The 57,671-nt window shown below is 38.8% G+C and carries 50 protein-coding genes, 2 tRNA genes, 1 pseudogene and 2 CRISPR repeat arrays (2 of these 55 running past the window's edge); of the genes and pseudogenes, 38 read left to right on the forward strand and 15 right to left on the reverse strand.

The window, feature by feature from the left end:
• Both gltB and AB8M93_RS01320 read right to left on the reverse strand, forming a co-directional pair.
• A protein-coding gene (gltB, locus tag AB8M93_RS01315) for a glutamate synthase large subunit (RefSeq protein WP_373055800.1) crosses the window boundary here: on the reverse strand, positions 1-316 show its 5' portion. It extends 4,205 nt beyond the left edge of the window; only the first 316 of its 4,521 coding nucleotides appear in the window; it begins with the start codon at positions 314-316; its stop codon lies off the left edge, out of view.
• 231 nt (positions 317-547) lie between these two features.
• Positions 548-1,690, reverse strand: a complete 1,143-nt coding sequence (locus AB8M93_RS01320; RefSeq protein ID WP_373055801.1) for an acyl-CoA dehydrogenase — start codon at positions 1,688-1,690, stop codon at positions 548-550.
• 90 nt (positions 1,691-1,780) lie between these two features.
• On the opposite strand from AB8M93_RS01320, the gene AB8M93_RS01325 reads away from it, so the two are divergent.
• From AB8M93_RS01325 to AB8M93_RS01360, 8 genes are all read left to right on the forward strand, one after another.
• The gene (locus AB8M93_RS01325) at positions 1,781-2,845 is read left to right on the forward strand and encodes an anhydro-N-acetylmuramic acid kinase (protein WP_373055803.1); all 1,065 of its coding nucleotides are present in this window, start codon (positions 1,781-1,783) and stop codon (positions 2,843-2,845) included.
• Between the two features lie 100 nt (positions 2,846-2,945).
• Entirely contained in the window at positions 2,946-4,172 is a 1,227-nt protein-coding gene (locus tag AB8M93_RS01330) for a Glu/Leu/Phe/Val dehydrogenase dimerization domain-containing protein (RefSeq protein ID WP_373055804.1), read from the forward strand.
• 139 nt (positions 4,173-4,311) lie between these two features.
• Positions 4,312-5,013: a MotA/TolQ/ExbB proton channel family protein gene (locus tag AB8M93_RS01335; RefSeq protein ID WP_373055806.1), complete on the forward strand. Its 702-nt coding sequence runs from the start codon at positions 4,312-4,314 to the stop codon at positions 5,011-5,013.
• Position 5,014: 1 nt separating this feature from the next.
• Entirely contained in the window at positions 5,015-5,407 is a 393-nt protein-coding gene (locus tag AB8M93_RS01340) for an ExbD/TolR family protein (protein ID WP_373055808.1), read from the forward strand.
• A gap of 1 nt (position 5,408) precedes the next feature.
• Positions 5,409-6,233: an energy transducer TonB gene (locus AB8M93_RS01345; protein ID WP_373055809.1), complete on the forward strand. Its 825-nt coding sequence runs from the start codon at positions 5,409-5,411 to the stop codon at positions 6,231-6,233.
• Between the two features lie 30 nt (positions 6,234-6,263).
• A complete protein-coding gene (locus AB8M93_RS01350) occupies positions 6,264-7,454 on the forward strand; it encodes a bifunctional folylpolyglutamate synthase/dihydrofolate synthase (RefSeq protein WP_373055901.1) in 1,191 nt (396 codons plus the stop codon).
• A gap of 138 nt (positions 7,455-7,592) precedes the next feature.
• Positions 7,593-8,402 carry a hypothetical protein gene (locus AB8M93_RS01355; protein WP_373055811.1) on the forward strand — a complete coding sequence of 270 codons (810 nt, stop codon included), beginning with the start codon at positions 7,593-7,595 and terminating at the stop codon, positions 8,400-8,402.
• A gap of 180 nt (positions 8,403-8,582) precedes the next feature.
• A tRNA-Val gene (locus AB8M93_RS01360) sits at positions 8,583-8,657 on the forward strand.
• Between the two features lie 484 nt (positions 8,658-9,141).
• Here the strand turns inward: AB8M93_RS01360 and AB8M93_RS01365 are convergent.
• On the reverse strand, positions 9,142-10,230 hold the full coding sequence (locus AB8M93_RS01365) for a Fic family protein (RefSeq protein ID WP_373055813.1): 1,089 nt from the start codon (positions 10,228-10,230) through the stop codon (positions 9,142-9,144).
• A 187-nt stretch (positions 10,231-10,417) separates the two neighbouring features.
• Positions 10,418-10,699 (reverse strand): annotated as a pseudogene (locus AB8M93_RS01370) (DUF6377 domain-containing protein); the annotation flags it as partial.
• 139 nt (positions 10,700-10,838) lie between these two features.
• On the opposite strand from AB8M93_RS01370, the gene AB8M93_RS01375 reads away from it, so the two are divergent.
• The 20 genes from AB8M93_RS01375 (at position 10,839) to cas4 (ending at position 25,867) form a co-directional block, all read left to right on the forward strand.
• Entirely contained in the window at positions 10,839-11,564 is a 726-nt protein-coding gene (locus AB8M93_RS01375) for a hypothetical protein (RefSeq protein WP_373055815.1), read from the forward strand.
• Positions 11,565-11,679: 115 nt separating this feature from the next.
• The gene (locus tag AB8M93_RS01380; RefSeq protein WP_373055817.1) at positions 11,680-11,910 is read left to right on the forward strand and encodes a helix-turn-helix domain-containing protein; all 231 of its coding nucleotides are present in this window, start codon (positions 11,680-11,682) and stop codon (positions 11,908-11,910) included.
• Positions 11,911-11,914: 4 nt separating this feature from the next.
• Positions 11,915-12,709: a hypothetical protein gene (locus AB8M93_RS01385; protein WP_373055819.1), complete on the forward strand. Its 795-nt coding sequence runs from the start codon at positions 11,915-11,917 to the stop codon at positions 12,707-12,709.
• Entirely contained in the window at positions 12,702-13,367 is a 666-nt protein-coding gene (locus AB8M93_RS01390) for a P-loop NTPase family protein (protein ID WP_373055821.1), read from the forward strand. Before AB8M93_RS01385 ends, AB8M93_RS01390 begins: the two co-directional genes overlap by 8 nt.
• Before the next feature lie 361 nt (positions 13,368-13,728).
• Positions 13,729-14,025, forward strand: a complete 297-nt coding sequence (mbpA, locus tag AB8M93_RS01395; protein ID WP_373055823.1) for a mobilization protein MbpA — start codon at positions 13,729-13,731, stop codon at positions 14,023-14,025.
• The gene (locus tag AB8M93_RS01400) at positions 14,022-14,417 is read left to right on the forward strand and encodes a relaxase/mobilization nuclease domain-containing protein (RefSeq protein ID WP_373055825.1); all 396 of its coding nucleotides are present in this window, start codon (positions 14,022-14,024) and stop codon (positions 14,415-14,417) included. The genes mbpA and AB8M93_RS01400 overlap by 4 nt, the downstream gene beginning before the upstream one ends.
• A gap of 21 nt (positions 14,418-14,438) precedes the next feature.
• Positions 14,439-14,894 carry a CBS domain-containing protein gene (locus tag AB8M93_RS01405; RefSeq protein WP_373055827.1) on the forward strand — a complete coding sequence of 152 codons (456 nt, stop codon included), beginning with the start codon at positions 14,439-14,441 and terminating at the stop codon, positions 14,892-14,894.
• An 11-nt stretch (positions 14,895-14,905) separates the two neighbouring features.
• Positions 14,906-15,355: a DUF6730 family protein gene (locus AB8M93_RS01410; protein WP_373055829.1), complete on the forward strand. Its 450-nt coding sequence runs from the start codon at positions 14,906-14,908 to the stop codon at positions 15,353-15,355.
• A 306-nt stretch (positions 15,356-15,661) separates the two neighbouring features.
• Positions 15,662-16,117: an Xre family toxin-antitoxin system antitoxin gene (locus AB8M93_RS01415; RefSeq protein ID WP_373055831.1), complete on the forward strand. Its 456-nt coding sequence runs from the start codon at positions 15,662-15,664 to the stop codon at positions 16,115-16,117.
• The gene (locus tag AB8M93_RS01420) at positions 16,114-16,569 is read left to right on the forward strand and encodes an RES family NAD+ phosphorylase (protein WP_373055833.1); all 456 of its coding nucleotides are present in this window, start codon (positions 16,114-16,116) and stop codon (positions 16,567-16,569) included. Before AB8M93_RS01415 ends, AB8M93_RS01420 begins: the two co-directional genes overlap by 4 nt.
• Before the next feature lie 402 nt (positions 16,570-16,971).
• A complete protein-coding gene (locus tag AB8M93_RS01425; RefSeq protein ID WP_373055835.1) occupies positions 16,972-18,756 on the forward strand; it encodes a hypothetical protein in 1,785 nt (594 codons plus the stop codon).
• 2 nt (positions 18,757-18,758) lie between these two features.
• Positions 18,759-19,679 (forward strand): type I-B CRISPR-associated protein Cas7/Cst2/DevR, encoded by a 921-nt coding sequence (gene cas7i / locus AB8M93_RS01430; RefSeq protein ID WP_373055837.1) that lies wholly within the window; start codon positions 18,759-18,761, stop codon positions 19,677-19,679.
• Positions 19,680-19,685: 6 nt separating this feature from the next.
• Positions 19,686-20,417, forward strand: coding sequence for a CRISPR-associated protein Cas5 (gene cas5 / locus AB8M93_RS01435; protein ID WP_373055839.1), 732 nt, complete (start codon positions 19,686-19,688; stop codon positions 20,415-20,417).
• Positions 20,414-22,654 carry a CRISPR-associated helicase Cas3' gene (gene cas3, locus AB8M93_RS01440; RefSeq protein ID WP_373055841.1) on the forward strand — a complete coding sequence of 747 codons (2,241 nt, stop codon included), beginning with the start codon at positions 20,414-20,416 and terminating at the stop codon, positions 22,652-22,654. Before cas5 ends, cas3 begins: the two co-directional genes overlap by 4 nt.
• A gap of 47 nt (positions 22,655-22,701) precedes the next feature.
• Positions 22,702-22,935 carry a hypothetical protein gene (locus AB8M93_RS01445; protein WP_373055843.1) on the forward strand — a complete coding sequence of 78 codons (234 nt, stop codon included), beginning with the start codon at positions 22,702-22,704 and terminating at the stop codon, positions 22,933-22,935.
• Complete coding sequence (locus AB8M93_RS01450; protein ID WP_373055844.1) at positions 22,928-23,290, forward strand: type II toxin-antitoxin system VapC family toxin; 363 nt, start codon at positions 22,928-22,930, stop codon at positions 23,288-23,290. The genes AB8M93_RS01445 and AB8M93_RS01450 overlap by 8 nt, the downstream gene beginning before the upstream one ends.
• 30 nt (positions 23,291-23,320) lie before the next feature.
• A complete protein-coding gene (locus tag AB8M93_RS01455) occupies positions 23,321-24,007 on the forward strand; it encodes a CRISPR-associated endonuclease Cas6 (protein WP_373055845.1) in 687 nt (228 codons plus the stop codon).
• A complete protein-coding gene (cas1, locus tag AB8M93_RS01460) occupies positions 24,007-24,999 on the forward strand; it encodes a CRISPR-associated endonuclease Cas1 (RefSeq protein WP_373055846.1) in 993 nt (330 codons plus the stop codon). Before AB8M93_RS01455 ends, cas1 begins: the two co-directional genes overlap by 1 nt.
• Positions 25,000-25,001: 2 nt before the next feature.
• Positions 25,002-25,292: a CRISPR-associated endonuclease Cas2 gene (cas2, locus tag AB8M93_RS01465; RefSeq protein WP_373055847.1), complete on the forward strand. Its 291-nt coding sequence runs from the start codon at positions 25,002-25,004 to the stop codon at positions 25,290-25,292.
• Positions 25,292-25,867 (forward strand): CRISPR-associated protein Cas4, encoded by a 576-nt coding sequence (cas4, locus tag AB8M93_RS01470; RefSeq protein ID WP_373055848.1) that lies wholly within the window; start codon positions 25,292-25,294, stop codon positions 25,865-25,867. Before cas2 ends, cas4 begins: the two co-directional genes overlap by 1 nt.
• A gap of 193 nt (positions 25,868-26,060) precedes the next feature.
• Positions 26,061-31,088: a CRISPR direct-repeat array (repeat unit 37 nt; unit sequence CTTCCAGAGATATCCATTGAAAAACTAGGATTGAAAC).
• Between the two features lie 109 nt (positions 31,089-31,197).
• Positions 31,198-33,442: a CRISPR direct-repeat array (repeat unit 37 nt; unit sequence CTTCCAGAGATATCCATTGAAAAACTAGGATTGAAAC).
• Positions 33,443-33,665: 223 nt separating this feature from the next.
• On the opposite strand, the gene AB8M93_RS01475 is transcribed toward cas4, so the two are convergent.
• The 6 genes from AB8M93_RS01475 to AB8M93_RS01500 all read right to left on the reverse strand — a co-directional run bounded on the left by AB8M93_RS01475 (position 33,666) and on the right by AB8M93_RS01500 (position 42,264).
• Entirely contained in the window at positions 33,666-34,907 is a 1,242-nt protein-coding gene (locus AB8M93_RS01475; protein WP_373055849.1) for a site-specific integrase, read from the reverse strand.
• A gap of 241 nt (positions 34,908-35,148) precedes the next feature.
• Positions 35,149-35,222: transfer RNA gene (locus AB8M93_RS01480), tRNA-Asp, on the reverse strand.
• Between the two features lie 109 nt (positions 35,223-35,331).
• Complete coding sequence (locus tag AB8M93_RS01485) at positions 35,332-36,261, reverse strand: DUF58 domain-containing protein (RefSeq protein ID WP_373055850.1); 930 nt, start codon at positions 36,259-36,261, stop codon at positions 35,332-35,334.
• Between the two features lie 82 nt (positions 36,262-36,343).
• Positions 36,344-36,661, reverse strand: a complete 318-nt coding sequence (gene trxA, locus AB8M93_RS01490) for a thioredoxin (RefSeq protein WP_311532822.1) — start codon at positions 36,659-36,661, stop codon at positions 36,344-36,346.
• 514 nt (positions 36,662-37,175) lie between these two features.
• Positions 37,176-41,564 carry a DNA polymerase III subunit alpha gene (dnaE, locus tag AB8M93_RS01495; protein ID WP_373055851.1) on the reverse strand — a complete coding sequence of 1,463 codons (4,389 nt, stop codon included), beginning with the start codon at positions 41,562-41,564 and terminating at the stop codon, positions 37,176-37,178.
• 250 nt (positions 41,565-41,814) lie between these two features.
• Positions 41,815-42,264, reverse strand: coding sequence for a ferritin-like domain-containing protein (locus AB8M93_RS01500; RefSeq protein ID WP_373055852.1), 450 nt, complete (start codon positions 42,262-42,264; stop codon positions 41,815-41,817).
• Between the two features lie 268 nt (positions 42,265-42,532).
• Between AB8M93_RS01500 and AB8M93_RS01505 the strand changes: the two genes are divergently transcribed.
• The 5 genes from AB8M93_RS01505 to AB8M93_RS01525 all read left to right on the forward strand — a co-directional run bounded on the left by AB8M93_RS01505 (position 42,533) and on the right by AB8M93_RS01525 (position 46,829).
• The gene (locus AB8M93_RS01505) at positions 42,533-43,132 is read left to right on the forward strand and encodes a 30S ribosomal protein S16 (protein ID WP_373055853.1); all 600 of its coding nucleotides are present in this window, start codon (positions 42,533-42,535) and stop codon (positions 43,130-43,132) included.
• A 14-nt stretch (positions 43,133-43,146) separates the two neighbouring features.
• The gene (rimM, locus tag AB8M93_RS01510) at positions 43,147-43,674 is read left to right on the forward strand and encodes a ribosome maturation factor RimM (protein WP_373055854.1); all 528 of its coding nucleotides are present in this window, start codon (positions 43,147-43,149) and stop codon (positions 43,672-43,674) included.
• 475 nt (positions 43,675-44,149) lie between these two features.
• A complete protein-coding gene (locus AB8M93_RS01515; protein ID WP_373055855.1) occupies positions 44,150-44,842 on the forward strand; it encodes an SDR family oxidoreductase in 693 nt (230 codons plus the stop codon).
• Between the two features lie 64 nt (positions 44,843-44,906).
• Positions 44,907-45,125 carry a hypothetical protein gene (locus AB8M93_RS01520; RefSeq protein ID WP_373055856.1) on the forward strand — a complete coding sequence of 73 codons (219 nt, stop codon included), beginning with the start codon at positions 44,907-44,909 and terminating at the stop codon, positions 45,123-45,125.
• A gap of 126 nt (positions 45,126-45,251) precedes the next feature.
• Positions 45,252-46,829: a carboxylesterase/lipase family protein gene (locus tag AB8M93_RS01525; protein ID WP_373055857.1), complete on the forward strand. Its 1,578-nt coding sequence runs from the start codon at positions 45,252-45,254 to the stop codon at positions 46,827-46,829.
• Here the strand turns inward: AB8M93_RS01525 and AB8M93_RS01530 are convergent.
• Complete coding sequence (locus tag AB8M93_RS01530; RefSeq protein ID WP_373055858.1) at positions 46,826-49,309, reverse strand: glycoside hydrolase family 2 protein; 2,484 nt, start codon at positions 49,307-49,309, stop codon at positions 46,826-46,828. The genes AB8M93_RS01525 and AB8M93_RS01530 overlap by 4 nt on opposite strands.
• Before the next feature lie 145 nt (positions 49,310-49,454).
• Between AB8M93_RS01530 and AB8M93_RS01535 the strand changes: the two genes are divergently transcribed.
• Together AB8M93_RS01535 and AB8M93_RS01540 are read left to right on the forward strand one after the other, a co-directional pair.
• A complete protein-coding gene (locus AB8M93_RS01535) occupies positions 49,455-50,441 on the forward strand; it encodes an aldo/keto reductase (protein ID WP_373055859.1) in 987 nt (328 codons plus the stop codon).
• Positions 50,442-50,685: 244 nt separating this feature from the next.
• Positions 50,686-51,483, forward strand: a complete 798-nt coding sequence (locus AB8M93_RS01540; RefSeq protein ID WP_373055860.1) for a response regulator transcription factor — start codon at positions 50,686-50,688, stop codon at positions 51,481-51,483.
• A gap of 75 nt (positions 51,484-51,558) precedes the next feature.
• Here AB8M93_RS01540 and AB8M93_RS01545 read toward each other — a convergent pair whose 3' ends face one another.
• Together AB8M93_RS01545 and AB8M93_RS01550 are read right to left on the reverse strand one after the other, a co-directional pair.
• Entirely contained in the window at positions 51,559-52,245 is a 687-nt protein-coding gene (locus tag AB8M93_RS01545) for a hypothetical protein (RefSeq protein ID WP_373055861.1), read from the reverse strand.
• Positions 52,246-52,340: 95 nt separating this feature from the next.
• Positions 52,341-53,042, reverse strand: coding sequence for a cupin domain-containing protein (locus AB8M93_RS01550; RefSeq protein WP_373055862.1), 702 nt, complete (start codon positions 53,040-53,042; stop codon positions 52,341-52,343).
• A 491-nt stretch (positions 53,043-53,533) separates the two neighbouring features.
• Between AB8M93_RS01550 and AB8M93_RS01555 the strand changes: the two genes are divergently transcribed.
• From AB8M93_RS01555 to AB8M93_RS01565, 3 genes are all read left to right on the forward strand, one after another.
• Positions 53,534-54,727 carry a hypothetical protein gene (locus tag AB8M93_RS01555; RefSeq protein ID WP_373055863.1) on the forward strand — a complete coding sequence of 398 codons (1,194 nt, stop codon included), beginning with the start codon at positions 53,534-53,536 and terminating at the stop codon, positions 54,725-54,727.
• 19 nt (positions 54,728-54,746) lie between these two features.
• Positions 54,747-55,544, forward strand: coding sequence for a hypothetical protein (locus AB8M93_RS01560; protein ID WP_373055864.1), 798 nt, complete (start codon positions 54,747-54,749; stop codon positions 55,542-55,544).
• A gap of 250 nt (positions 55,545-55,794) precedes the next feature.
• Positions 55,795-56,811: an endonuclease/exonuclease/phosphatase family protein gene (locus AB8M93_RS01565; RefSeq protein WP_373055865.1), complete on the forward strand. Its 1,017-nt coding sequence runs from the start codon at positions 55,795-55,797 to the stop codon at positions 56,809-56,811.
• Positions 56,812-56,884: 73 nt separating this feature from the next.
• Here AB8M93_RS01565 and AB8M93_RS01570 read toward each other — a convergent pair whose 3' ends face one another.
• Together AB8M93_RS01570 and AB8M93_RS01575 are read right to left on the reverse strand one after the other, a co-directional pair.
• Complete coding sequence (locus tag AB8M93_RS01570) at positions 56,885-57,493, reverse strand: EF-hand domain-containing protein (protein ID WP_373055866.1); 609 nt, start codon at positions 57,491-57,493, stop codon at positions 56,885-56,887.
• Between the two features lie 160 nt (positions 57,494-57,653).
• Positions 57,654-57,671, reverse strand: partial view of a sulfatase family protein gene (locus tag AB8M93_RS01575; RefSeq protein ID WP_373055902.1) — the 3' end only. It continues 1,662 nt past the right edge of the window; only the last 18 of its 1,680 coding nucleotides appear in the window; the start codon falls outside the window, past its right edge; its stop codon occupies positions 57,654-57,656.

A 57,671-nucleotide genomic window follows, 5' to 3' on the forward strand; every position in this document is an offset into this window, starting at 1 on the left:
TTTCCCGACAAATTCTTGCCTGGTTTGTGGATTTTGGCAGGAAAGTCATTCCCACCGCGTAAGATTTAAAATCAGGAATTTCAAAATCACATGCTTTCTTAAAAAAGTCATGTGGAATTTCAATCAGGATCCCTGCACCATCACCTGTTTTACCATCTGCGCTAACGGCACCACGGTGTTCCAGCCTGATGAGAATATCCAGGGCTTTGTGTATGATATCGTTGGTTCGCTTCCCCTTTAAATTACATATAAATCCTGCTCCGCAGTTATCGCGCTCGAACTCTGGGGAATAGAGTCCCTGTTGTTTTGGTGTCATAGCCGTCCTCCTTAAATTATTACTACAAAAATATCTTTTTTCGTAAAGAATATAAAGAGAACAAGGTAAAACAAAAGAAGAAATCCATAAAAAGGAATAAAATCAATTATTATTGATAATCTTATATTGCTTCGTTCTTTCTGTTAGGATATTCTTAAAACAAATTAAAGATTTTCATAAAACAAAAAAGCCCCGCAAATGCAGGGCCAGGAATATTTCAGTGACGTTTATTTACTCATGAAGTACACTTCTTGAAATAACGATCTTCTGAATTTCTGAAGTTCCTTCATAAATCTGGGTAATCTTTGCGTCTCTCATGAGCCGCTCTACATGGTATTCTTTTACATATCCATTTCCGCCGTGAACCTGTACCGCCTCAATGGTGACCTCCATAGCAGTTTTAGAAGCAAATAGCTTAGCCATTGCGCCAGAGAGATCGTAATTATTGCCATTATCCTTATCCCATGCCGCTTTCATTACTAAATGCCGGGCAGCTTCTATGTTTGTATGCATATCGGCTAATTTAAAAGCGATTGCCTGATGGTTGCAAATCTCGGTGCCAAAAGCCTTTCTTTGTTTAGAATAATCTTTGGCCAGTTCATAAGCCCCGGATGCGATTCCCAAGGCCTGGGCAGCAATCCCAATCCTACCGCCGGATAATGTTTTCATGGCGAATTTAAAGCCAAAACCGTCTTCCCCAATCCTGTTTTCCTTGGGCACTTTTACATCATTAAAGTTTAGAGAATGGGTATCACTCCCTCTAATTCCAAGTTTTTGCTCTTTTGGCCCCACTTCAAAACCTTCCCAGCCTTTTTCTACAATAAAGGCATTGATGCCTTTATGCTTTTTCTCCCGGTCTGTTTGTGCAATAACGATATAAAAATCGGCAGAATTACCGTTGGTAATCCAGTTTTTGGTGCCGTTAAGCACGTAATGGTCACCTTTGTCTATAGCAGTTGTTTTTTGGGAAGTAGCATCGCTTCCCGCTTCGGGTTCAGAGAGGCAAAAAGCCCCAAGGGCTTCTCCCGTAGTAAGCCGGGAAAGGTATTTTTGTTTAAGTTCTACAGAGCCAAAGGTTTCCAGTCCCCAGCATACCAAAGAATTATTTACAGACATAACCACAGAAGCAGAGGCATCAATTTTAGAAATTTCTTCCATAGCAAGAACATAAGAAACGGTATCCATCCCGCCACCTCCATATTCTGGAGAAGCCATCATGCCCAGAAAACCCAGTTCCCCCATTTTTTTTACCTGTTCTTTGGGAAATTCCTGCTTTTCATCTCGCTCAATTACTCCCGGGAGCAATTCACTTTTGGCAAAATCACGGGCAGCGTCCCGAATCATGATATGTTCTTCTGTGAGTTTAAAATCCATATATAAAATTTTTAGGAAAAATCATTTTTGCCAGCCAAAGATAACTTTTTGATACCTAATTTTCAATCGGTATTAACTAATTTTACGAATATGAAAAAAAATCAGTTTAGGCTCCTTGGGGTAATGTCTGGCACCTCTTTAGACGGAGTAGACGTTGTTGCTGTACAATTTGATTTTAATTCCACAACAAGGTATAAAATATTACACGCCGCCACCATTTCTTATGATAAATTATGGAAACAAAAACTTTCTTCGGCTGTAAATCTTCAGGAAGAGGAGCTTGCGCATTTCAATTTTGCCTACACCCGTTATCTTGGCCATATTCTAAAGGATTTTATCAGGAAATATGAACTAAAAGAACTGGACGCCATTTGTAGCCATGGCCATACGGTTAAACATGAGCCGCAAAATAAGTACACCCTTCAAATTGGCAATTTAGAAGAGCTGGCTCAAATCACCGGGCAAAAGGTAGTTTGTGATTTCAGGGTCCAGGATGTAAAGCTGGGCGGGCAGGGAGCGCCGCTGGTTCCTGTTGGAGACAAATTGCTTTTTGCTGAATATGATTACTGCCTTAACCTGGGAGGTTTTGCCAATATTTCTACAGAAGAAAATAACCAGAGAATCGCGTATGATCTTTGCGCTGTGAATACGGTATTGAATTATTATGCTGAAAAGTTGGGCCACGAATACGATGAAGGCGGAAAAATAGCAGCTTCAGGAAATTTAATTAAAGCTTTATACGAGCAGTTAAATTCCAAAGAATACTATACGGCAAAATTCCCGAAATCCCTGGGTATAGAGTGGGTGAATATGGAAATATTCCCATTGATCTCTCAATTTAAAAATAACATTCCTGATGTGCTTCATACCTATACCAAACATATTGCTTTCCAGATTTCAGCAGCAGTGAAAACTTCTCCTGAAGCAAAAGTGCTGGTGACCGGCGGTGGCGCTTTTAATGATTTCCTGATGCAGGAATTAAGAAAAAAATGTTCTGCTCAATTTGTGCTTCCTTCCGCAGCGCTTATCAACTTTAAAGAAGCACTGATTTTTGCCTTTCTGGGAGCTTTAAGATTAAGAGGAGAAAACAATATATTAAAATCTGTAACCGGGGCTGAAAAAGATCATAGTTCAGGCGTAATTTTCCTTCCTTAAATATAAGATAGATTTATGAACGGCCGCTTTAGAGTTTTTTATATTTGCCCCGGCTGTTTCGCCTTAAAACTGAAACAAATTAATTGAATAAACACACGTAATGAAAGACCTTCTAAATTTATATCAAAATAAAGAACCAGAAATAGTATTTAACTGGAAAGATCCTGAAACCGAGGCCGAGGGCTGGACGGTGATCAATTCCCTAAGGGGAGGTGCCGCAGGAGGGGGAACCAGGATGCGCCAGGGGCTGGATATGAACGAGGTGCTATCTTTGGCCAAGACCATGGAGGTGAAATTTACCGTTTCTGGCCCTGCAATTGGAGGGGCTAAATCAGGGATTAATTTTGACCCTAAAGATCCGCGAAAAAAAGGAGTTTTGGAACGCTGGTATAAAGCCGTTTCTCCTTTGCTGAAGAGTTACTACGGCACCGGCGGCGATTTAAATGTAGATGAAATTAATGAAGTTATCCCCATTACGGAGAACTGCGGCGTATGGCACCCACAGGAAGGAGTCTTTAACGGCCATTTTCAACCTTCGGAAGCCGATAAAATTAATCGAATAGGCCAGCTGCGGCAGGGAGTGATAAAGGTTCTGGAAAATACTGCGTACTCTCCCGATGTTAGCCGTAAATATACCGTAGCCGATATGATTACGGGTTTTGGAGTAGCTGAAGCAGTACATCATTTTTATGAGATTTACGGAGGCAACATGAAAGGGAAAAAAGCAATAGTGCAGGGCTTTGGAAATGTAGGTTCTGCCGCGGCCTACTACCTGGCGCAGAAAGGCGCTAAAGTAGTAGGAATTATTGACCGTGCCGGAGGGGTGATAAATAAAGAAGGTTTTAGTTTTGAAGAAATCAAGGAAATGTTCCTTAATAAGGATGGAAATGTTTTAAGACATCCTGAAATGATTCCTTTTGAAGAAATCAATGAGAAAATTTGGGGTTTGGAAGCTGAAATTTTTGCTCCGTGTGCCGCTTCAAGGTTGGTGACCAAAGAACAAATTACAAGAATGATCAATTCTAAACTGGAAGTTATTTCCTGTGGGGCCAACGTGCCGTTTGCCGATAAGGAAATATTTTTTGGACCTATAATGGAATATACCGATGAGCGTGTAAGCCTTATTCCCGATTTTATTTCCAACTGCGGGATGGCACGTGTTTTTGCCTATTTTATGGAACGTAGGGTGCAAATGACTGATGAGGCAATCTTTAATGATACTTCTATAACCATAAAAAACGCCATCCAGGATTCATATAACAATAACAACAGCCGGACCAACATAAGCAAAAGTGCTTTTGAAGTCGCGCTAAAGCAACTTGTGTAGACCAATGAGCTGATGTTAACAATTATTCCTGGCAACAGGAGGTAATTTATTGAAAGCCTCCTCTTTATTTTACTAAATTTGGCTACAATTAAATACAATTTGTCACGTTACTTTAAAAACCCCTAATTAAACAAACAGTATGCTATACTTTTTTCAGCAGGACGGTGTTGCCAATGCAATGCAGGAGGCAGAACCCGCAGTAGAAGAAAAAACCCTTTCGCTTTTTGATTTGATGATGAGCGGAGGTATTGGAGGCCAGATCATTATCTTTATTCTCTTTATTCTGCTGTTTGTTGCAGTCTATATTTATTTTGAAAGGCTCTTCGCGATAAAATCTGCCAGCCAGGTAGATAAGAATTTTATGTTACAAATAAAGGATAGCGTGCTCAACGGGAATATAGAATCTGCCAAAATACGTTGTGCGCAAACCGATTCCCCTGTGGCAAGATTAACCGAAAAAGGGATTTCCAGAATAGGAAGCCCGCTAGAAGATATTAATACCGCAATAGAAAATGCCGGCAGACTGGAAGTTTATAAACTGGAAAAAAATGTAAGTATTCTGGCTACCATTGCCGGTGCCGCTCCAATGATTGGATTTTTGGGTACCGTTATAGGAATGGTTATTGCATTTCATGAACTGGCCACCAGCAGCGGCCAGGCGCAAATGGGTGCACTGGCAGAAGGTATTTACACGGCAATGACCACCACGGTAGCCGGTTTGGTTGTAGGGATTATTGCGTATATTGGGTATAACCACCTGGTGGTCAAAACAGATAAAGTGGTGCACCAGATGGAAGCCACCGCGGTGGACTTCCTGGACCTTTTAAACGAACCTGCTTAGTATGAATTTAAGAGGAAGAAATAAAATAAGCCCGGAATTCAGTATGAGTTCCATGACAGACATTGTGTTTCTGTTGTTGATCTTTTTCATGCTTACCTCCCCTGCCATTACTCCTGAAGCGCTGGATTTAATCCTTCCGAAGGCAAAGGGAAAAACCACCAATAAGCAAACGCTGGCGGTGAGCATCACTAAAGACCTTCAGTTTTATATAAATGAAGAAAGGATAAGCCAGAGCGCACTGGAAAGCACGTTGAAAAGCAGGCTGGCGGGAGAAGAAAATCCCACTATTATTTTACGTGCAGAAGAAGGAGTGCCTATTGAAAAGGCAGTAAATGTAATGGATATCGCAAACAGGAACAGTTACAAAATAGTACTGGCAGTAAAACCGGAGTAAGATGGCAATGCTTAATACAAAACACGAAAAAAAGTCTTTTACCATCACCATGGTATTACACGTGTTATTGATTTTGCTATTGTTATTTTTTGGCTTTACCTATCTGGACCCGCCACCTGAAAATGGTATTGCGGTAAATTTTGGAACTTCTGAAGTTGGTTCAGGGAACGAACAACCTACCGAGCCGGTAAAGTCAGCTCCTAAAATCAGCAGTCCCAAGGTTACCCCGCCCCAGCCCGAGATAAAGGAAGAGGTGGTCACTCAGGAAGTGGAAGATGCCCCTGTTATTAAAGAGAAAAAGAAAGAAATCACCAAACCTGTGGAGACCAAGGAGCCTCCAAAACCTAAGGAAGAAGTTCCCGCCAAAAAACCGGAGCCAAAACCAGATAAATCCACCACAGATGCGATGAGCAGTATCTTAAATGGTCCTGAGCGTGATGGCACCCAAACCGGCGGTGAGGGAAATGATAATGCTGCCGGAGACAAAGGTGATCCTACAGGAGATCCTAATGCCACTAAATACTATGGCAATGGTGCGGGCCTTGATGGAGATGGAAATTACCGGTTAAGCGGTAGAAAAGCGCTTAATAAAGAGAAATTTGTCCAAGATTGTAATGAATCAGGAATTGTGGTGGTGAGGATTGAAGTAAACCAGGCAGGACAGGTGATTAGTGCCAGGCCGGGAATGAAAGGAACTACCAATAACGCTTCCTGCTTAACAGATCCTGCAAAACGTGCCGCCCTGGCTACCCGTTTTAATAGTGATGCCGATGCGCCTTCAGTACAGGTGGGAACAATTATTTATAATTTCAAACTTTCAGAATAAGTGAAGACGTACCAGGAAACTGTTGATTGGATGTTTCAGCAGTTGCCCATGTTTCAGCGGGTGGGCGCGCAGGCATTCAAAAAAGACCTTACCAGAACAATTGCACTTGCAGAGCATCTTAAGCACCCTGAAGAGAAATTTAAAAGCGTTCATGTGGCGGGCACTAATGGAAAAGGCTCCTGCAGCCATATGCTAGCCTCAGTTTTGTGCGAAGCAGGGTACAAAGTAGGTCTTTATACCTCTCCCCATCTTAAGGACTTCAGGGAGCGTATAAAAATTAATGGTAAAGTAATTAGCCAGAATGAGGTTGTGAATTTCATAAGGGAAAATAAGGATTTTCTGGAGGAGCATCAGCTTTCTTTTTTTGAAATGACGGTAGGCATGGCCTTTAATTATTTTGCAGAAGCGGCGGTAGATATTGCCATTGTTGAGGTAGGTATGGGAGGCAGACTGGATTCTACCAATATCATTACTCCTGAAGTTGCCTTGATTACCAATATTGGGTTAGATCACACGGCTTTTCTGGGAGAAACTCTTGCCGAGATCGCTTCAGAAAAAGCCGGAATCATCAAGAAAAACTCAACAGTGGTTATTGGTGAAAAGCAAAAAGAAACCACACCTGTTTTCAGCAAAAGAGCTAAAGAAGAAAATGCTGAAATAAATTTTGCATCTACTCTTAGTTTTCCAAAGTACCAAACAGATCTTAAAGGAGAATATCAGAAGAAAAACCTTAAAACCGTACTGGCGGCTGTGCAGGTGCTTCAGCAAAAGGAATGGAAAATATCTGAAGAGGCCATTATTAATGGCCTAAACAATGTAAAACTTCATACCGGATTGCAAGGCAGGTGGGATGTGCTTAGCGAAAAGCCTAAAGTGATTTGTGATACCGCTCATAACGCCGAAGGGCTTAAGTTGGTTATGAAGCAGATTAAAAAAGAAAAATTCCAGCACCTGCACATGGTAATGGGGGTGGTAAACGATAAGGATCTTTCTAAAATACTTCCTTTATTCCCCCCTTCTGCAACCTATTATTTCTGTAAACCTAATGTTCCCAGGGGCCTTGATGCCGCAATGCTGCAAAAAGAAGCTGAAAATTATAACCTTACAGGAAAAATTTACCCTTCTGTAAAAGAAGGCCTTTTTGCGGCGGAACAAGATGCCCTGGATGAAGACCTGATATTTATAGGAGGAAGCAATTTTATTGTGTCTGAAGTAGTTTAAAATCAGATTTTTATATTATTTTTAGGGAATTGAATTACGCGTTCTTTCCCCAGTTCTCCACTTTTCCGTTATGCTGTAGCTCCTAACTACGTGAGTAACTTCTTAGCTGTGATTTATTAACTAAAAAATCAAACTAAGATGGAAACACAAACAAAGAATTTATTGATGCTGCTGGCCATTTGCTTTGGCTTTACAGCTCACGGACAAGTAGTTTCGCAGGCTAACGAACCTGTTTACATCACCATGACCACTATGCATTGGAATAAAGATCCTGAAACCGATTTTACGGATTGGCTGGACACAGAAAAGGAATATTTTGATAAAGTCACCAGTAAGAATGATCTTATTATGAATTCGGGGTACTATACCCATTATTTTACGCCTGATAACTCTGAGCTGCTATTTGTAAATGTCTATAAAAGCTGGGAAGATATTGAAAAAGCCCAGGAAATGGAGCAGAAATTATCTGAAGAGGCCTGGCCAGATAAAGAAAAAAGACAAGCTTTTTTTGAAAAACAAAGAAGTTACTATAGCCGGGAGCATAGTGATGAAATTTATACTTCCCTGCCATACTATAAAGACCTGGAGGCAAAATCTGATAAACCTTTGGTTTATTATATGTGCAAAAGGGATATGGCTTTGGATGGCAAAGGAAAACCTGAGCATTTTAAGGAATATTTTGATAAGGTAACCAGCAAAAATTCCAAAGTCAAAGCCTATTACACCCAACGGCATCTTTGGGGTTCTAACGGGCGAGAATTAGCTGAGGTCTTTGTTTTTGATAAGTTAAGTGACCTGGAAGATTTTTTTGATGAAAATGAAAAGCTCATGGCCACTGCCTGGGCAGATGAGACAGAACGCAAGGAATTTGGGCAAGAGTTAGCAAAACTTTTTACGGGGAAGCATTCAGACTATATCTATCAAAGCGTCCCTGAATTGCAGAAATAAAGTCTTTACATTTTGGTTCTGAACCTTTTAGAAAATGTTTTTTTAAAAGTTATAAAGCATGAAAACTTAAGGAATAAAATATTCTCATTTTTTTCTTGTTTTTCTTTTGTTCAATTGAAAAACTAATCTATATTTGCATCCGCAATAAGCAATCAGGTAGATTGTTAAAGACTAAAAAAAGGGCGCGTAGCTCAGTTGGTTCAGAGCACTTGGTTTACACCCAAGGGGTCAGGGGTTCGAATCCCTTCGCGCCCACATTATTAAAGCTTCCATTTCCGGAAGCTTTTTTATTTCATCATGAAATGTGAGCCTTCCGGATCATAAACTATTCCTTCCAGCATCAAATTTACATTCTATCCAAAATTATTTCTATAAAGAAAATACAAATGCGCCTCTGCAGAATCATTTAATGCAAAAATAAAAGCATTCAGGGCTGAGTTTAGAGGAGTGAAAAATATCGAATTCTTCTTGTTCAGATTAACTAGAATTTTTGCCTAGTCCACAACATTTAGGAATGATCCATCAAGAGTTCTCAATTGATCTACCTGAAATTATCCATAAAAAAAGCCTCTCATTTCTGAAAGGCTTTTGCAACTTTGCGGTCTGGACGAGACTCGAACCAATCCCGAAACCCCTATATTTAATGGGCTTTCCAAAGGTGTTATTTTTAAGCGCACCGAATTCTGCACCTTTAACAAACATTAACACACTACAATTAATTTTCAAACTGAAGATAATCTCAAAGATTTAAATAATAACGGGTACCTTTTCTCTCCCCAGTTTTTCTCAAAGCTCCTAGATCAACCATTTTTTTTAAATCCCTAGTAGCGGTTGATGCTGTTGTTCCTGTTATCTTAATATAATTATCCGCACTTAAGCCTCCTTTAAATCCTTCTATACCTTCTTTAAAAACTCGATTCACCACTTTCTTCTGGCGCTCATTTAACTTTTCATCGAATTCCCGATAATATGAGGCTTTATTTATTAGGAAATCAATCATCTTCTGGGTATAATCCTGAGCCTGAATTATGGTTTCACAAAAATACTCTAACCATCCAGTAATATCAATTTCCTTACTATTCAGATGCAAAGATCTATAGTAAACTTTCTTATTATTCTCTATAATATGAGAAAGAGCAATTAAAGTAGGCCGTTCCAGGTATTGCGATAAAACTTTCTCCGATAATGCACGCCCAATTCTACCGTTTCCATCTTCAAAAGGATGAATACTTTCAAAGTACAAATGAGCAATACCAGACTTAACCACAGGACCGAGGTTTTCACTGCCTGTATTAAACCATGAAATGTAGCTACTCATTTCTTTTTTCACTTTACTGGATGGAGGAGCTTCAAAATAGATGACTGGCCGTCCCATTGACCCAGAAACTATTTGCATTGGATCTGGATGCGTTCTATAACTACCAATCTCCTGAAGATCCCGACGCCCATTCATCAACATTTTGTGCCATAAAAATAACTGCTCATGAGTTAAAGGAAATGAATAATTCTTGTATAGATCAATCATCATTTCTGAAATTCCATGTTCTGCAGGAGACACTTTTCCCTTGTCGGTTTGAAGGCCAAAATGTTTACGAATTGAAGATTGTAATGAATCCCTATCCAGGAATTCACCTTCAATTTTAGATGTTTGAAATGCTTCATCACTTAGTAGCATTACCTTTAACTCATCCTGACTCTCATTACTGATGTGCTTCATGCTACCATACAAGATGCCGGCTTTTTGCAAAAATGCTTTTTCATAACGAAGCAAAACTTCTGAGGTGAATTCAAAATCAGGCCATTTTTTGAGTTGCCAATTCCAGGTCATGAGCTATTAATTGAAATTTATAGCTCAATATAAGGCTATAAGGTGAGCTATAAAAATATTTATATAGCTCATAGCTTTTAAAATTATTCAACATATTCCTCGTGGATATAGATTTCTCTATAGGCAACCCGTACATTTCGTATCTCTTAAACTTATCTTCCAAACATTTCTTTTTAAACGCGACTATCTATGCAAATCTTTTAATTTCCATAATTTTACTTTCGAAATTTTCTCTGAAATTAGACTTGCTCTTTAGTCGTGTTTTATAAGAATATACAGTGGATATAGAAATATCAAGAAATTCCGCTACTTGTTTGTTATCCTGAATTCCCAACCTGTAAAGGGCAAATATTCCTAGTACCGAATTTAAAAGCTCTCCTTTTATTAAACACCTTTTTTCATTTTCTGGAAGAAAACCATTGAATCGCTCAACAAAACAAGAAAATAATTGTAAAAACATTTCGTCATATTGATAGAATAATACCGATTCTTAGGGAACATTGTCCTTCTATAAATGAGCGAAGTAACTTTTTATAAAAGCAGAATTTCTAATAAAACCTATTCTTTCTTTTCGCTACCTTTAACTATCTAACGTTAAAAAAGATAGCATGTTTTTTGAGCGGGTGGCGATTTTCACACTTCAGCTAAGGGCAAAATTAGCAGCCTTTTTTAAATTCATGCTCCGGGAAATCGATTCGCAGTTTGTTCACCTGATTATAACCTGCATTCTTTCCTTTGCTACATTGGTTCTCTTATATGTATGGATACTATATTTCCCGCTATGGATACAGTTGGGTTATAGTGTGAGCTATATTATGATCGTAATAATTTGTGCGACCATATATTACTTCCACATTACCAATAAGAAAGTGAGAATTAATCCCGAGGGTATGGAAGTGGTTACTTCCGAAAATCACGAAAGCAGGAAATTCCAACAACTCAACCTGAAGGCCATTCCCTTAACTCCCCTTCAAAAGAAGCATATTTTTGATGCTTTTTCTACAAATTACTTCAGCGGAAATTTCAAAAGTTTCCAATGTTTGATCCTGCTAAAGCCGCTTTCAGCAAATAATCGGCTGGAATGGAAAGATGCTTCTCCTAAAAGACCAAAACAGGTCAACCGTCAAACCTTACTGGAATTCCTAAGCCAGCTGATGATCGGTTTTGAAAACCTGGAGAACCAGCAGATGATGGAATTTGTCAACTACTACTTCGTTCTTCAAAACTCAGAGGGTGTCAGCCAGCATTTATCTTCCAAGAACATTTCAGACTGGCGCACGAACAAAGCTCCATACCTAAAAGAGATCTCCAGGATTTTTCAGCAGCATCTATAAGGTAATTACCACTGGATTACCTGTTACCATATTGACGGACAGGGATTTTAGTCGGTCATTTGTTTCTGTAACCGAAAGACAACATGACTTGTTGGCTTTCATAAAAACAGAACTCATGGAAGATTTACATTTGGAAGATCGCTTGCTGCGAATCGAAAAACTGCTCACCGCAAACAAAGAAGTGCTCACCTTGGAGGAAGCCTGCCTCTACACGGGGATCTCGATGGGCTACATGTACAAACTTACTGCGGCAGAGAAAATACCCCATTCCAAACCCAGTGGGAAGATGATCTATTTTGAGCGGACAAAACTCAATGCCTGGCTCCTTAGAAATTCCAAACCTTAGTGTTATGAATGGCTATGAATTCTCCAGGTTATGGTTTGATTACAGCTTTCTTAATCCCGGGAAAGTAAAGCCGGTACATAGCGCTATTTACTTCTTTGCCATAGAACGCTGCAACAGGTTAGGATGGAAAGAAGAATTTAGCTTTCCCACCGATCTGGCCATGGAAGCACTGGGCATCAAAAATTACAGGACCTATATCCGGGCATTACAGGACCTGGTGGATTGGGGATTCATCGCGTGGATCCAGAAAAGCAGTAACCAGTATACTGCCAATGTCATTGCTTTGATAAAAAATACTGAAGCACCACCCAAAGCACTTGATAAAGCAATGTCCCAGCATAGTACAAAGCAAATCCAGAGCATTGCGAGTATAAATAAACAATTAAACCATAAACCAATAAACCATAAAACCTTTTTTAAAAGGCCATTATTGAAAATCGTCAAATCTGAAATTCCTGAAAATGAAATGGGCTGTTATCAATGGGCGGTAAAATTCCAGGAGCTGTTTCTGAAAAATCTAAAAAACAAAGGCGCGCCTTTGAAAAGAACAGAAATGCTCAGCTTTGAAGATGGGGTAACACCGCTCAGGCTGATGATGGAGAAAGACGGGGTGACGGAAAACCAATTACAGCTTGCCTACGATTTGCTGGATGGGAATGATGAATTCTGGAAAGGAATCATCCTGGATACCAAAAAGCTTCGGCAGAAAATAGGACAACTGATCGCACAGGGGAAAAAGCCTGTAAAAACAGAAAACATGGATCTCAGGCTCCGGCAAAAAATAAAAAGCTATGATTAGTTCACCATCAAACACTGGTTCCACAGAAGTTACCATGTCAACAGAAATTCTGAAAAACAATCATTCCCTGATCAGTAAACGGCATTTCTGGAAGCTGTTCTGCAGCCAGTCACCGGGCTTTAAGATTAAACCGGAATATGAACCCGTTATCTTTAGCATTTTCCGGTATTTTCTACAGCTGCCGGATTTTAATGCCTACGGAATAATTAAAAACAAACCCGGTCTTGATAAAGGGCTGTTGGTTTATGGGGATTACGGCGTGGGCAAATCCACCTTGTTTGAGGCGATCCATAAAGTGGGAAGGCTAATTGTTACCCATACCCAAAATACCCAGCTATGGTTTCCAAGTATCTCCACAATACATATGCTCACCAGGTACTATGAAGCACAAAATAATCCTGCCAGCAATTTTAAACTGGAAAACTACTTCCACGGAAAATTATACCTGGACGACCTGGGAAAAGAAGAAAAAGCCTATAACCGGGAAGAGCTTATCGGAAAAGTACTTTTTGAAAGGCATCGGCGGAAACTGAAAACTTTTGTGACCACTAATGAAAACCCATCGGCTATAGCGGCAAGATATGGAAATCATATCGGGGACCGGCTTCCGGAAATGTTCAATATCATCAAGTGGGAAGGTAAGAGCTGGAGGGAATAATTTAGAAGCTTTACAATGAACAAAAAGTCCTCACCACATTTTCCACGACTACGCAAAAGCTTCGTCTTAGGAAAAAGCGGTTCGTCCAAAAAGCGGATTTGGAAGTAAGCCAAAAAAGAATTACGCAATAAAATCACTTCTCTAAAAATTCCGAGATCAGAAAAATAAAATGCCTGGTCAACAAAAAGTTTTTCGGCTTACCTCCTCAGCTTTGATAGAATAAAAAATATAAAAACAGGCAGGAATAAAACAGTAATTAAAAATCGGGTAATCATCTTTCCGGAATCACAAAGCAAGATGTGTCATTGTCATGACAAATCTTGCTTTGCGCCCGGAGGTTGCAAAGATTTTAAAGAAAAAAATGAAAAGGGAATACATCCAGATCCGCTGCTCGATCTATGAGAAAAAGCTGCTTAAAAGAAGAGCGGCCAGGGCAGGAATTTCCCTTTCCGAATACCTTAGGGCTACTGCTTTTGAAAGAAACATTTTGGAGCGTATTACTGCGGAACAGCTGGAAGCTTACCAGATGCTGGTACTGTACAAAAACAACTTTGCACGCATCAGCAATATGTTTAAAAAACGGGACCCGAAACTGGCTGCTGCGGTTAACCAGCTTGCGGAAGAAATCAGAATTCATCTTAAAAACTTTAAAAAATGATCGGGAAAGGACATGCTATTTCCAGGACAGGGGCCTCTTTATCCTACGGCTGGAACCAGGAGAAAGAAGCCGAAGTGGTTTTAAAAGAACATTTGGCCGGCGACACTCCTGCGGAAATCACAGAAGAATTTAAGATCATCCAGTCCCAAAACCAGCGCTGCACCAACAACACCCTAAGTTTTATCGTCAGCCCTACCATAGAAGACGGAAAGCACATGACTTCAAAAGATCTGGGAGAAATTGCCAAAGAATTTTTGCAGCAGATGAAGCTTCAAAACCACCAGGCTATAGGATTTGTCCACCGGGATAAAGCACATACCCATATTCATATCTATGCCAACAGGATCAGCCTTACCGGGGAAGTCTATAAAGACAGTTTTATCGGAAAGTGAAGCCAGCTGGCCGCGGATCATGTGGCCCAGAAACTGGGGTTAACCACGGTACAGGAAGTACAAAACCAAAGGCTCCTGGAATTAAAAGGAATCCGGCAGGAGATCAAAAACATCAATGATAAAGTTCTGGGAACAAAACCCAAATCCCTGGATGAGTACATCCACAAAATGAAAGAACACCGGGTAAATGTTATTCCTACGATCAATAAGTCTAACCAGCTGCAGGGCTTTCGGATGGAGTATAAAGGGGCGAACCTGAAGGCGAGTCAGGTAGATCGGTGCATGAGCGGGAACAGGCTTATTGCTCAGATCTCCCAAAACAGGAGTTTTACCGTATTAAAAGAAGTGCCACAAAGCCTTCAGCTCCTAAACAAAACCGTACAACTCAGCTCTAATTTAACCACTAAAATAGCTAAGGATATTCTCAAAGGGGCAATAAAAATAGTACGGGATACCGGCATAGGTATGGGATATTAAAATTTTAAGCGATGAAAAAACTAGATGAAATTATGGAACTCATGGCCGATGAAATGGCCGATTTTAAAACAGCAGTGCTGAAGCTGCAACTGCTGTCCAAACAATTATTTGAGCTGAGTATTCCTATTAGCACGGAAGCTTTGGAAAACAACCTGACTGCATTTCTGAAAAAACAGGAAGCGCAAAGCCAGGAAAGGGATGAAATCCTGCGAAGCATAGATAAGAAACTAAAAAATGCCAGGCTTATTCCTGATTACCTGATTATCCTTTTCGCGGTACTTGGAATAATTGCTTTGGGAATGCTAGGATATTTTGGTTATACCGCCAAAACACAACAGGAAGAAAGCTTTAAAGTTTACCGCATGATCCTAGAATCAGAAAATCAGCTGCAACGGGATTTTTTAGCAGCATATCCTGAAATAAAAGAAGAATATTGCCGGTGGCTGGAAGTTCAAAAGTAGGATTTGTCATGACAATTGGCCTTGTCGCAAAGTGACCACTTTTTACAGTAAATCCTCCGGAAAGTCCCGAAAACAGGGAAAAGATTTACAGTAAAAACATAAGTAAGATGCGCCCTATGCTGTTTTTATTTCCTGCCTGCCCCTGCCGGATGCAGGCAGGCACGCTTAACTTCCCGTACGCTATAAAAACAGCACAGGAACCGCGCGCAGGTTAGTTCTGGTAGATTTGGGGGCAATAAATTTAAATTAGGGAAGAATATCTTTATACGTCATTTGTCGTTATATTTGTGATAAATGGCGTTTGTTATGGTAGAAGCGATTAATCAGCAAAAAGAAAGAGAGACAGTTGCAAAATGGCTCGACCTTAAATCCCTCTCCTCAATTAAAGGTAATTCTTCTTTTGTCTACCTGAAGGTTTTAAAGGAAGGCCTACACAGGAATTCAGTTAGTTCTTTTATAAAACATTCAAGTTTAAACCTTAAACAGGTTTCCAAATTAATTCATGTTTCCGAAAGAACCCTGCAACGATATTCGCCGGATAAGACTATAAATATCAGCTCTTCTGAACGGCTAATCGAACTTACCCGTCTTTTCCACAAAGGGATTGATGTCTTTAGCGAAAAAGAAAAATTCATTACCTGGTTAAATCGCTCCAATAAAGCTTTGGCCAATTCAAAACCAATCGATTTAATTGAAACCAGTCTTGGTATTGATTTAGTTATGGAGGAATTACTTCGAATTGAACATGGCGTTTTTTCATGATAGTCTATAGAATAGCAAAGAAAAAATGGATTAAAGATCTAAGTGGAACAGGGGCTAAATTAACCGGGGGGCGTTGGAACCCGAAAGGCTTTCGGGTTTTATATTGCGCATCATCTTCCTCTTTGGCTATTTTGGAAAAGTTAGTTCATGTGGATTTTGAACTGTTGCCCAATGACTTGTATATAGCAGAATTGGAGATTCCTGAAAATAGCATTCAAAAACTGCATTTAACAGACCTGCCGAAAAACTGGAACAAATATCCGGCACCTGATAACCTTAAATTGTTAGGAAAAAACTGGATCGAACAAAATGAATATTTAATTCTAGAGTTGCCCAGTGCGGTAAATCCCAATGAAATGAACTATCTAATTAATGTACACCATCCTGATGCCGACAAAATTAAAATCAGGAAAACCACTCGATTTGTAATTGATGATCGGTTGGTGAAATAATATCATCAGTTAATTTAAACCGCTCTAGGGCTTTTGTTTTTCGCTTCCGTTCATTTCCTGATCTGGCATATGCCACACTTTTACGTCCCTTCTAAGGTAGCTTGTATAAAATATCCATTTTAAAGCAGAGCAAATTTTCTGTAGGAATATTAAGATAATTTTAGTAAATATGTAATTCCTTCCGATAAAGATTCCCCTACGAGTTTTCATCTAAGGTTTAATTGCTCTTCACATTTATATGATTAGGAGTAAATTAAACATCATTATGGATTTCCATAATGGCATTAATAAAGGACAGCTTATTTTAGAGATAGCTCGAGATTAAATGTATGATACTATGCAAGAAAGACTTCTTAAAATGGGGGAATGGCAAAGCCCGGAGCATCAAATCATAATTAAATAATGAATAATTTAGATTTTAATAAGACTTCAAACATTTTCATTAATTCTGGAATTGTTGCCTTATACCGATACCTAGGAAAATATAAAATAAAATATCCTGATGGAAAATATGATTACCAATTATTAGATGACAAACTAATAATTGAGTCTGAAAATATTATTTCTCTTTTAGAAGAGGTCTATTATTTTATGGGTAAGGATATTTATGATACTTCTTCTAAAAAGCAACTTAATAAGCTAGAAAATGTTTACTACGATGTAGAAAAAAAGAAGTTCAATCGTTTTCCGAAAATGAATACTTATGGACTGGCTGCACTTCTCACAAATAATGCACAAGGAACAACTAAACTAAAAGAAAATTCACCAAAAATTAAAAATTTAGAGAAGGATCAACCAGAAATAGCTTCCAAAGTGAAGGACTATTTCGGAAAAAATAATTTGAAATTACTCTCCAAAGTATATTTAAATGAACCTTATACCAAAATTACAACTCTGGATTTAGATGAAAAATTTTGGAAGCAAGGGAAAAACAATTGTCCTTTAATTGGCGAAGGTTTTCAGGCATTAGTAAATGCTGTAAATATTTCGCCTTTCGTAAAAGGACTCACAACTTTCAATTCATTTTTAAGTTCTTCTGACGGAAAATTAAGTCAAAAGGCCCTTTACCTTCTGCGTTTTTCACCAGCATTAGCGATGTATAACTATTATAATAGTTATGATTCCTTTATTTCATCCTTTTTTAATTCTAATTCATTAAAGAAAATTAACAGCTTATATAGCAGTGAATTTTTTTATGAAAACGAGATTATGCAAGCTTGGAAAATGCCCTTTAAAAGAAATATTAAGCTTCATAACTTTCAGTTTGCCAGAAAAGGGAAGGAAGATTATTCTATTGATTCCGGAGAAGATTCTTTTTCTCCACAAGAAATCACGTTCTTAATCCTACTTACGTTTTACAAGAAAAAATTCGTAGATGAATTGGCATTTAAAAATCTTGAAGAATCCAATACTACAGATATTCTCAGATTACTAAAAATTGATAAATCGCCAATTAGCTTAGTCACCTTCAAAGCTGACAAATTTGCTTCTACGTTAAGACCAAATTTCTATGAGGAATATACTAATGTAAAATTTCTTATTCAGCTTATTCATAAACTAGAGACGAATGAAGCTAAGCGAGTGCCTATTAGTGAAATTTGGAGAGGTTTAATATTCAAAACTTCAAAAACTGAGGCTGTAAAAGATTATAATAAAAAACTAAAACTTCAACGTCAAATTAGAATCAAAGTTATTGGTCTCTTGCTAAAAGGAAAATCAATTTTGGCAATAATTGAATCCCTTTTTCAAAAAAGTTATTTACTCCTGGCAAACGGTGACAATTCGGGATTTAGAAGGTACGATCTTCTTTTGAAATTTCTAATCATATACGAACAAGCAATAAATTTTAAACTCAATGAGATGAATGAATCTTTACAACAAAAGGCCATTGGCTTAGGTAAAAGTATTGGCTTTGCTATTATAAACCACGGAGATCCTAAAAGTGATAGTGAAAAGAAGGCGAACGCCAAAAACGGAAGAAAATATCTTATAAGCCTTCATAAAGCCAGAACTATAGATCAATTCAGGGAAACCTTAATAAGAATTCAGCGTAAGTATTTGGTTTCAATATCTAATGAAATATTGGAAAACCTGAATGAAAGAAATTATGTAGCAGTTAAACAATACGCTCAGATAGGAGCTTTAAACAGTTTAAATGTTGTTTTATCTAATCAAAAAGAATCTTAAAAATGAAAGTAAACAGTATTACCTTAACGTATTTATCAAAAGTATCCTTTGCAAGCCTAAATGGCGGCGATAAAGAAGTAGACAACATTAATCCAATAAAGAAAGTGACTTTACAAAACGGAGAAGAGCTACCCTATGTTTCTTCACAAGCTATTCGTAGAGCTCTTCGGGATAAATTAGAAGAATTAGGAAGTGATATTTCTCCTGTAGGCATGTCCAGCACAGATAAAGGAGCTCCTAAAACTGAAATGAACCCTATTAAATATATTGATGATGATCTCTTTGGCTATATGGATGCTTCTAAAGGTAAAGATGGAGCCGCAGGAACATCTACTGTTAGAACTTCACCAATCCGAGTAGAATCTTTATTAGCCTTAGCCACTTACAAAGGTGACTTGGATTATGCCACTAATTTTATGGGAAAGAAGATTGAATTAAATGCAAACATTTTTGAAACCGAAATTCACTCCGGTGTTTATCGAGGAACAGTACTTATTGAATTAGATCGCATAGGTAAGGAAACAAAATTGAAAGATGAGAAAACAAGAGAATTAGAAACGGTTGACTTTGTTGATAATCGAGAAAAAGCGGCTAGGGTAACTAATTTCTTGAATGCTTTACAGATGCTATGGAGCCAGGGACGACAGACACGTTTCTTAGCCGATATTTCTCCCAAATTTGTAGCAGCCGGATTAATGAAATCTAAAAATCCAGTTTTTCTCGAAGCTGTTGATCTAACAGAAGAAGGAGATATTGATATTGCTAAATTAAATACAGTAGTTTCCGATTATGAAAAATTCATGGAAGATCACGTTTTTGCGGTTCAGGAAGCAGTTTTTAAGAAAGAAGAAGGAATGTCTAATTTGAAAGATGGATTTAATAAACTTGAAAATTGGGTGAATACATATTACGGAGTAAATTAATCAGAGATGAAAAATTTTATTGTCGAAATAAAATGTCAAACAGCATCTTTTAGAAATCCCGATTTTCAAAACTTTCATAAATCGTTAGAACTACCACCACCTACCACAATTATTGGTATAGCAGGTGCGGCTTTAGGTTATAGCCCTTTAATGGCACAAGATTTTTTTGACAACTATGATTTTAAGATTGGAATTTATGGTACATATCAAGGTAAATGTAGCGATACCTGGAAATATAATAAGGGAATCAGGGACATGCGTCTTTATAATCCCGAAAAAGATGGGAGTATCATCCAGAAGGAATATTTGATCTACTCTTCTTTTTTAATCGCCTTTTCATCAGGCCATTCTAAAGCTTTAGAACAACTTAATGATGCTTTCCAGTATCCTGTATACGCATTAACGATGGGAAACAGTGATTCTCTGGCACATATACAATCTATCGCAGAAGATCTTGAAGAAACTGATGCCGATGAATTAGAAAATTGTTTTGTAAAGGGAGATGTTGTAAACGATGTGATGAGCCTAGCTGATACTGGTAACTTAAATTTTTCTATCTATTCCAACGATACTTTAACCTATGATTTACCTCTTCGGTTTAGTTATGAAAATGATTACGGTAGACGCACAATTTCAAAAATAGATACCTACTCATTAATAGGAAATCAAATGAAAATTAACTTTAAAATTAAAGGTTTAAACTTTAAAAATCGATTTATTCCGTTATTTTCAATATGACTAAATTAGAAGATATATGGGCAAAATCCACCCCTGTAGAGACTTTAACCCAGCATACTTCTCTTGTTCTTAAAATTTGGAATCAGTTAAGAGAGCGCTATGCCAATGATATTGTTGATGATAACTTTTGGGATATTTCTTTTACTGCAGTGGCTTACCACGATTTTGGTAAAATCTGTAATATTTTTCAGAAAACAATAAAAAAAGAAATATTTGTAGAATTTGATAGTAGAGTTCGTCATGAATTCTTTTCAGGAATGTTTCTGTTTTTGAATAACATCAGATTTTATAACGAACATATTGAAAGTCTTATAGCCGTTTTTTCTCATCACAAAGCTTTTAATGATGAAGGTTTCGTGAAGCAGATTTCCGAAAACAGGAATATTAAATCGATCCTCGATCAAGAGACAATAAATGAATTTATTGGTTTTATAAACCGTAAAGTCAAAAAGTATGGTCTCTCTGAAAAAAAAATAAGTCCTAATGTAAAAGAACAAATCAATTCAGACTACGGGAAATTAGTTTTAGTTTTCCGGAAAAATATATATGAGGAACTAAATAAAGAGAATTATTTAAATTCAGAGAATCGTAAAAACTACATCTACCATAAAGCTTTATTAAACATTTCTGACTGGACTGCTTCCGGGCATCTCCATTTAGAAAAGGGGATTTCTTACAGCAAAGCTCATTTAGCAGACCAAATAATTCATAAATTAAAAGAAGATGGTAAAGATGAAATAGCAAATGAATTCCAATTCAGAAATTTTCAAGAACAAAGTTTAACTAAAAAGAACGTCATTGCTATAGCACCAACGGGTAGTGGTAAAACCGAAGCAGCACTAATTTGGGCATCTTCAAAAAAAGATTGGGAGCGAATCATTTATTTATTACCTACCCGGGTAACCTCTAATGCCATTCATAAACGATTAAGTGATTATTTTGGAAAGGAATACACACAATTAATACATTCTTCTGCTCGTCAATACATTAAAGAGCAATACGATGATTCCTATGACCAGAAGAAATATTTCAGAGATAAATCCTTTTTCAAGAATATTAATATATCTACAATAGATCAGTTATTAACACTTGGCTTTAATTTAGGCTTTTGGGAAGTGAAAACTTTTCACATGCTTAATGCTCGGGTAATAATTGATGAAATACATCTCTATTCACCTTATACTTTGGGGCTTATTATCTCTACAATAAGGTATCTTAAGGATAATTTCAATACCAAGTTTTATATAATGACGGCTACCATGCCTGAGAAACTTCAAGTTTTAGTTGAAAAAACTTTAGAAGATGTATCGCTAGTAAAAGATCAGGAGCTTTTGGATGAAGCCCGAAACTTATTTGAAACACGAGAAAATATAATTGAAGATTCTTTAGAAGAGATCATTTCACAAATAGATCAGGGTAAAAAAACTTTAATTGTTGTAAATACTGTTGATAAAGCTATTGAACTTTATGAATATTTGGAAGGAATAGCGGTAACATCAGGTTTTCAAGCTATATGTTACCATTCACGCTATATAAAAAAAGATCGTTCAAAAAAAGAACAGGAAATTTTTGATTTGGATAAGCTAAATAATGGTGGTGTGCTTGTTGCGACTCAGGTAGTAGAAGTATCCCTAGATATAGATTTTGATATTCTTTATACAGAAAATGCCCCTATCGACGCCATCATTCAGCGCGCCGGAAGAGTTAACCGTAAAAGACAAAAAGAAGAAACCAAAATAATTATTTTTCCACATTACGAAATAAGTGAAAAAATCTATGATATGCCCGATATTCTGCAAAATACATTTTCAGAATTTACCACCCTAAGTGGAAAAAGACTTTCCGAAAAACAATTAAATGAACTGGTAGATATAGTCTATAAAGATTTAGATATTGAATCTGATGATAAGTTTATTGAGGGATTGAACAAGCACTCTGACATTCAATATAAATACAACTTCATAAAAGATTTGACTACTGATGAAAAAGTTTTTACTCGAGAAGGTTTAGACACAGTTTCAGTTATTCCTGATAAATTCTACCCTGATCTTTATAACAGTGAAGATCGAGATGAACTTAGCAATCACGAATTATCCTTAAGAAGGAATACTGTTAAATTTAAAGATGCTCGATTAACATCTGGACCTTTACAGTTTCAATTTATTGATGCTAATTATGACATTAAGAAAGGTTTGACTTTTAAAAAAAAAGATGAGAATGAAGCCTTTGTCGCCTGATTTCTAAATTTCCCTATCTTTAAAATAATCAAAATCAACATAACCCTATGCAAATCACCATTTCAGGAGAAGATAAAGAACGATTAAAGCAGGTGGAAGCCCTGGCAAAACAATTGGGTTTAAAAGTCTCTAAAAAGCAAGTGCTTCAGGATATAAAGAAAAAAAAGGCGATGGAGGCATTGCAGGGTTTGGCAAAAATGGGAGCTTTTAAAGATATTGATGATCCCGTGGCCTGGCAGAGGGAACAGCGTAAGGATCGCAACATAGGCAGGGATGAATAAGTTACTTCTGGATTCAAATACTATCATTGGCGTAATTAAGGGAAGATTTCCTGTTTCACAACTGGAAAAATTTTTCTTTACAGTTTCCGAGATAACAAGGCTGGAAATTTTTGGTTATCATAAACTTGAGCTTCAGGAAGAAAAGCTTCTAACCCAGTTTTTCAGGAATATTGAGTGTTTACCTGTTTCCACCAAAATTATAAACCAGGCCATCAGCTTTAGAAAGCAAAAATCAATGAGTATTGGCGACGCTATTATTGCTGCAACAGCCAAAGTCCATGATTTACCATTGGCTACCGCTAACATCAAAGATTTCAAACATATTAATACTATAGAATTGATCAATCCTTTATAGCTCTGCATCTTCCACTAAAACAAGGAAAAAATGACCAACACGACCACAACTCAACAACTTCAGATTACGCAGATTAAATTTCCGGAAATTAAACTGCAAACCAGGGATGCCCATAAATTGCGCGGCTACTTCGGGAACTTGTTTAAAGAATATTCCCCTGTATTGCACAACCACTACGAAGACGGGCGCTTTAGGTACAGGTACCCGGAAATTCAGTATAAGGTCATCAACAAAATCCCCAGCCTTATTGGAATTAATGAAGGTGCCGAACTGCTTCCAAAGCTGTTCCTGAAAATAAAAAATATTGATATCAACGGGCAGCAATTTCCCGTTAACGCCAAAAATATCGAATGCAAAGCGGTGGAAACCGGGTTTAGCGATTCTTTACATGAGTATGAGTTCACCACCCTCTGGATGGCCCTAAACCAGCAAAACTATCCTAAATATCAAAATTTAAAATCGGCAAAAGAAAAGGAAGAAATGCTCAACAGCATCCTGGTGGGGCATATTCTTAGTTTTTTTAGAAATACCGGTATAGAACTGGGGCCAAACGAAAGATTGATGGCCAAAGTAGACCTCCGGGAAAAAAGCACCAGGTTTAAAGAAAATAAAATGATCGCGTTTTCAGGAAAATTTATCGTTAATGCATTACTGCCTGATGAAATTGGCCTTGGCAAATCTGTTTCCAGAGGTTTCGGCACTATAAAACGCAGCTAATGCAAATCTTCATAAATACCTATGGCACCTACGTTCATGTTAAGGACGAGATGTTCCAGATTAAAGTTCGGGAAGATAAAAAACTGCCTCCTAAAGTAAACCATATTGCAGCACATAAAGTCTCTTCCTTTATAATGTCCAAAGGCGCCGCTTTAAGTACAGATGCCATTGCCCTCGCATTAAAACACAATATCGATATTGTAGTGGTAGAGAACGACGGCCATCCCATGGGCCGTTTCTGGCATAGTAAACTGGGCAGTACTACAAAAATCAGGAAAGAACAGCTTAAAGCTTCCCTGGATAAATCGGGTGTTAAGTGGATCAAATTGTGGCTAACTCAAAAACTGGAAAACCAGGCTGATTTTTTAAACGACCTGAAAAAGCATCGCAAGAATTTACACGCTTTTCTCGATGAAAAAATAAATTCCATTTTGGAATTCCGGGAAAAGATTAATACTGCTGAAGCAGAAAATATCAATGAAATCGCGGAGTCATTTAGAGGCTGGGAAGGTTCTGCCGGCAGGCACTATTTTGAAGCTCTTTCCACCTGCATGCCCGAAGCTTTTGCCTTTAAAGGAAGAAGTTTCCGGCCGGCGCAGGATGAATTCAATGCCATGCTGAATTACGCCTACGGAATTTTGTATAGCAGGATAGAGCGGGCGTTGATGCTGGCGGGCCTGGATCCTTTTGTGGGTTTTATGCACCGGGACGATTATAACTCTAAGAGCCTGGTGTATGACTTTATAGAGCCGTACCGCATTTATGCCGAACAGTTTGTGTTCAGGCTATTTACCGGAAAAAAGATAAATAAATCTTACTTTGAACAATTTACTGGGGGAGTATCTTTAAATACCGAAGGAAAAGCTTTTTTTGTTTCTCCTTATCTGGAATATTTAGACAGTGATAAAATACGCTATAAAGGGCGATTGCAAACCCGCCTAAATGCGGTGCAGCTGGAAGCCCATAATGTCGCTAACCAACTAATTAAGTAAAAATGATTACCTGGGTTTTATACGATATCAAAAACAACAGTGCGAGAAACTTTGTTTCTAAAGTTTGCAAACAGGCAGGTCTTTACCGGGTTCAATATTCTTGTTTTCTTGGTAGCCTTACGGCCAACGAAAAAGACAGCCTGGAACTTCAGATAGAAAAAGTCATTAATGAAGAATCTGATAAAGTTTACCTTTTCAGAATGAACAAAGAGCAGTTAAATGACTGCAGTATGTTGGGGCAGGCTTTTGATGAGAAACTGGTAACAGATGAAGTAAAAGCCCTGTTTTTCTGATGCAGAGCTTTTATCCTTCCCAAATTATAGAATATCTCTACTGTCCGCGCTACACCTATTTTGAATATGTGCTTCGCATCCCTCAGAATGAAGATAAATTCTATAAAGTAAACAGAGGAAGGGAAGTGCATAATGAAAAACTGGAACGAAATAAGGAATACCTAAGAAAGAAAATCGGGGTCAAAGAAAAATGGCTCGACCAGTATCTTGGTATAAACGGATTACGAGGAAAAGTAGATGAAGTATTAAAGTTAAGCGATGGCACCTATGCCCCACTCGATTACAAATTTGCGCAGTGGAAGGATAGAGTTTATGAGACCTACAAACAACAACTTTACTGCTATGCAATCTTAATTGAAGAAGTGTACGGCGGAAAAGTAGAAAAAGGATTTTTGGTTTACACGCGTAGTAAGAACAAGTTAATTGAGGTAAATATTGGTGAAAATGCCAAGTCTGAGATTAGGAATAGTATGGATAAAATGCTTGAGGTGATCCAGGGAAATAAGTTTCCAAGGGCTACCAGGGTTAAGAAAAGATGTGTAAATTGTACCTACCGGAATATTTGCATAAAATAGCAGTACCGGGTACAAATTTATTTTTCCTGACTTTAAAACCTGCTCTAATGACAGCAACCATAGCACATTCGGAATACGGAGACCGGCTTAAAAAACCACCAAACAGGTTCTTTGACATATTGATAAAAAGAAAATTAGGAATTGAAAACCACTTGCGAAAGGCTGTAAAAACTGTAAATCTGGGAGGAATCGCCTTCCAGAGATATCCATTGAAAAACTAGGATTGAAACCCCTCTAACTCTCCCCATCCGTCATAGGATGGGCAACTTCCAGAGATATCCATTGAAAAACTAGGATTGAAACACCGTAAGAAGGCCCAGCGAGAAGTTATTCTGTATAAAACTTCCAGAGATATCCATTGAAAAACTAGGATTGAAACTTGAACAACACGGCCTGAATGAAGACCAGGTAAAAGCTTCCAGAGATATCCATTGAAAAACTAGGATTGAAACATAATCTTGATGAGGCTTCCGAAAAAGTCGTGAAGGCTTCCAGAGATATCCATTGAAAAACTAGGATTGAAACATTTCATTAGAATAAGTTCCAGCGTACTTTCCTTTATCTTCCAGAGATATCCATTGAAAAACTAGGATTGAAACTTATTGGTCGTACCAAAGAACACGCATTGGCGTTTGCTTCCAGAGATATCCATTGAAAAACTAGGATTGAAACCAACCCTAATACGGAGATTGCCACAAGGTCTAACGACTTCCAGAGATATCCATTGAAAAACTAGGATTGAAACAGACTTACGGCGAAATGCGCTGGGATGGGCAGGATCTCTTCCAGAGATATCCATTGAAAAACTAGGATTGAAACTATCAGCTTTTTCTTCAGGGGATAGGTTCATTTCTAACTTCCAGAGATATCCATTGAAAAACTAGGATTGAAACAAAACCTTGAGACCTTTGAAGAAAAAATTGCTGCTGCTTCCAGAGATATCCATTGAAAAACTAGGATTGAAACTGTGATGAAGAAATGGCGGCACGAATTAAGAAAAATTCTTCCAGAGATATCCATTGAAAAACTAGGATTGAAACGGATTATCAATACTCATGGACCAGGTACAAACATACTTCCAGAGATATCCATTGAAAAACTAGGATTGAAACTTTCAGATATGAAAGCTGCCAGGCCGGGAATCTCTGCTTCCAGAGATATCCATTGAAAAACTAGGATTGAAACGTCTTCATCAGCCTCCTCCTCTACTTCTTCAAAATCTTCCAGAGATATCCATTGAAAAACTAGGATTGAAACTAAATTGGGCGCGATACTCCCTGGCGACTCGCCTCAACTTCCAGAGATATCCATTGAAAAACTAGGATTGAAACCAGGGAAGACGAAACTGATGATGGAAAAAGGGATCGCTTCCAGAGATATCCATTGAAAAACTAGGATTGAAACCGTTTTGCCTTCTTTTTCTCGTTTTGGTTCCACTGTCTTCCAGAGATATCCATTGAAAAACTAGGATTGAAACTCAATCACTTCCGCATTTTCCATAGAGATGATCAGGCTTCCAGAGATATCCATTGAAAAACTAGGATTGAAACAATCTTCAGATTTAGAATTAGTGAATTTTTCACCAGCTTCCAGAGATATCCATTGAAAAACTAGGATTGAAACATGCGCCAGATCATGAAGGACCATCCTGATTATTTGCTTCCAGAGATATCCATTGAAAAACTAGGATTGAAACGAATTTTATCGAGGGTCGCCGCAAGGTTATTGTTTTTCTTCCAGAGATATCCATTGAAAAACTAGGATTGAAACTAAGCATTGGCCCGCTACATTTCATAATCAAAGAATCTTCCAGAGATATCCATTGAAAAACTAGGATTGAAACAAAAGGATCACAGCACACCTAAGCTTATGGCTGTATTCTTCCAGAGATATCCATTGAAAAACTAGGATTGAAACGGTTTATTTTTCTTAGACTTCTTGTACTTATAATACTTCCAGAGATATCCATTGAAAAACTAGGATTGAAACTGTCGTCATCTTCCCATCCACTACCAGAATCATAATGCTTCCAGAGATATCCATTGAAAAACTAGGATTGAAACCAGAAAAATCTCAATCAAACACATTTGCGCATGAGCACTTCCAGAGATATCCATTGAAAAACTAGGATTGAAACTTGAAGTAGAGTATGAAGAACAACTACAGCACGGGAACTTCCAGAGATATCCATTGAAAAACTAGGATTGAAACATGCATACTTGTTATTTTGGGGAGCGTATTGGGCTTCTTCCAGAGATATCCATTGAAAAACTAGGATTGAAACAAAATAGGTGTAGTATCCCACCCCCGCCGAAGCGGACTTCCAGAGATATCCATTGAAAAACTAGGATTGAAACTTCTACTTAGCAGGGTTTCAGGAAGCAGCAGAAAGAGCTTCCAGAGATATCCATTGAAAAACTAGGATTGAAACATAGAACTGATTCAAATTGATCCAAATGTTGTTAGACTTCCAGAGATATCCATTGAAAAACTAGGATTGAAACGGAAAATTAGGCTTTGAAAAAAATGTTGTAAAAAAGAATCTTCCAGAGATATCCATTGAAAAACTAGGATTGAAACAAACTTAATGCCTTGCCGTCTTGTATTAAATCTAACTTCCAGAGATATCCATTGAAAAACTAGGATTGAAACCTGGTTGAGTTTGGGGACGAGTTATTTAAAAGCGGGGACTTCCAGAGATATCCATTGAAAAACTAGGATTGAAACTTGGCGGTGGGCATAAATGGAGAACTCAGGAAGGAACTTCCAGAGATATCCATTGAAAAACTAGGATTGAAACCGAAGTCTGGATAAACGGTTTCTATTTCCAAGAAACTTCCAGAGATATCCATTGAAAAACTAGGATTGAAACAGCGATAGAAATTTGATGTGCTTGTTAATATTATCGCTTCCAGAGATATCCATTGAAAAACTAGGATTGAAACTGATTATAATTCAGTAAGGGGAGATAGGGCTAATTGCTTCCAGAGATATCCATTGAAAAACTAGGATTGAAACGTATTTTTAATAACGGTGAGTGTAACAGGTCGTTTTAACTTCCAGAGATATCCATTGAAAAACTAGGATTGAAACCCGGCAGGCTCCAGGAAGATATGAGCAGCGCCGTAGCTTCCAGAGATATCCATTGAAAAACTAGGATTGAAACAACAACAAAGGAGAAACCGTAGTACCCGAAAAATCGCTTCCAGAGATATCCATTGAAAAACTAGGATTGAAACTGGTTTCTGTGTTATAACAAACCACGTATAGCGAATTCTTCCAGAGATATCCATTGAAAAACTAGGATTGAAACAATGGCCTTTAAAGGATGATAAAAACATATTTAAACTTCCAGAGATATCCATTGAAAAACTAGGATTGAAACCGTTAAAGATTTACTTCTCAAAGATGACGGATTCTGCTTCCAGAGATATCCATTGAAAAACTAGGATTGAAACTAATGTTACCTCTGTACCAAATGGTTTCAACCTGAACTTCCAGAGATATCCATTGAAAAACTAGGATTGAAACGAAGCTGAACAACCCAAGGCACCCGCTAAAGAAGAAACTTCCAGAGATATCCATTGAAAAACTAGGATTGAAACAAGAAACAAGGGTAATCGGAAACATTTTTGACAACCCTTCCAGAGATATCCATTGAAAAACTAGGATTGAAACTGAGTGGGGAAACAAATGTGTAAATTTATTGAAATCTTCCAGAGATATCCATTGAAAAACTAGGATTGAAACATATGAATGTACTAAACGAGCTTTCCCCGGCCGAAAACTTCCAGAGATATCCATTGAAAAACTAGGATTGAAACAATCTTCTACCCTGTGCTCACTTTCGAAGTGGGAAAACTTCCAGAGATATCCATTGAAAAACTAGGATTGAAACTTACCAAACCTTCAGATTTGGGATTTTCAGATGAAGCTTCCAGAGATATCCATTGAAAAACTAGGATTGAAACTAATAAAAGGCTTATTCATCCAGGTTCTGTAGTCACTCTTCCAGAGATATCCATTGAAAAACTAGGATTGAAACCCTGTTTATCCTGAAACTTACTCCTGCCGGCAGGAACTTCCAGAGATATCCATTGAAAAACTAGGATTGAAACGTACAGTCATGTAATCCGAAATGATGGCCTATTTCCTTCCAGAGATATCCATTGAAAAACTAGGATTGAAACACGCTGTAATGGGCTCGGTTCAAGAGCTAGGAGCGGCTTCCAGAGATATCCATTGAAAAACTAGGATTGAAACATTGCTGGCACACAAGCATTAATTCAAGGGGCTTTTCTTCCAGAGATATCCATTGAAAAACTAGGATTGAAACAGAACAATATCGTAAAGGTCATCACAAGCTTTTTGCTCTTCCAGAGATATCCATTGAAAAACTAGGATTGAAACAGTAGTGAGGTTAATGACGGCTGGACTTACAGAACACTTCCAGAGATATCCATTGAAAAACTAGGATTGAAACTACCAATAGAGGTAATATTGGGTGGCAGGGGTGGAAATCTTCCAGAGATATCCATTGAAAAACTAGGATTGAAACTGGCGTAGATGATGATAATGACCCACAGCCTAAATCTTCCAGAGATATCCATTGAAAAACTAGGATTGAAACCTCCCCGGAAAAACGGAAAACCAACCGTGGAACCACTTCCAGAGATATCCATTGAAAAACTAGGATTGAAACGCCGATGGAATAATAAATGACGAAGAGGTTAAAGAGCTTCCAGAGATATCCATTGAAAAACTAGGATTGAAACTATTTCACACCAAAGGCGAAAAAGCCCTTAACCGGGACTTCCAGAGATATCCATTGAAAAACTAGGATTGAAACTATGAATATGCCAAACCTGGAGATAAAATTTTAGATACTTCCAGAGATATCCATTGAAAAACTAGGATTGAAACAAACCTTCAGGAGAATACGATCATCTGCTTTTTTATACTTCCAGAGATATCCATTGAAAAACTAGGATTGAAACATAATCCAGGTATTTGGCGATTTGCTGCGGACTGTACTTCCAGAGATATCCATTGAAAAACTAGGATTGAAACATCCTTTGCTTAAGTCTTGGCAGCTGTGGATTCGCGCAGCTTCCAGAGATATCCATTGAAAAACTAGGATTGAAACCATCTCTAACTAATGCTTCAAATGGGAAACTATTATACTTCCAGAGATATCCATTGAAAAACTAGGATTGAAACAGCGGTCAACATCAATTCTATAATAGCTGTTTTGCGGCTTCCAGAATATCCAGCGAAAAACTAGGATTGAAACGAATTAAGGGAAGATTCCTTTTTTGAATGAACAAATTCTTCCAGAGATATCCACCGAAAAACTAGGATTGAAACGAAAGCTGGAATGAATTAATAAAACTATTCAAAATACTTCCAGAGGTATCCACTGAAAAACTAGGATTGAAACATTTTGACTATCTTAGGGGTGATGAAATAATTATTACTTCCAGAGGTATCCACTGAAAAACTAGGATTGAAACCTTGGCTATACTTTTGAAGAAATTGAACGCTTCTATCTTCCAGAGGTATCCACTGAAAAACTAGGATTGAAACAGCATAGCCCGCCGATTTCCCTAATATTCACCGTGTCTTCCAGAGGTATCCACTGAAAAACTAGGATTGAAACATTTGAACTTTCCCGGGGCTGTTTTTACCATAAGGTACTTCCAGAGGTATCCACTGAAAAACTAGGATTGAAACTTTCGGCTGCTCTTTCCGCCTTCAATTTTGATATGGCCTTCCAGAGGTATCCACTGAAAAACTAGGATTGAAACGCATTCTGAACACCACTTTCCAAAGTCCTATAATCACTTCCAGAGGTATCCACTGAAAAACTAGGATTGAAACTTTCAGCCTTTTTCCAGGCGTGCATTTCCTGACGTTTCTTCCAGAGGTATCCACTGAAAAACTAGGATTGAAACATGTTATTTTTCCTTCTAAAAACTCAAAACTTCTGGAACTTCCAGAGGTATCCACTGAAAAACTAGGATTGAAACTACTCAACCGTGAAAAGATGCCTTTTATGTTCGATGCTCTTCTAGAGGTATCCACTGAAAAACTAGGATTGAAACGAGATTCCTTTTTTCTCTAAGAATTTTTCAAATTCACTTCCAGAGGTATCCACTGAAAAACTAGGATTGAAACAAAGGAACCAAAGATAATTTAGAAATACTACTCTCACTTCCAGAGGTATCCACTGAAAAACTAGGATTGAAACAGGATTGGAGGCAATCAAGACGCTTTTATTATGGATGCTTCCAGAGGTATCCACTGAAAAACTAGGATTGAAACGTATGTCACCACCCGCCAGGCTATCAATCAAATTTGTCTTCCAGAGGTATCCACTGAAAAACTAGGATTGAAACTTAGATTCAAATAATTGGGAAAACAATCAACTTCCAGGCTTCCAGAGGTATCCACTGAAAAACTAGGATTGAAACAACCAAATGCCGAAATAGCTGCTGAGACCGCAATAGGCTTCCAGAGGTATCCACTGAAAAACTAGGATTGAAACAAAGGAACCAAAGATAATTTAGAAATACTACTCTCACTTCCAGAGGTATCCACTGAAAAACTAGGATTGAAACCTTCCTACTTCAACATCTTCCACTGAGTCAACATGTCTTCCAGAGGTATCCACTGAAAAACTAGGATTGAAACTCAATCCCAGAAATCGCTATCTAGTTCTGAAGATGTCTTCCAGAGGTATCCACTGAAAAACTAGGATTGAAACACTCTCCATCTTAAAAACCACTCTTTCCACAGTCTTTCTTCCAGAGGTATCCACTGAAAAACTAGGATTGAAACTTAATAAGTAGAAAAAATGAAACCAGAAACTAAATCTTCCAGAGGTATCCACTGAAAAACTAGGATTGAAACCAGGAACAGCTTTTTTTGGAGTTCCGTTGTCGGTGATCTTCCAGAGGTATCCACTGAAAAACTAGGATTGAAACAAGGTGTGGGCTTCTATAATTTTTGCCAGGCTTTCATCTTCCAGAGGTACCCACTGAAAAACTAGGATTGAAACAAGAATCTATTCCAACAGCATAAGCTTGATCTTTTGCTTCCAGAGGTATCCACTGAAAAACTAGGATTGAAACGTATCTGCAAAATCCTGAATTACTCCAAATTGCATTCTTCCAGAGGTATCCACTGAAAAACTAGGATTGAAACCAGGGAATTGCAGGCGGCAGATAATGTAAAATCTTCTTCCAGAGATATCCATTGAAAAACTAGGATTGAAACTAATAAAATTGCTTTTACTCCTGCGCATAATTTGACAATTCTTCCAGAGATATCCATTGAAAAACTAGGATTGAAACACCTGGCTTTTCCCGAGTTCATTCTTACAAACGATCTTCCAGAGATATCCATTGAAAAACTAGGATTGAAACTTTTTCCTCGCTTTCTCGATCACCGCTTTCGCTCAGCTTCCAGAGATATCCATTGAAAAACTAGGATTGAAACTAGACGTATTTACTATCGATTTGGTTATGCCTTTTGACTTCCAGAGATATCCATTGAAAAACTAGGATTGAAACAGCGGTCAACATCAATTCTATAATAGCTGTTTTGCGGCTTCCAGAATATCCAGCGAAAAACTAGGATTGAAACGAATTAAGGGAAGATTCCTTTTTTGAATGAACAAATTCTTCCAGAGATATCCACCGAAAAACTAGGATTGAAACGGATTAGAAAATTTGTTCAGGATTACTGGCTTTAAGCTTCCAGAGATATCTATCGAGTAACTCGGGGTGAAACGGCCTTAACTAATCCCTTCTGCTTTTTCTTTTTTCAATAATTTATTTTGCTTTTCCAGGATCTCCATATCCTTACCAACCTTCTCATCTAGAACCTTAGCATAAATCTGGGTAGTTTTAAGAGACCTATGGCCAAGCATTTTGGCCACGCTCTCTATAGGAACTCCTTTAGAAAGCGTAACCGTAGTCGCAAAAGTATGTCTGGCTAAATGCGTTGTTAAGTTCTTTTTTATCCCACATAGGTCCGCAATTTCCTTTAGATAAGCATTTGATTTTTGATTTGAGAGTACAGGCAAGACATTCTCACTCACTACTACTCTTGGATGATTCTTGTATTTTTCCAAAATAGCCTCCGGAATTTTAAGAAGTGGTATACTACTTAACGTTTTTGTCTTCTTCCTTTTTGTCTTTATCCATTTTTTATTCCCGTCAAAAATGATATCATCATCAGTAAGTTTTTCAATATCTCCAAAAGAAAGTCCGGTATAACAGCAGAATACGAACATATCTCTAACCAAATCTAAACGCGGTATATCCAAGTCTTTTTCTGATAATCTTTGAAGTTCTGCATCCGTTAGATAACCCCTATCCGAAGACTTCCAGGTTCCTTTCCAGTGAAAAAACGGATCTTTTTCTATCCACTGGTTAGCATAAGCAATTCGAATAATTTTTTTGAAATTGACAATATACTTTTGAGCTGTATTATGGGCACAATCTTTTTCTGATTTTAAATAGTGATCAAATCCCGTGATAAAGCTATAATCTACCTCTTCTACAGGTATATCTTTAGCTTTGTACCGATACGCCAGATAATCTTCAATATGTCTTTTGCAGGCATTATATCGCTGCAGCGTTCCTTTGGTAAATCCTTTTCCAATTAATTTCTCCATTTGATCATTGTGATCCTGAAAAATTTCTAGAAGCATGTACTGCTTATCTTCCTTGCCTAAATAGATATCCTTAATAATTTTTGCAGAAATCTTTTTACCCTCCCTTACCAAACGATCATGAATATCATATAGAGAAGCCCGCATATCATCCAGATACCTTTTTAAAGCTTTAGCTTCAACAGAACTGCCACGCACACTATTAGAATTAGTATTCCATTTGTTTACATCGATTTTTCTTGAGGTTGTAAAATCAGTACGTTTACCATTATAAGTTAGGCGTGCGTATATTACAGCTTCCGTATTTTTACTGGAAGTCGTCTTTTTCGGATAGAAAAGAACAAATAAAGAATTTATCATCGGTGCTTGTATTAAATATGCACCGTAAGTTAGAAAAATAAAGTGTTAAAAAAACGTCGTAACCTTTTTATTAACAGTACTTTACAAGTTTCGAGGTGCATATAATTCCGGTAAAAAATATGCACCGAATTGAGCACCAATTACTTAGGTTTATTTGTGTTTATTTGGCACTTTGAAGAAGAAAAAAATCCTCTAAATCATTGATTTTGAGGCTTTTTGCTTTAATTTGATACTTTAAAAGCGGTCTGGACGAGACTCGAACTCGCGACCCCCTGCGTGACAGGCAGGTATTCTAACCAACTGAACTACCAGACCGTTGCTTTATTGCTTGCCTTACTTTTTCTGTTAGGCGAGGGCAAATATACCACCGTTTTACAATCTTGCAAACCTTTTATGGCTTTTTTTCGTCAAAAATTTTCATTCTTTAACCAATCTTTTGTCTTTCAAGCAAGTAAGTGGTAAGAATTTTATCGAAATTTCGATTAATATCTGCCTGCACATAATTAATCTTATACCTCGCACATTCCAGCTTAATAGCATCAAAGTATTTTCTAACCTTACGCTGGTAAGTGTCTTTTATATTTTCAGAATAAAGATCTATATGGTTTCCGGTTTCCACATCGGTAAAACGCCTGGGTACATTATCAAAATCAAAATCCATTTCTCTCCTGCCATCTATTACATGAAAAAGCACAACCTCATGTTTATTGTACTTTAAATGCCGGAGCGCCTCAAACAATTCCCCTTCCCCGGCATCAGCCTGCAGCATATCTGTAAAAAGCAAAACCAGAGAACGCTTCTTCAGCTTTTCCGCGATCTGGTGCAAATATTTATAAGTATTCGTAACTTTTCCCCCGGAGGGCTTAGAAAGCAGCTCTTCCAGAGTATGTAGCAGCATGTGATGGTGCCGTTCACTGCCCTTTTCGGGTGCATAAAATTCGTAAGTATCACTGTAAATGCTTAATCCCACCGCATCCCGCTGCCGCTTCATAATTTGCATGACTGCGGCCGAAGCCAGCACTGCAAAACCTGCTTTATTCAGCGTTTCTACAGATTGCTCTTTTAAATTGGGATAATGCATAGAAGCCGAATTATCCACAATAAGATGGCACCTTAAATTGGTCTCCTCCTCATAGCGTTTAGTATAAAGCTTATTGGTGCGGGCAAAGAGCTTCCAGTCGATATGCTTGGTACTTTCCCCGTTATTATAGATCTTATGCTCGGCAAACTCCGCAGAAAAGCCATGAAACGGACTTTTATGAATGCCCGAAATATAACCCTCCACCACCTGCCTCGCCAGGAGGTCTAGATTGGCAAAGCCACCGCTTTTATGTATTTCCCGTTGTAAATCCATAGCTCGATTCCTATTGCAGAATATAAATAAAAAAGGCCTGATTTTTACAACCAGGCCCTAATAAAACTATTTTTTGATCCTCCTATAATAACTGATCGATTGCTTCAGCATATGTATTTTTAGGAGCAACGCCAACCTGGCGTCCAACTACTTCCCCGTTTTGAAAAACAAGAACTGTAGGTATGTTTCTCACCCCATATTTTGCGGCAAATTCCTGGTTGGCGTCCACATCAAGTTTCCCCACAACGGCTTTACCTTCGTATTCCTGACTAATTTCGTCTATAATCGGGCCTACCATTCTACAAGGTCCGCACCATGCCGCCCAAAAATCGACCATTACAGGTTTATCGCTCTTTAAGACTTTTTCCTCAAAAGTCGCATCTGTTATTTCAATTGCCATAATATGTTATTTTGATTCGATTTTATACAATACGTAAAAATAGTCAATTATTTCTGCAAAACTTACAAGCCTTGTATCATATTTAACTATTTACAGATTGGCCATTTTTATGTGGCGGGTCCTCCGCTACGCTGCGGCCGGGCTTTACGCGCTATCTGCCCCTCCTTACGTCGGGCAGGATAGCCTGCTGCAATCCCTACCCGAAACCCCACCGGCCTTCGGCCACCACAACTTCAAAAAAGGGGAGGAATCACTATTGCATTCCGCATTAAAATATTTCAAATAAAATACAACTACAGAGAATTTTACAAATGCCAAACCACAACCTGCGATCCCTCAATCCAAAAATGTCCGTATTCAACTTTCAAACAAGCCCAAGGAGCAACAGACAATATACACAACTATGAGAGCTTTTCAGAAAACATCAACTTCGCCTAACATACCTTTCAACACTAAACTATGCTCAAAAATGCCAATTTTGGACCCATAGTAACTCCGAACAAAGAACTACGAATTAATTCAACTTATAATTTACCTGCTCCTCTTCCAGCGCCTCAAGTAATTCCTGAGAGATTTTTACTTTTTGCCGCTTGCTGGGCATGTGCAGCTTCACCTGCTCCTTCATTTCGTACACCACAAAATTAAGTTTATGATCGCCCCGGTGAGTTCTAAAAAGATCCTTTAAAAGGGCTATTTTCTCCTCTTTAAGATCGTTTATATCCAGCTGGATAGTAAGCTTCTTCGCATAAGTATCCATAAGGTCATGCAACAGCTGAAAACTGTTAAACTGAATTCGGGGATCTCCTTTTTTTCCCGTTTCTTTATTGGTCCAGCCTTCCTTTATATAGGCTTTTATGTGTACAAAAGAATTAGGCACCAAAAAATGCCTGAACTTCAGGTATTCTTCCCCAAACATTCTAAATTCGTAAGTCTCGTTATAATCTTCCACAAAAAATGTGGCCCAGCCTTTGCCCATTTTTGACGTCCTGTGCTGCACATCACTAATAACGCCTCCAAAAGAAAGTTCGCGGTTTACAAACTTTTCCATTTCATTAAAATCGGCTAAAGTAGCATTGCAAAAGTATTGCAACTCCTTTTTAAAGTCATCCAGCGGATGCCCGGAAATATAAATTCCCACCACTTCTTTCTCTCTCCGCAGCTTTTCCATAGTACCCCAGGCTTCACAAGGCGGCACAGTGGGTTCGGGAATTTGTACATCGCTGGCTTCCCCAAACAGGCTCACCTGAGAAGAATTTTCATTCTCCTGGAATTTTGCGGCAAATTTAATCACCTTTTCCAAAAAGCTCATTCCGTCCCCGTCATCATGAAAATACTGTGCCCGATGGGTTTCTCCAAAGCCGTCAAAGCCACCCGCCAGGGCAAGGTTTTCAAAAGCTTTTTTATTGGCAGCCCGCAAATCTATTCTTTTAGCCATATCAAAAATGGAGCGATAAGGACCTGCTTCGGTTTTACGGTTCTCTACTATAGTGGCTACCGCACCAGCTCCTACCCCTTTTATCGCACCCATTCCAAAACGTACGGCATAATCTTTATTAACCGAGAATTTATAATACGATTCATTTACATCGGGACCAAGCACCTTCAGCTTCATTCGTTTACATTCTTCCATAAAGAAGGTGACCTGTTTAATGTCGTTCATGTTATTGGAAAGCACTGCTGCCATATATTCCGCAGGATAATGAGCTTTTAAATAAGCGGTTTGATAGGCTATCCATGCGTAACAGGTAGAATGGGATTTGTTAAAAGCATAGGCGGCAAAAGCTTCCCAGTCTTTCCAAATTTTCTCCAGTATTTCCCGGGGATGGCCTTTTGCTTCACCTCCATCCAGGAATTTAGGCTTCAGCTGTTCCAGCAATGCAAAAATCTTTTTCCCCATCGCCTTTCGCAGCATATCGGCATCACCTTTAGAGAAACCTGCCAGCTTTTGCGATAGTAACATCACCTGTTCCTGGTAAACCGTAATTCCATAAGTTTCCTGCAGGTATTCTTCCATATCAGGCAGGTCATATGCAATCTCCTCATCTCCATGCTTACGGGCAATAAAACTTGGGATATATTCCATTGGGCCAGGACGATACAATGCATTCATGGCAATGAGGTCATCGAACACCGTTGGTTTAAGATCCTTCATGTGCTTTTGCATGCCGGGAGATTCATATTGGAATATCCCTACCGTCTCTCCTCTTTGGAAGAGCTTGTAGGTTTCTTCGTCATCAAGCGGGAAATTATCAGGATCCAGATCTATATTATGACGGCCCTTTACAATTTTTACGGTATCCTTAATTAAAGTAAGGGTTTTTAATCCCAGGAAGTCCATTTTCAATAATCCGGCGCTTTCCACCACCGAGTTATCAAACTGTGTTACATATAAGTCGGAATCCTTGGCAACCGAGACCGGCACATAATTAGTAATATCCCCAGGAGTAATAATCACTCCACAGGCATGAATACCCGTATTTCTAACCGAGCCTTCCAGGATACGGGCCTGGTTAAGAGTTTGCGCTTCCAGATCGTCTCCTTCTGCTATATTGAGAAGTTCATTGATCTTCTCCATATCTTCACTGCGGAATTTCTTCTTCAATTCCTTCTCGTCTACTCCAAATATTTTCCCCAGCTTGGTATTCGGAATAAGTTTGGCGATACGATCGGCATCCATTAATGGCAAATCCAATACTCTCGCTGTATCCCGAATGGAGGATTTTGCAGCCATGGTTCCGTAGGTGATAATTTGCGCAACCTGATTGGCACCATATTTTTTGATCACATAATCCATCACCCTGCTTCTGCCCTCATCATCAAAATCAATATCAATATCGGGCATGCTCACCCTGTCGGGATTCAGAAAACGCTCAAAAAGCAGGTCGTACTTAATAGGATCGATATTGGTAATTCCAAGGCAATAGGCTACGGCACTTCCCGCAGCAGATCCACGTCCCGGGCCTACCGATACATCCATATTGCGGGCTTCCCTTATAAAATCTTCTACAATTAAGAAATATCCAGGATAACCGGTATTTTCAATAACAGAAAGTTCAAAATCCAGCCGCTCTTTAATTTCGGTTGTAATATCGGGGTAACGTTTTTTGGCTCCTTCAAAAGTTATGTGCTTTAAATAGGCATTTTCACCGCGTTTCCCACCATCTACTTTATCTTCTTCCACTAAAAATGTATCTGGAATGGTAAAGGCGGGCAACAAAACATCCCTCGCGAGCTCAAATGGCTCTATTTTACCTACAATTTCCTTTACATTGGAAATCGCTTCCGGCAAATCTTTAAAGAGATTTTTCATCTCCTCTGCCGACTTAAAATAATATTCCTGGTTTGGCAATCCATAACGGTAACCCCTGCCTCGGCCTATTGGCGTGGCCTGTTTTTCGCCATCTTTTACACATAACAAAATATCGTGTGCATTGGCATCTTCCTGTCTCCAGTAATAGGTGTTGTTGGTAGCAACAAGTTTGATATCATGGGTTTTGGCGAAATCAATGAGCACAGGATTTACCCGGTTTTCATCTTCCTGGTTGTGCCGCATGATCTCCATATAAAGATCATCACCAAATTGTTCTTTCCACCACAAAAGCGCTTCCTCTGCCTGTTTTTCCCCAACATTCAAAACTTTACTGGGAACTTCGCCATACAGGTTTCCGGTAAGGACGATCACGTCCTCTTTATATTTTTTGATAACTTCCCTGTCTATCCGCGGCACATAATAAAATCCTTCAGTATAGGCGATGGAAGACATTTTAGCCAGGTTATGATAGCCTTTCTTATTTTTAGCAAGCATCACAATCTGGTAACCATTGTCTTTCCTGGACTTATCCAGATGATTTTCGCAAACAAAAAATTCGCACCCCACAATAGCCTTTAATTCTTTGGCTTCTGCAGGCTGATTATTTTTAAGGGCTTCGGCATTTTTGGCTTTTACAGATTTATTATAAGTACCTACTTCTTTTACAAAGTGAAAGGCGCCCATCATGTTGGCATGATCTGTAAGCGCCACGGCAGGCATATTTTCTTCGCCGGCCGCCTTTACCAGATCGGGAATGCTAATGGTAGACTGCAATACTGAAAACTGGGAATGGTTATGCAAATGCGCAAATGGCACCTCATCCAGTTTTTCGAGGTTTTCTTCAATTTCTGCGGTAGTAATCTCATCAGCAGGCTTTTCCTTCTGAAGCTGTTTCCTTATTTCTTCGGAAGCTTTTTTAAGGTTGATGTGTTTTAAACCTATGAGTTTTATTGGCTGCGGATTGGCTTCTGAAAAATTCTGGAAATAATCTAACGGTACATCCAACTGTTCTTTGGTGAACATTCTTTTGCGCACCAGCTCCAGAAAACACCTGGTGGTCGCTTCCACATCGGCAGTTGCGTTGTGGGCTTCGGCAAAAGGTTCGCCAAAAAGGTATTCGTGAAGTTCGGTAAGCGTTGGCAATTTAAATTTCCCGCCACGGCCGCCGGGAATTTTACACATTTCAGCAGTCACCTCGGTACAGGTATCCAGGATTGGCAAATTTTGGAGTGAATTTTCCATTTGAAGGCGGAAGAATTCAGCCCCCATGATATTCACATCAAAACCTACATTCTGGCCCACTACAAATTTGGACTTATGGAGTGCTGTCTGGAATTTTTCTAAAACCTCATTTAGGGTAATGCCATTTTCCTCAGCAAGTTCAGTAGAAATTCCGTGGATTTTCTCTGCGTCATAGGGAATATTAAAACCTTCAGGCTTAACCAGGTAATCCTGACTTTCTATTAGCCTTCCCATCTCGTCATGCAACTGCCAGGCTATTTGTATACATCGTGGCCAGTTGTCTGAATCGGTTAAAGGCGCATCCCAACGCTTTGGCAATCCGGTGGTTTCGGTATCAAAAATAAGGTACATGCAAATCTGGTTTAAATCCCGGGAAGGTTAGTTGAAAGTAAAATTTACTTCTACAATTGTCGCTAAATTAAAGATAAATTGCTTCTTCCTAAAGCAAAATTTTAAGGATTTATTAACCATTAATAAGACATAAAAAAAGCCTCACAAACAGCAACCCGATGGCGCTTATTTGTGAGGCCTGATACGAACACTTAAACTACTACTACTTCAGTCAAACATTTGTTCGTATCTCTCTAATATTTGAAACAATTTAATCAAATTGTTTTTCAAGAATCTTAACCTTATTCAGAGATTCCACGATTGCATTTTTCTGTTTCATCAAAATATTACCGGTAGATGCAGGGACGCTGGAATCTTTTAAAATTTCCTCGTAATCTTTTACAGCAGCTTTTTCACCTCTCTCAGTTTCCTCCAACACTGCCTCTTCTTTATCTCCGGAGATTTTTGTTTTTAAGTTCATCCATGTTCTGTGGATATCTCCTGCAATGTCTGAACCTTTATCCGGTTTTTCTCCAAATTTGGCAATTTCTGCTTTTAGTTCGTGTCCAAAATCATATCTTTCCTGTGCCTTTGCTTTAAAAAAGGACTTCAATTCAGCATTTTTCACATTTTCCGCGGCAAATTTGAAACCTTTCTCTGCGTCGTAACTTTTTTCCAAAAGCTCATTCAGCTTTTTTGCAACTTCTTTTGAATAACTCATAGCTTTTTTCGTTTTTTGTTTTCACTAATATACAGACTAAACTAGTGATAACTGCCTATTTAACAGGGTTTAGCACTAATTAACTGCTTTTAACAGGAGGTAGATTTCATTCTTTAAAAACATGCTAAAATTCTAATGGGCTTTACAGTAAAATGAAGTCAACACTAACCAAAAATTTTAAATCTCTAAAAACTTGTGAATTATAAAAATGTAGTATCTTTGCAGCCTTATTAATAACCGGGGTCGGGAACCCCACAAATTAATTTTTATGCCTGTAAAGATAAGATTACAAAGACACGGTAAAAAAGGAAAACCTTTTTACTGGATTGTTGCCGCAGATTCGCGTGCAAAAAGGGACGGTAAATACCTTGATAAAATTGGGGTTTACAATCCAAACACCAATCCTGCCACAATAGAATTAGATGTGGATGGGGCGGTTAAATGGTTACAAAATGGGGCGCAGCCTACAGATACTGCCCGCGCTATCCTTTCTTACAAAGGTGCTTTGTTGAAGAAACATCTTGCTGTTGGGGTTCGTAAAGGCGCTTTAACCGAGGAAGAGGCTGAGAAGAAATTCCAGTCCTGGTTAGAGGAAAAAGAAGGCAAAATTGACGCCAAGAGAGAGAATTTAACCAAAGAACAACAAGCCGCCAAAGCAAAAGCTTTGGAAGCTGAAAAAGAAGTAAACGCCAAGCGCGAAGCTGAAGCTAAAGGTGCTGAAGAAACAGAATCTGCTGAAGCATCAACTGATGAAAACTACGAAGGAGCTGCTGTGACTGAAGGAAGCGAACCAGAGGCCAATGTAGAAAAAGAAGTTGATACTGAAACTGCAAAAGAAGCAGCTACAGAAGACAAAAAAGATGCTTAAGAAGCAAGCCGGCGATGACTAAAGAGGAGTGTTTCTATTTAGGAAAAATCGTTAGCAAATTTAGCTTTAAAGGGGAGGTGCTCATTAAGCTTGACACCGATGAACCTGAAATGTACACCGAAATGGAATCAGTTTTTGTTGAATACAACGAAAATCTGGTTCCATTTTTTATTGAAAGAAGTAATCTCCACAAAAGCACGCTGCTTCGTGTAAAATTTGAAGATATTGAAACCGAAGATGATGCTGAAGACATTATAGGTTGTGAACTCTATCTTCCCTTAACCATGCTGCCTGAACTGGAGGAAGACCAGTTCTATTTTCATGAAATTATAGGTTTTACAGTTATGGATGCCAATCATGGGAATATTGGAGAGGTAATGTCTGTTAATGACTCTACCGCACAAGCCCTATTCGAGATCAAAAAGGACGATAAGGAAATACTTATTCCAATGAATGATGAATTCATAGAAAAAGTAGATAAAAAGAATAAAATCATTTACCTTAATACCCCAGAAGGTCTTGTGGACCTTTATCTGGGCTAGTTTACCTCTCCCGGTTTTCTTTGTTGGAAATCCAGCAAAACCCTGCTTTGAAAATACTGGCTTAAAATTAGCCTCTACCTGCGGCTCCGGAGCATATCAGCAAACAAAACTCCTTTTACTCTGAACGCTCCTTTTTCTCGAAAAAGTTCCCAAAGTATATCAACTATGATGGTTATTGGTTATTATTATTATTTATTCATTGTTCATTTGGCCTTCAGCTTTAAAATTCTCGAAGAAACCGCATATTTCCACAGAAACATATAACCTACAAACTCCATCTTTTTTACTTTGAACGCTACTATTTCTAGAAAAAGTTCCGAAAGTATATCAGCTACCATTATTGCATATTGACCATTGCTTATCTATTTTTTGAAGAAATCCGATGGTCGTTAAAATCTTGTTATTTACAATGCTCTTAACGTGCATAGCGGCCGGAAATTTGGATATTTAATATAACAAGTGAGAAGTACTTTCAATGAAGTTTGAGAATAAAATAGCAGTAGTTACAGGTGCCAGCAGCGGGATTGGCAGGGCTATAGCAAAAAAACTATCGGCTGAAGGTTGTAAAGTAGCCCTTGCTAGTAGAAATCCTGAGAAACCGGAAGAATTACAACAGCAACTTCCTGAGAAGAGCATGGTGGTGGAAATGGATGTAAGCCTTACCGATAGCGTAGTATCAGGGTTTAAAAAGGTAAATCATGAAATGGGCGGTATAGATATACTGGTGAATTCTGCCGGAGTAATGCCCGTTACTTATATTAAAAACCGGCACCTGGACGAATGGTTACAAACGGTAGAGGTAAATCTTAAAGGTTGCCTGCGCTGCATTTATTCGGTGTTACCTAGCATGAAAGTTAAAAAAAGTGGCCACATTGTGAATATTGCTTCTGTAGAAGGGAAAGACATTTACAAAGGCGGGGCAGTTTATGGCGCGTCTAAGGCAGCTGTAATTGCACTTTCCAAAGCAATGCGTATGGAGTTATCTCCTGAATTTAATATTAGAGTAACTGCGATAGCGCCGGGAAATCTGGATATCAGCATAAAGAAAGATCATCCAGATGTAGGATGGCCAGAGACTAGAGATAAACAGCATGAGGCAGTGATAAATACGCAGCAAATTGCCGATGCCGTATTTAAGGCCCTTTTGCCGCCCGATATGGCCAGGTAAAGAAATTAAAGAAGCCTCAAGATACAGAATGAAATAAATTACTAACCTTAAATATTTTGAAATAATGAGTGATATATTATCCACAGGAGGAAAATTTTTAGCAAAAGGAGCCGTTTTCCGGGCAGGTAGAAAAGTTGTATTAAATGGAGGAGTCTGGGGCGCAGCCCTTGGAGCTGCTGCCGGGGTAGGTTTCCTGGCCTATAAGATTTTCAAGAAAAAGAATGAAGAAGATCTTAGCGAAAACTATAAAAGTGTAAAGGGGAAAAAGAAAATAATAGTTTAATATCCCTCTGAAAGTAGTATTGAACGCTGCCGGATTTTTTAATGTTTCATGGATTTCCCAGAAGGCATTAAAATTTCCGGCAGCTTTTTTTTAGAAAGCAGTATCTTTAATACAAATTACTTTTCCATGAAAAATTTTTTGATCCTGCCGGTATGCATTTTACTTTATTTACAACTGCCGGCACAAACAAATAATCCCGTACTGTTAAACATAAAAAACGGAAAAATTGAAGGGTATCACGATGCCCAAAAAAATTTGAATGTTTTTCTTGGAATTCCATTTGCAAAACCTCCTGTTGGAGACCTTAGATGGAAGGCACCACAACCCCTGGAAGCCTGGAATGGGATAAAATCCACAAAGAAATTTGGCCCATCGCCGGTTCAGGCTAATGTTTTTAGCGATATGGTTTTTCGACGGGACGGCCAAAGTGAAGATTGCCTTTACCTGAACGTTTGGGCGCCGGCAGGAAAAAGCAAGGAGAAATTACCCGTACTGGTATATTTTTACGGAGGGGGCTTTGTGGCAGGAGATGGATCTGAACCCCGCTACGATGGTGCAGCAATGGCACAAAAAGGAATTGTGACCGTCACTACAAATTACCGGCTTAATATTTTTGGATTTTATGCTCATCCCCAACTTTCCAAAGAATCTGAATACGGGGCTTCCGGAAATTACGGTTTGCTGGACCAACTTGCCGCCCTGCAATGGGTAAGGGATAATATTGCAGTTTTTGGGGGCGATCCTGAAAAAGTGACCATTGCCGGGGAATCTGCCGGGTCCATTTCGGTTAGCGCTCAAATGGCCTCGCCCCTTTCCAAAGACCTCATCGCGGGTGCCATTGGTGAAAGCGGGGCTGCCATAAAACCCACTCTTGCCCCTGTTTCTTTAGCTGAAGCGGAAGCTAACGGCAAACGGTTTGCCGAAAAAGCAGGTTATTCTTCCCTTGCAGAAATGCGTAATACCTCAACGGAAGAATTATTTGAAAAATATAAAGCTTCAGAAGGTTTTCGTTTCTCCAGCGTAATAGACGGCTACTTCCTGCCAAAACCTCTTCCGGAGATCTTCAGGAGTAGAAAACAGGCGCAGGTACCGCTCCTGGTGGGCTGGAATTCTGCTGAAATCCCCGGGACTTCCTTTATGCAGGGCCAGCCTTATTCCGAAGAAAATTATATCAATAAAGTAAAACAGGCTTATCCTGAAGATTATAAAGAAGTGTTGAAACTGTACCCGCATTCTTCCAAAGAGGAAATTGAACAATCGGCCACTGCCCTGGCTTCAGACCGGTTTATTGCCTACAGCACCTGGAAATGGTTTGACCTGCAGCGCAAGAACAGTGAAGAGCCGGTTTACCGTTACCTGTTCAGCAAAATAAGGCCACCGCTTAAAACCGCAGCAGCACGCCAAACCCAACCTGCCGGCGCAGCTCATGCTTCCGAAATTCCTTATTTCCTGGGAAATCTGGAACTCACAGATGAATATGCCTGGACTGCGGAAGACTACAAGGTTTCTAAATTAATCCAGCAATACCTGGCAAATTTCATTAAAACCGGAAACCCGAATTCCGAAGGGCTTCCGGAGTGGCCTTCAGCAAAAGCTGGAGACGCCAGCCCGCCGGTACTTATTATGGCCACCGAAAGTAAGGTTAAAGAAGCAGAAGATGATGCGCGATACCTGTTTCTGGATAAAGCCTATGGAAACGATTAATTTTTCTGTTTTTCCAGGGAAATAGCATTGATGAAAAAAGCGGTCCCGGCCTTTGCTTTAATTTCTATCGCTTTGACCGCTTTAACCTGCACTGTTTTCTTTATAAAATGAAAATCATCCGGATTCTCTATTTCCAGTTCCCGGCCGTTTACCTTTAAAACAAGATTTCCGGTTGAAGTTTTTTGGTCATTATCCTTTTTATTCAACTCGTAGGCAAGCCTTTTGTCTTTGCCAAGATTGGCGAAAAACAGCGCTACCTCGTAGGTTCCTTCAGGCACTTCAATAGTAAGATTTTGCACCTCGCCAATCCCGGTCTGGAACAAAGGATCATCTTTGGTATTCCTGATGTTAGTGCTGCTTTTTACCCGTTTGGCCTTTTCAGAAACATGCACTGTTTTTAATGCTGAAGCGGGAAGCCATTGGCTGTTTTCCTCATCGATAAAATAACTGTTACTGCCAAAATTTATCCCCAGCCAGTCACTGGCGGAAAAATTCGGTTTTTGCCATTCCAGCTTTAGGCTATCCTCCAGTTCCCCTTCCGTATTCAGCACTTCAATTTTATTTTCGCCCTCACTAAGCTGAAGTCCTATTTTTACAATTCCCTCTTCGGGAACTTTTTGCGCTATTTTTTCACCATTCAGCTTTATAATTACTTCCTGGTTGGAAATAATCTTTAAAATCTTTTCCACGGAAGTGCTTATATGCAACGGCTCGTTCCGGTAAATCCTGCTGAATTGCTCCTCTGGCCTAAGCATAGCCTCGTACCAGTAATAGATATTTTTAGGGCTTCGGTCATAATTTACCAAACCTTTCTGATTAATATGCGGCATGGCATCTCCGCGAAATTCCGATCCAAAATCGGCAAAATTCCAGGCGGTCATTCCTATCACAAAATCCCTTGCCAGCACCTGCTCCAGGTAACCCTGGTGATACAGGAGCTGATATTCTTCGGTAAAATCAAACTTTTCAGGGGAAATGCTGTGTAGCCGGGCATCTGCTCCCACACCATATTCAGAAATTATAATCGGCCGCTCCGGGTATTTCTCATGTTCCTTATCCAGAAACGGCCCCAGGTCTTCAATTTTGCCATCATACCATCCATAATAAAGATTCCAGCCCAAAACCATTGGCAGGCTGGTAATTTTGGTTTCATTATAGATCTGGTTCCCGTGAATGGCCATAACCGTAAGGTGCTTCGGTGCAAGCTCACGGGTAAGATTTTCCAGTTTCCGGGCCAGCTTTAAAGTGTGTTCTATAATAGCATTTTTTTCATCAGCTTCAGCATTATCAAATACCATCCTGATAAAAATTTCATTCATATAGCCAATAAAGATGAAAGAAGGATGATTGTAATTTTGGGCAATATGCTCCCGTTGCATCTGCAAAGCATTTTTCTCATAGGCTGCGTAATCTTCTGCCACGGGAACTTTATTGATTACAGGGATCTCAGACCATAAAATTAGGCCAAGGCTATCGGCAGCCTTATAAATTTCCTGGTCCTGCGGATAATGCGCCAGGCGTAGAAAATTTGCGCCCATTTTTTTGATATTTACCATATCCTGCAGCTGCTTTTCCACAGGAACGGCATTGCCATAACCCGCCCAATCCTGATGCCTGTTTACGCCAATAAGTTTTAACTCCTCGCCGTTTAATTTAAATCCTTTCACCGAAGTTTCAAATTTCCGAAACCCGATCTTATGGGAATAGGTATCCATTGTTTTTGAAGCATGGTTAAAAATGGCAATTTTAAGTTCATATAATTTCGGGTGATCGGGCGACCACAATTCTGGTTGTGAGACCGGAAAATTGAAACTGAAATTTGTGATACTCTCTATTTCTTCGGAATAAAATTCCCGCCCTTCAGGATTAAAAAGAGAAATTTTTAATTGCAGCTCCTCCTTCCGGGTATTTTCGATTTCCCCTGAAAGCCGGACTTCAGCATTCATTTTTTCATCCACTACGGGCTGAATTTTTACCGCGTCTGTTCCATATTTCTTCTTAAAATGAATTTTATTTTCTGCCACCAGCCATACTTTCCGGTAGAGCCCGCCATAAAAAGTGAAATCAGCATCCAGGGGAGGAATGCTTTCGTCATGCGCGTTGCTTAGCTCCACTCTTATTTTATTTTCCCCCGGTTTTACTGCGGAAGAAACCGGAATTTCAAATGCGGTATAACCTCCTTTATGCATTCCAACCTCCTGATGGTTTACATAAATTTTCGCATCCTGATTTGCTCCCGCAAACCGGAGATAATAGGCCCGGGAAGTATCTTTTATACTAATAATTTTCTCATACACCGCTTTGCCCCGCCAATAGCCTGGCTCATCATCAAAAGCATCCTTGCTATTCCAGGTATGCGGAAGGTTTACCTGTTGTATTTCGGGATTTTTTTCAGAAGAAAATTGCCAGGTCTTTAATTCGGTTTGCTGGGCAGTAACTGCGGAAGAAAAAAGCAGGAAAAGAATCAGAAGTCGGTGCATTTTAGAAATATTTGCTTTCAATTTAAGCAAAATAGCTTTAGTTTCTTCTGAAGAAGATATAAGGCATCATCAAAATTTCCACCTGAGAAACCATTGGTTTTCTATTGGCAATTTTAATGTTTAAATTTAAACAAAAATAGAAAATATGAAATACAGAAGATTAGGAAAGACCAACCTTGAAATTTCAGAAATATCCCTTGGCACATGGCAGGTTGGAGGGAAATGGGGTTCTGGCTTTGATGACTATAAAGCCGATGATATCATCAATACTGCTATTGACCAGGGCGTAAATTTTATAGACACCGCCGATGTTTATGAACAGGGAATGAGTGAAACGGCGGTTGGAAGAGTGGTACGTTCCCGCTCCGAAAGAATTTATGTAGCCACCAAGTGCGGCAGGCAAATTAACCCCCACATCAACGAAAATTATACTCCGGAAGTATTAACCAAATATGTGGAAGACAGCCTTAAAAGAACTGGTCTTGAAACTTTAGACCTTGTGCAACTCCATTGCCCTCCCACCGACGTTTACTATCGGCCTGAAATTTTTGAAACTTTTGAACGCCTTAAGGAACAGGGAAAAGTTCAAAATCTGGGAGTAAGTGTAGAAAAAATTGAAGAAGCCATAAAGGCAATAGAATATCCAAATGTGGCCACCGTTCAAATAATCTTTAACCTTTTTCGCCAGCGTCCATCTGAGTTATTTTTTAAGGAAGCAGCTAAAAAAGATATCGGGATTATTGCAAGGGTGCCGCTCGCAAGTGGGCTGCTAACCGGTAAATTTGATAAAAGCACCAGTTTTGACAAAGAGGATCACAGGAATTTTAACCGTAACGGTGAGGCCTTTGACCAGGGAGAAACTTTTTCTGGTGTAGATTATGAACAGGGATTAAAAGCTGTTGATGAATTAAAATCTCTATTTCCCGATGTGGAAAACCTGGCACCGGTTGCTTTGCAATGGATCCTGCAGTACAACGAGATAAGCTGCATAATCCCGGGTGCCTCTAAAAAAGAGCATTTATTATCTAATACCTCTGTTTATGACCTTCCGGAATTAAGTAAGGAAAAAATAGAGAAGATGAATGCTATTTATAACCAATATATTAAGCCACAGGTGCACCAGCGCTGGTAGATGTTAAACATATAAATGATCAGGGGGCTATTCCGAAAAGCTGCAGCTATCGTATTTTAAAGCGGGAAAGCTTTAAATTTTCAATTAAGGTAGAGTAGAAATTTTTGGCTAGCCCTCTTCTTATCGCAACATTCACAAAAACTTCAATTAAATTCTATTCAGAATCAACTTAATTTTATTTTTTTATTAAAAACATGAGATTTTCATAATTTTATTTATATTTAGAAAATTTTAACAACCTGATATGCAGAATGAATCGGATAAAATTTCTCAATTATGGAAATCACAATACTCATCCCGAATCTTCAAATACTCCAAGTATGAAGTAACTCAGCAATTTGAAAAAGTCGCCAGTCTCTTTGCCCCGGGTGAATCGTATTTTTACATCATGAATATGCACAATTTGGAACTGGATTACATTTCCCCCAGTGTAAAGGACTTTATGGGGATTCCTGCTGAGGAGATAAGCATGCAGCAATTACTGGGAGCAGCCTTACCTGAAGAAATTGAGAAACTGGAACGCAAAGAGCTGGTCATTAAGGACTTCTTTACACGCTACCTGGAATCAAGGGATATCGTTAATTACAAAATCATTTATACCTACAAAATGGAAGATCATAATGGCAGGCATCGGGTTATGCTGATGCAGGCCACTCCATTGTCTGTTGCAGAAAACAATACTCCTTTACATGTCCTTGCCATCCACAGTGATATTTCCCACCTGGCTACCACCAGTACTACAAAGGTTTCTTTTATTAGTTTAAAAGGGGAGCAATCTTTTTATAATGTCTCTACAGAAAAAGGAAATTTTAGTCCAAAGCTCGGACATCCCGAACCAGATATCTCCTCCACGCTTACCAACAGGGAAAAAGAAATAGTAGACCTTTTAGCCAAAGGTTATGGCGCCAAACAAATTGCCGGGGAACTTAATTTGTCTATCCATACCATCCATACCCATAGGAAAAATGTGCTTGCAAAGAGCGGTTGTAAGAACACGGCTGAACTTATTGCGGAAAGTATGATGGCCGGGATTTTACAATAAAAACAAGATTAGCCGCAATTCCCCTACAAATTGCGACCAATCTTTTACCGGATAAGCGTTTTACTATCCAGGTGGTTATTTTAGTCTTGCCTGAAATTCAGGGATCACATTATTATAACTCCTAAGCACGCGGTCCCATTCTTTATAGAGATGATCACTTTTAACGCTGGTCATGGCATCACCGGATTCTTCACTTACCAGCTTTACTTTAAAAGTTAAAGGGCTGCTGGAAGATTCTTTCACAATCATACGGGTACGAATGGTATTTTGCTGAAAAGTTTGCAGGGACCAGGCGGTTCTCAAATAACCGGTTTCTTTGTCTGTCATCTCGATTACATCTATATAATTGAGCACAATCTGGTTAATAATTTTCCAGGCCTGGTCCCTGTCCATCTGGCTAATTGGCAATTCTATATCTACATTTGCTATATCGGTTTGTACCGACGCATCAAAAGCATCATCATTTTTAAGGCTTATATAATGTGTTTTTGGAGGTTTGGCCATTCCTTTCTGGTTGCAGAATTCAATAGTTTCCTCCAGGAAGCCTACCTTTTTGGCAATAACCGTTACACAGTCATCTTTAGGAACAACTATTTCAGTAGAACCTTTCCCCAGCAATTTTCCATTTACATAGATTTCGGCATCGGTTTCAGAAACGCCAATTTTGACTTTCTTTTTTCCATAATCAGCAGCGTAAGTACTGCTTATAGGCATAAGGTTGCAGGTAAGAATTAAAAATAGTAGTAATGTAGCTTTCTTCATGAGTATTTGTTTATTGGATTATTGATTATTTTACAGCATTATTTTATGAGAAGCCGGATTAAAGAGCCCGCAGGTTTTTGGGTTTTTGGTTTTACTTAAAAGGAAAATCCAAACCCAATATTGGCTATAAAGCCTTCAAACAGGTATTTTTGAGGGGTGCCTTCAGTATCAAAAAAATCATCAAGGTAAAAGGTTTGTGTTTCTGAAGAACCATCATTAAACCTTACAGTAGTATCCACACTTTTTGGCAACTCCTGAAAAGAATATCCAATCTCAGGCCTGAAGTAAAAGAGACCGCCTAATTTGGCGCCAAGTTTTACGCTGAAGGAATTTCTTTTAAATTCCATTGTAGCAACACCTGTTTTGCCCGGGTCTTCATCAGATTGAAGATCACTTTCAGTAAACTCCAGCTTTAAGGCACCATAGTTAGCACCCACATAAAGGCCTTCTCCAGGCTTAAAAAAATAATAGTTGAGTCCGCCCTGGTAATAAGAGAAGGTTAGATTTGAACTGTCATCTTCCTCTTCTTCATCCAATAGCAAACTTGATACAAAGCCAAAATCCAGACTGGTATAATCAAGATCCACAGATAATTTGTGATTGAACAGAGGAGTCACATATTCTAAATTACCCCCCGCTATATTTGGAAACCCTAATTTTAAACCAATTCTAAAAGGCCGCACCTTTACGGCATCTTCCTTTTTAGTATAGTCACCAAAGGTTTCCTGTGCTGTAGCAAGGGAGCTTATGCCCATAGTAAGTGCCACAATCACCACTTTAAAACAATTTCTCATCATTTTATATTTAAGAGTTAGATTAGATTTTAAGATGCTAATACTAATTATCCAGGGCATATTGATAATTATTACTGAAGTAAATGTAGAAATGAAAAAATCTCAAAGCAATACCCATTTTTAGTGATTTTTTTAAAATCAATCCGTTTTGGTTGAAATGATAAACTGAAAATTTTGATACTCTTGATTCAAAAAAAAGATTGCAAAATATCTTAGATACTGTGGCTACCAATAATAAAGCCTTATGCCATTGCACGCAAAGCGAACACAGAAAGAAAATTACCACCGTGATGTGGGAGCAGATGCTTGACATGGTAAATTTTAAATTTCCCTGAAAGATTTACTTATCATTGCATTTTAATGTGTTGAAGCATTAATGTGATCCTCCTCTTCATTTATAAAGCTTTCCCAATTAAGCGTTAATAGCATTTAAAATTACTTTTGATTTTCACCGGCCTCTACTAATTTGTAGTAAAAATTAGATAAATCTGGCTATGACAAAAGATTACTTATATGGGATTGCACTTTTTGCAATCATTAGCCTCTTTAATTCCTGTGTTACCGTAAATCCTACCATGGAAGAAGGCACCCGTACCACGGCAGAAGGTTTTGCATCCGAACCTGGCATTCCACTTTCCGCAGTCACCAATGAAACCACTGCACAGCAACTAAGCCTTGCCAAAAATCAGGGGAAAGCGGTTGAAGATGCCTTCTTCTATTTAAAAAATCATGCAAACGGGGCGCAAATGATGGCCGGGCCATACAAAATCGCGTATGTTTTAGAGCGACCTAAAGGCTGGTATACTTTAGATAATGAAACTCTACATTGGCATGAGCCGGAAGGGAATGCATTTTTAGGAGTTCTTGTAAGGGATGGGTATGATGGCAGAGCGGTGCCTGGTGTAAAAGTAACCGCCCGTTTACTTTCTCCCGCCGGAGAGGTATTAGAAGAATACCAACTACCAATGGGTTACCATCCTTTGGTGAACAGGCATGGAACCAACATAAACCTTCCATCCGGCCCCTTTTCCTTAAAAATTTTGGTAGACCCGCCACGCATTAGAAGACACGACCCTGTTAATGGAGACCGCTACCACGAGCAGGTATTTGCACAATTTAATCCTATTACCATTGGTGAAAGGGATTTAAAGGAAGCTGAAAATACCGAAAACGAAAAGGAATGGATGCCATTGGCCCAGAACCAGGGCAGGGCAATTAAAGATGCTCTTAATGCGATGATCTCCAGTACTGCCATGGACGGTGAAGAAATACAAATTGGGGATTACCTGCTCACTTATGCCGTGGAATATGCTGAAAGTTTCTGGGAAGTTAAGGATGGAAAACTTCGTTTTAATATGCGGGCAGAACAAAGCACCGAAAAAAATGCCCATGTGGAAGTTGTGGTGCGCGATGTTCAAACCGGCAGGATAATCCCCGGATTCCAGGTCACCACGAGCTTTTATAAAAATAATGATCTGGTTGAAAAAGTAAGTCCCGGGATGATGTGGCATCCATGGCTGTATCATTACGGCTTAAATATAAGAGTGCCAAAAGAAGGCAAATACCAGTTGGAGGTAACTGCCCCCGCGCCAGAAGTAAGAAGGTATGGCCGGGAATACGGTAATCATTTTGCAGAAGACATTAATTATCGTTTTGATGATGTAGATGTGGAAGTTGGCCAGAAATAAGGAAATAAAAGCTATTAAAATGAAAAACAAAAACTATAAAATTTTATTTTTTATCGCATCCATTTTATCCTCATCTGCGATGAGCGCACAATATTACCGTGTGTATGGCTGGGAAACATTAAGAAGAGGCTGGATGGAAGTAATGGTATGGAATAAAACCATTGCTGAAAGTGATCTTAGCTTTGAAAGAAATGGCAATGAATATTCCCGCCAGGGCTTATTTTTACATTCTGCTGAAATTGAATATGGAATAACAGATAAGTTTACAGTGGGTATGTACGGCGATTTTAGAGATTCACCAGATGTTTCCCTGTCTTACTATCGATTTAGGGCAGTAGCCAGATACTCCCTTTTCAGCAAGTACAAACGATTTTTTAATTCTGCCCTTTATCTGGAATATTACCAACCTTCCAAAGAAGTAGAAGAAGCTTCTGAGCTGGAAATGCGCTTCATTTTACAAAAGGATCTTGGTGACTTCAGAATAAATCTTAACCCGGCCATAAGCAAAGATATCTCCGGAGAAGAAGTAAAAGATGGATTAAACGGAAACTTTTTTGGCGGGATATACTGGCGCAGGCATTATACTATACAACTTGGCGCCGAATACTATGGCAGGCATGGAGAATTAAGAGACCTTGCACCTTCTGAAGAGCAGGAACACGTAGTCTTTGCTGTGGCCGACCTGAAATTTTTTAAAGGTTTTAACTGGCAGCTCGGTGCAGGAACCGGACTGAATGCCGGTAGTGACGATCTTATTCTTAAGAGTATTATCACTTATGAGTTTAACACCCTAAGACCTTTCAGGCAATCCCGGTAATATAATTAATTCTTGTCTCCTTTTTTATTTTCAGCATTATGGAATCATATTTAACCAGGCTTATCCTGATTTTTGTTGAATATCCCATTATTGAAACCATAATAAAATTTTTATATTCCTATTTCTGCCGAAGCATTTTCTTTCCCATACCGGCTAAATACCATACATCTATTTGGCCAGGCTCCATGCCCTCCTGTGAAATTGCAGATAATTCGTAAATTAGAAGCACCTGAAAATTGATACCCATCTTATGAAGCTTCTCCGCAAAATTATTTATTATTTCACCATCCTCTGCTGCACCCTTCTGATTTTATGTACAATGCTTTCCCTGGTTTACGACATTCCCCGATGGTACCTTAAAGTACTGGATTTCCCCAGAACCCAGTATCTAATAGCTGCAGTTGCGCTTTTGATTATTTTTATACTGGTTAACAAAAAATGGAAAACTCCATCCTTTCTTCTTCTCTCGGGTTTAGTAGCTTCCATTTTCATACAGCTTAATTTTATCCTGCCTTATTTTGCAGGAGAAAAAACAGTTCCCAATGCCAATATGGAACTTGTAAAGCCTGAAAACACCGTGAGCATTTTGCTGGGGAATGTTTTAATTACCAATCATCATGCTGAAGAATTTCTTGATATCATTAGGAATGCAAATCCAGATATGGTACTGGCCATGGAAGTAGATGACTGGTGGGTGGAAAATCTCCAAAGCCTCAACAGCACTTATCCCCACCGTATGAGCCTCCCGCTGGACAATGCCTATGGAATGGCCTTATACTCTAAATTACCCCTGGAAAATACCAAAATTAGATTCTTTAATCATAGCCGTGTTCCCTCCTTTCATGCTGATGTGAAACTGCCTTCCGGCAAAAGGTTCAGGTTTCACGGAATGCACCCTGTGGCACCTTTTCCCAGTGATAAGTATCCTGAAAATATTGGCGACGGAGGGAAAGACGAGCAAAAGGAAGTAGCTCTTCAAAAGCTTGGGAAAATTGTTGCACGGGAAGAAATTCCCAGCCTGGTGGCAGGAGATTTTAACGATGTTTCCTGGTCTCATACTTCGCGGCTCCTGGAAAAAGAGGATATTTTGGATAATGTAAGGATTGGCCGCGGACTTTATAATACCTTCAATGCCAAATCTCTGATGATGCGCTGGCCTCTGGATCATTTCTTTGTTTCCGAAGAATTTTCTGTGGTAAAAATTCAGCGGTTACCTAAATTTCATTCCGATCATTTTCCAATTCTTGCAGAACTGGCTTTAGAATAATTCCGAAAATTTATTTTCTTTACATAAAAAACCCGGAGAAATCTCCGGGCAGGTACTTAAAATCACAAACGGATTACCAGTTCTCATAGTAACCATTATAGGCTACAAACTCGTCTTCATCTATTCTTCCATCACTGTTGGTATCCCAGTCTCCATAAAGGCCATCGTTCCATTCGGCTTCAGTAATCAGGTCATCTGAATCATCACCATCGTAAGGATCAAACCATTCGGAGTCTGAAAAGCCATTTCTCCATTCGTTCATATCCAATATTCCGTCATCATTGGCATCAAAGGTATCAAAATCAGCCTCTTCGGCATAATTGCCATACATCCCGCTATAACCCTGGTTCCATTCTTCTTCGCTTATGGAATCGTCGTCATTGGCATCGGTATTTCCAAAGGTGGTTTTATAAAATTCATCTTCATCCAAAGTGCCGTCATCATCACCATCCCAGTCGGCAAAATCATTTTCAAAAGAATCCCCAAATTCATCCTTAGTCCAGTAACCATCGCCGTTTTTATCATATTCATCAAAAACACCTGCTTCTTCGTCGTCTTCAATAATGTCATTATCATAATCGTTTTCCAGCATTTCTTCCGTTTTACTCTCATTATTCTTGCAGGAGATTAAAGAAGAACTTATTGTAAAAAGCAAGGTGAAAACTAAAATCAACTTTTTCATAATCATCTGTTTAGAATTAGTCCTCTTAATTTACCCTAAAAGGAAATGTTCAGCATATTTTCACTGCTAAATGTTTCATAATGAAAGTTTAAAGGTTCAAAAGAAAGAATTACAAAAAGGAAAAATCTCCATTTTTCATCACTCCCATAGAATATTGCTGCTAATTACTCTCTCCACG

It is taken from the genome of Autumnicola aciditolerans, assembly GCF_041679265.1.
Lineage (GTDB): Bacteria > Bacteroidota > Bacteroidia > Flavobacteriales > Flavobacteriaceae > Autumnicola.

What these genes read in the sequence shown, in the direction of transcription:
- AB8M93_RS01320 (WP_373055801.1), bottom strand. Translation starts at nt 1,690, where the DNA reads ATGGATTTTAAACTCACAGAAGAACATATCATGATTCGGGACGCTGCC.
- AB8M93_RS01325 (WP_373055803.1), top strand. Translation starts at nt 1,781, where the DNA reads ATGAAAAAAAATCAGTTTAGGCTCCTTGGGGTAATGTCTGGCACCTCT.
- AB8M93_RS01330 (WP_373055804.1), top strand. Translation starts at nt 2,946, where the DNA reads ATGAAAGACCTTCTAAATTTATATCAAAATAAAGAACCAGAAATAGTA.
- AB8M93_RS01335 (WP_373055806.1), top strand. Translation starts at nt 4,312, where the DNA reads ATGCTATACTTTTTTCAGCAGGACGGTGTTGCCAATGCAATGCAGGAG.
- AB8M93_RS01340 (WP_373055808.1), top strand. Translation starts at nt 5,015, where the DNA reads ATGAATTTAAGAGGAAGAAATAAAATAAGCCCGGAATTCAGTATGAGT.
- AB8M93_RS01345 (WP_373055809.1), top strand. Translation starts at nt 5,409, where the DNA reads ATGGCAATGCTTAATACAAAACACGAAAAAAAGTCTTTTACCATCACC.
- AB8M93_RS01350 (WP_373055901.1), top strand. Translation starts at nt 6,264, where the DNA reads ATGTTTCAGCAGTTGCCCATGTTTCAGCGGGTGGGCGCGCAGGCATTC.
- AB8M93_RS01355 (WP_373055811.1), top strand. Translation starts at nt 7,593, where the DNA reads ATGGAAACACAAACAAAGAATTTATTGATGCTGCTGGCCATTTGCTTT.
- AB8M93_RS01365 (WP_373055813.1), bottom strand. Translation starts at nt 10,230, where the DNA reads ATGACCTGGAATTGGCAACTCAAAAAATGGCCTGATTTTGAATTCACC.
- AB8M93_RS01375 (WP_373055815.1), top strand. Translation starts at nt 10,839, where the DNA reads ATGTTTTTTGAGCGGGTGGCGATTTTCACACTTCAGCTAAGGGCAAAA.
- AB8M93_RS01380 (WP_373055817.1), top strand. Translation starts at nt 11,680, where the DNA reads ATGGAAGATTTACATTTGGAAGATCGCTTGCTGCGAATCGAAAAACTG.
- AB8M93_RS01385 (WP_373055819.1), top strand. Translation starts at nt 11,915, where the DNA reads ATGAATGGCTATGAATTCTCCAGGTTATGGTTTGATTACAGCTTTCTT.
- AB8M93_RS01390 (WP_373055821.1), top strand. Translation starts at nt 12,702, where the DNA reads ATGATTAGTTCACCATCAAACACTGGTTCCACAGAAGTTACCATGTCA.
- mbpA (WP_373055823.1), top strand. Translation starts at nt 13,729, where the DNA reads ATGAAAAGGGAATACATCCAGATCCGCTGCTCGATCTATGAGAAAAAG.
- AB8M93_RS01400 (WP_373055825.1), top strand. Translation starts at nt 14,022, where the DNA reads ATGATCGGGAAAGGACATGCTATTTCCAGGACAGGGGCCTCTTTATCC.
- AB8M93_RS01410 (WP_373055829.1), top strand. Translation starts at nt 14,906, where the DNA reads ATGAAAAAACTAGATGAAATTATGGAACTCATGGCCGATGAAATGGCC.
- AB8M93_RS01415 (WP_373055831.1), top strand. Translation starts at nt 15,662, where the DNA reads ATGGTAGAAGCGATTAATCAGCAAAAAGAAAGAGAGACAGTTGCAAAA.
- AB8M93_RS01420 (WP_373055833.1), top strand. Translation starts at nt 16,114, where the DNA reads ATGATAGTCTATAGAATAGCAAAGAAAAAATGGATTAAAGATCTAAGT.
- AB8M93_RS01425 (WP_373055835.1), top strand. Translation starts at nt 16,972, where the DNA reads ATGAATAATTTAGATTTTAATAAGACTTCAAACATTTTCATTAATTCT.
- cas7i (WP_373055837.1), top strand. Translation starts at nt 18,759, where the DNA reads ATGAAAGTAAACAGTATTACCTTAACGTATTTATCAAAAGTATCCTTT.
- cas5 (WP_373055839.1), top strand. Translation starts at nt 19,686, where the DNA reads ATGAAAAATTTTATTGTCGAAATAAAATGTCAAACAGCATCTTTTAGA.
- cas3 (WP_373055841.1), top strand. Translation starts at nt 20,414, where the DNA reads ATGACTAAATTAGAAGATATATGGGCAAAATCCACCCCTGTAGAGACT.
- AB8M93_RS01445 (WP_373055843.1), top strand. Translation starts at nt 22,702, where the DNA reads ATGCAAATCACCATTTCAGGAGAAGATAAAGAACGATTAAAGCAGGTG.
- AB8M93_RS01450 (WP_373055844.1), top strand. Translation starts at nt 22,928, where the DNA reads ATGAATAAGTTACTTCTGGATTCAAATACTATCATTGGCGTAATTAAG.
- AB8M93_RS01455 (WP_373055845.1), top strand. Translation starts at nt 23,321, where the DNA reads ATGACCAACACGACCACAACTCAACAACTTCAGATTACGCAGATTAAA.
- cas1 (WP_373055846.1), top strand. Translation starts at nt 24,007, where the DNA reads ATGCAAATCTTCATAAATACCTATGGCACCTACGTTCATGTTAAGGAC.
- cas2 (WP_373055847.1), top strand. Translation starts at nt 25,002, where the DNA reads ATGATTACCTGGGTTTTATACGATATCAAAAACAACAGTGCGAGAAAC.
- cas4 (WP_373055848.1), top strand. Translation starts at nt 25,292, where the DNA reads ATGCAGAGCTTTTATCCTTCCCAAATTATAGAATATCTCTACTGTCCG.
- AB8M93_RS01475 (WP_373055849.1), bottom strand. Translation starts at nt 34,907, where the DNA reads ATGATAAATTCTTTATTTGTTCTTTTCTATCCGAAAAAGACGACTTCC.
- AB8M93_RS01485 (WP_373055850.1), bottom strand. Translation starts at nt 36,261, where the DNA reads ATGGATTTACAACGGGAAATACATAAAAGCGGTGGCTTTGCCAATCTA.
- trxA (WP_311532822.1), bottom strand. Translation starts at nt 36,661, where the DNA reads ATGGCAATTGAAATAACAGATGCGACTTTTGAGGAAAAAGTCTTAAAG.
- dnaE (WP_373055851.1), bottom strand. Translation starts at nt 41,564, where the DNA reads ATGTACCTTATTTTTGATACCGAAACCACCGGATTGCCAAAGCGTTGG.
- AB8M93_RS01500 (WP_373055852.1), bottom strand. Translation starts at nt 42,264, where the DNA reads ATGAGTTATTCAAAAGAAGTTGCAAAAAAGCTGAATGAGCTTTTGGAA.
- AB8M93_RS01505 (WP_373055853.1), top strand. Translation starts at nt 42,533, where the DNA reads ATGCCTGTAAAGATAAGATTACAAAGACACGGTAAAAAAGGAAAACCT.
- rimM (WP_373055854.1), top strand. Translation starts at nt 43,147, where the DNA reads ATGACTAAAGAGGAGTGTTTCTATTTAGGAAAAATCGTTAGCAAATTT.
- AB8M93_RS01515 (WP_373055855.1), top strand. Translation starts at nt 44,150, where the DNA reads ATGAAGTTTGAGAATAAAATAGCAGTAGTTACAGGTGCCAGCAGCGGG.
- AB8M93_RS01520 (WP_373055856.1), top strand. Translation starts at nt 44,907, where the DNA reads ATGAGTGATATATTATCCACAGGAGGAAAATTTTTAGCAAAAGGAGCC.
- AB8M93_RS01525 (WP_373055857.1), top strand. Translation starts at nt 45,252, where the DNA reads ATGAAAAATTTTTTGATCCTGCCGGTATGCATTTTACTTTATTTACAA.
- AB8M93_RS01530 (WP_373055858.1), bottom strand. Translation starts at nt 49,309, where the DNA reads ATGCACCGACTTCTGATTCTTTTCCTGCTTTTTTCTTCCGCAGTTACT.
- AB8M93_RS01535 (WP_373055859.1), top strand. Translation starts at nt 49,455, where the DNA reads ATGAAATACAGAAGATTAGGAAAGACCAACCTTGAAATTTCAGAAATA.
- AB8M93_RS01540 (WP_373055860.1), top strand. Translation starts at nt 50,686, where the DNA reads ATGCAGAATGAATCGGATAAAATTTCTCAATTATGGAAATCACAATAC.
- AB8M93_RS01545 (WP_373055861.1), bottom strand. Translation starts at nt 52,245, where the DNA reads ATGAAGAAAGCTACATTACTACTATTTTTAATTCTTACCTGCAACCTT.
- AB8M93_RS01550 (WP_373055862.1), bottom strand. Translation starts at nt 53,042, where the DNA reads ATGATGAGAAATTGTTTTAAAGTGGTGATTGTGGCACTTACTATGGGC.
- AB8M93_RS01555 (WP_373055863.1), top strand. Translation starts at nt 53,534, where the DNA reads ATGACAAAAGATTACTTATATGGGATTGCACTTTTTGCAATCATTAGC.
- AB8M93_RS01560 (WP_373055864.1), top strand. Translation starts at nt 54,747, where the DNA reads ATGAAAAACAAAAACTATAAAATTTTATTTTTTATCGCATCCATTTTA.
- AB8M93_RS01565 (WP_373055865.1), top strand. Translation starts at nt 55,795, where the DNA reads ATGAAGCTTCTCCGCAAAATTATTTATTATTTCACCATCCTCTGCTGC.
- AB8M93_RS01570 (WP_373055866.1), bottom strand. Translation starts at nt 57,493, where the DNA reads ATGAAAAAGTTGATTTTAGTTTTCACCTTGCTTTTTACAATAAGTTCT.